This is a genomic window from Lentzea aerocolonigenes, assembly GCF_000955955.1.
Taxonomy (GTDB): domain Bacteria; phylum Actinomycetota; class Actinomycetes; order Mycobacteriales; family Pseudonocardiaceae; genus Lentzea; species Lentzea aerocolonigenes_A.
This window is the reverse complement of the sequence record NZ_JYJG01000145.1, coordinates 1-48,523: the sequence shown is the minus strand read 5'-3', so window position 1 is coordinate 48,523 and position 48,523 is coordinate 1. Positions and strand designations below refer to the sequence as shown.

General features: G+C 66.4%; 36 protein-coding genes and 1 pseudogene. 16 read left to right on the top strand and 21 right to left on the bottom strand.

The features are described 5' to 3' along the window. The 5 genes and pseudogenes from UK23_RS21565 to UK23_RS21545 all read right to left on the bottom strand — a co-directional run. Window positions 1–1,320, bottom strand: a pseudogene (locus UK23_RS21565) (cell division protein FtsK); the annotation flags it as partial. After that, the gene (locus UK23_RS21560) at window positions 1,317–1,958 is read right to left on the bottom strand and encodes a hypothetical protein (RefSeq protein WP_045313380.1); all 642 of its coding nucleotides are present in this window, start codon (window positions 1,956–1,958) and stop codon (window positions 1,317–1,319) included. The pseudogene UK23_RS21565 and the gene UK23_RS21560, both read right to left, overlap by 4 nt. Beyond that, a complete protein-coding gene (locus UK23_RS21555) occupies window positions 1,955–2,287 on the bottom strand; it encodes a hypothetical protein (protein WP_045313379.1) in 333 nt (110 codons plus the stop codon). Before UK23_RS21555 ends, UK23_RS21560 begins: the two co-directional genes overlap by 4 nt. Further along, window positions 2,284–2,622, bottom strand: a complete 339-nt coding sequence (locus tag UK23_RS21550) for a WhiB family transcriptional regulator (protein WP_045313378.1) — start codon at window positions 2,620–2,622, stop codon at window positions 2,284–2,286. The genes UK23_RS21555 and UK23_RS21550 overlap by 4 nt, the downstream gene beginning before the upstream one ends. Then, the gene (locus UK23_RS21545; RefSeq protein WP_045313377.1) at window positions 2,615–2,812 is read right to left on the bottom strand and encodes a hypothetical protein; all 198 of its coding nucleotides are present in this window, start codon (window positions 2,810–2,812) and stop codon (window positions 2,615–2,617) included. The genes UK23_RS21550 and UK23_RS21545 overlap by 8 nt, the downstream gene beginning before the upstream one ends. Before the next feature lie 166 nt (window positions 2,813–2,978). On the opposite strand from UK23_RS21545, the gene UK23_RS21540 reads away from it, so the two are divergent. The 3 genes from UK23_RS21540 (at window position 2,979) to UK23_RS21530 (ending at window position 5,425) form a co-directional block, all read left to right on the top strand. Then, window positions 2,979–3,383: a transcriptional regulator gene (locus tag UK23_RS21540; RefSeq protein ID WP_045313376.1), complete on the top strand. Its 405-nt coding sequence runs from the start codon at window positions 2,979–2,981 to the stop codon at window positions 3,381–3,383. 135 nt (window positions 3,384–3,518) lie between these two features. Then, window positions 3,519–5,078, top strand: coding sequence for a hypothetical protein (locus UK23_RS21535; protein WP_045313375.1), 1,560 nt, complete (start codon window positions 3,519–3,521; stop codon window positions 5,076–5,078). Next, the gene (locus UK23_RS21530) at window positions 5,075–5,425 is read left to right on the top strand and encodes a hypothetical protein (protein WP_045313374.1); all 351 of its coding nucleotides are present in this window, start codon (window positions 5,075–5,077) and stop codon (window positions 5,423–5,425) included. Before UK23_RS21535 ends, UK23_RS21530 begins: the two co-directional genes overlap by 4 nt. On the opposite strand, the gene UK23_RS21525 is transcribed toward UK23_RS21530, so the two are convergent. Beyond that, entirely contained in the window at window positions 5,426–6,904 is a 1,479-nt protein-coding gene (locus UK23_RS21525) for a transcriptional regulator (RefSeq protein ID WP_156213287.1), read from the bottom strand. A gap of 271 nt (window positions 6,905–7,175) precedes the next feature. Here UK23_RS21525 and UK23_RS21520 point away from each other — a divergent pair, with 271 nt between their 5' ends. Continuing rightward, window positions 7,176–7,424: a hypothetical protein gene (locus UK23_RS21520; RefSeq protein ID WP_156213286.1), complete on the top strand. Its 249-nt coding sequence runs from the start codon at window positions 7,176–7,178 to the stop codon at window positions 7,422–7,424. 387 nt (window positions 7,425–7,811) lie between these two features. Here the strand turns inward: UK23_RS21520 and UK23_RS50440 are convergent, their stop codons facing one another. The 5 genes from UK23_RS50440 to UK23_RS53865 all read right to left on the bottom strand — a co-directional run bounded on the left by UK23_RS50440 (window position 7,812) and on the right by UK23_RS53865 (window position 13,798). Further along, the gene (locus UK23_RS50440; protein ID WP_156213285.1) at window positions 7,812–9,119 is read right to left on the bottom strand and encodes a restriction endonuclease; all 1,308 of its coding nucleotides are present in this window, start codon (window positions 9,117–9,119) and stop codon (window positions 7,812–7,814) included. Between the two features lie 35 nt (window positions 9,120–9,154). After that, entirely contained in the window at window positions 9,155–9,748 is a 594-nt protein-coding gene (locus tag UK23_RS51785) for a hypothetical protein (protein WP_156213284.1), read from the bottom strand. Next, window positions 9,745–11,280 carry an RNA-directed DNA polymerase gene (locus UK23_RS51780; protein ID WP_156213283.1) on the bottom strand — a complete coding sequence of 512 codons (1,536 nt, stop codon included), beginning with the start codon at window positions 11,278–11,280 and terminating at the stop codon, window positions 9,745–9,747. The genes UK23_RS51785 and UK23_RS51780 overlap by 4 nt, the downstream gene beginning before the upstream one ends. Window positions 11,281–11,728: 448 nt before the next feature. Beyond that, entirely contained in the window at window positions 11,729–13,171 is a 1,443-nt protein-coding gene (locus UK23_RS21515) for a recombinase family protein (RefSeq protein ID WP_052684912.1), read from the bottom strand. Between the two features lie 420 nt (window positions 13,172–13,591). Further along, window positions 13,592–13,798 carry an integrase core domain-containing protein gene (locus UK23_RS53865; RefSeq protein ID WP_231114609.1) on the bottom strand — a complete coding sequence of 69 codons (207 nt, stop codon included), beginning with the start codon at window positions 13,796–13,798 and terminating at the stop codon, window positions 13,592–13,594. Between UK23_RS53865 and UK23_RS53860 the strand changes: the two genes are divergently transcribed. From UK23_RS53860 to UK23_RS50430, 3 genes are all read left to right on the top strand, one after another. Then, entirely contained in the window at window positions 13,697–14,080 is a 384-nt protein-coding gene (locus UK23_RS53860; protein ID WP_231114610.1) for a hypothetical protein, read from the top strand. The two genes, UK23_RS53865 and UK23_RS53860, sit on opposite strands and share 102 nt — an antisense overlap. Window positions 14,081–14,757: 677 nt before the next feature. Further along, window positions 14,758–15,144: a cellulose binding domain-containing protein gene (locus tag UK23_RS55035; protein ID WP_082114849.1), complete on the top strand. Its 387-nt coding sequence runs from the start codon at window positions 14,758–14,760 to the stop codon at window positions 15,142–15,144. Continuing rightward, window positions 15,144–17,816, top strand: a complete 2,673-nt coding sequence (locus UK23_RS50430; RefSeq protein ID WP_082114848.1) for an RICIN domain-containing protein — start codon at window positions 15,144–15,146, stop codon at window positions 17,814–17,816. Before UK23_RS55035 ends, UK23_RS50430 begins: the two co-directional genes overlap by 1 nt. Window positions 17,817–18,495: 679 nt before the next feature. Here the strand turns inward: UK23_RS50430 and UK23_RS21495 are convergent. From UK23_RS21495 to UK23_RS21475, 5 genes are all read right to left on the bottom strand, one after another. Further along, on the bottom strand, window positions 18,496–19,956 hold the full coding sequence (locus UK23_RS21495; protein WP_231114607.1) for a recombinase family protein: 1,461 nt from the start codon (window positions 19,954–19,956) through the stop codon (window positions 18,496–18,498). Window positions 19,957–20,136: 180 nt separating this feature from the next. Beyond that, window positions 20,137–21,522: a hypothetical protein gene (locus UK23_RS21490; RefSeq protein WP_156213282.1), complete on the bottom strand. Its 1,386-nt coding sequence runs from the start codon at window positions 21,520–21,522 to the stop codon at window positions 20,137–20,139. 11 nt (window positions 21,523–21,533) lie between these two features. Beyond that, on the bottom strand, window positions 21,534–22,037 hold the full coding sequence (locus tag UK23_RS21485) for a DUF3558 family protein (protein ID WP_196777809.1): 504 nt from the start codon (window positions 22,035–22,037) through the stop codon (window positions 21,534–21,536). 56 nt (window positions 22,038–22,093) lie between these two features. Further along, window positions 22,094–22,480 (bottom strand): hypothetical protein, encoded by a 387-nt coding sequence (locus UK23_RS21480; RefSeq protein ID WP_196777808.1) that lies wholly within the window; start codon window positions 22,478–22,480, stop codon window positions 22,094–22,096. 30 nt (window positions 22,481–22,510) lie between these two features. Continuing rightward, complete coding sequence (locus UK23_RS21475; RefSeq protein WP_045313369.1) at window positions 22,511–23,293, bottom strand: ESX secretion-associated protein EspG; 783 nt, start codon at window positions 23,291–23,293, stop codon at window positions 22,511–22,513. A gap of 198 nt (window positions 23,294–23,491) precedes the next feature. Between UK23_RS21475 and UK23_RS21470 the strand changes: the two genes are divergently transcribed. Further along, window positions 23,492–26,206 (top strand): AfsR/SARP family transcriptional regulator, encoded by a 2,715-nt coding sequence (locus UK23_RS21470; protein WP_045313368.1) that lies wholly within the window; start codon window positions 23,492–23,494, stop codon window positions 26,204–26,206. Between the two features lie 95 nt (window positions 26,207–26,301). Here the strand turns inward: UK23_RS21470 and UK23_RS21465 are convergent, their stop codons facing one another. After that, a complete protein-coding gene (locus UK23_RS21465) occupies window positions 26,302–26,769 on the bottom strand; it encodes a hypothetical protein (RefSeq protein WP_156213281.1) in 468 nt (155 codons plus the stop codon). A gap of 417 nt (window positions 26,770–27,186) precedes the next feature. On the opposite strand from UK23_RS21465, the gene UK23_RS21460 reads away from it, so the two are divergent. Together UK23_RS21460 and UK23_RS21455 are read left to right on the top strand one after the other, a co-directional pair. Next, window positions 27,187–27,705: a hypothetical protein gene (locus UK23_RS21460; RefSeq protein WP_156213280.1), complete on the top strand. Its 519-nt coding sequence runs from the start codon at window positions 27,187–27,189 to the stop codon at window positions 27,703–27,705. Further along, the gene (locus tag UK23_RS21455; protein ID WP_156213279.1) at window positions 27,702–29,189 is read left to right on the top strand and encodes a hypothetical protein; all 1,488 of its coding nucleotides are present in this window, start codon (window positions 27,702–27,704) and stop codon (window positions 29,187–29,189) included. The genes UK23_RS21460 and UK23_RS21455 overlap by 4 nt, the downstream gene beginning before the upstream one ends. 883 nt (window positions 29,190–30,072) lie before the next feature. Here the strand turns inward: UK23_RS21455 and UK23_RS21450 are convergent. Continuing rightward, window positions 30,073–30,867 carry a MerR family transcriptional regulator gene (locus tag UK23_RS21450; RefSeq protein ID WP_045313364.1) on the bottom strand — a complete coding sequence of 265 codons (795 nt, stop codon included), beginning with the start codon at window positions 30,865–30,867 and terminating at the stop codon, window positions 30,073–30,075. 78 nt (window positions 30,868–30,945) lie between these two features. On the opposite strand from UK23_RS21450, the gene UK23_RS21445 reads away from it, so the two are divergent. From UK23_RS21445 to UK23_RS53850, 4 genes are all read left to right on the top strand, one after another. Continuing rightward, window positions 30,946–31,308 carry a nuclear transport factor 2 family protein gene (locus UK23_RS21445; RefSeq protein ID WP_045313363.1) on the top strand — a complete coding sequence of 121 codons (363 nt, stop codon included), beginning with the start codon at window positions 30,946–30,948 and terminating at the stop codon, window positions 31,306–31,308. A gap of 38 nt (window positions 31,309–31,346) precedes the next feature. Next, the gene (locus UK23_RS21440) at window positions 31,347–32,135 is read left to right on the top strand and encodes an SDR family oxidoreductase (RefSeq protein ID WP_082114846.1); all 789 of its coding nucleotides are present in this window, start codon (window positions 31,347–31,349) and stop codon (window positions 32,133–32,135) included. A gap of 522 nt (window positions 32,136–32,657) precedes the next feature. Continuing rightward, on the top strand, window positions 32,658–32,861 hold the full coding sequence (locus UK23_RS53855; protein WP_231114605.1) for an alpha/beta hydrolase: 204 nt from the start codon (window positions 32,658–32,660) through the stop codon (window positions 32,859–32,861). Between the two features lie 34 nt (window positions 32,862–32,895). Continuing rightward, complete coding sequence (locus UK23_RS53850; RefSeq protein ID WP_419503896.1) at window positions 32,896–33,315, top strand: alpha/beta hydrolase fold domain-containing protein; 420 nt, start codon at window positions 32,896–32,898, stop codon at window positions 33,313–33,315. Window positions 33,316–34,514: 1,199 nt separating this feature from the next. On the opposite strand, the gene UK23_RS48835 is transcribed toward UK23_RS53850, so the two are convergent. Together UK23_RS48835 and UK23_RS21420 are read right to left on the bottom strand one after the other, a co-directional pair. Then, window positions 34,515–36,731, bottom strand: a complete 2,217-nt coding sequence (locus tag UK23_RS48835) for a hypothetical protein (RefSeq protein WP_052684903.1) — start codon at window positions 36,729–36,731, stop codon at window positions 34,515–34,517. A 43-nt stretch (window positions 36,732–36,774) separates the two neighbouring features. Continuing rightward, window positions 36,775–45,945, bottom strand: a complete 9,171-nt coding sequence (locus tag UK23_RS21420) for an RHS repeat-associated core domain-containing protein (RefSeq protein ID WP_156213278.1) — start codon at window positions 45,943–45,945, stop codon at window positions 36,775–36,777. A gap of 251 nt (window positions 45,946–46,196) precedes the next feature. Between UK23_RS21420 and UK23_RS51770 the strand changes: the two genes are divergently transcribed. Continuing rightward, window positions 46,197–46,712, top strand: a complete 516-nt coding sequence (locus UK23_RS51770; RefSeq protein ID WP_156213277.1) for a hypothetical protein — start codon at window positions 46,197–46,199, stop codon at window positions 46,710–46,712. 46 nt (window positions 46,713–46,758) lie between these two features. Then, on the top strand, window positions 46,759–47,244 hold the full coding sequence (locus tag UK23_RS21410) for a MarR family winged helix-turn-helix transcriptional regulator (protein WP_045313382.1): 486 nt from the start codon (window positions 46,759–46,761) through the stop codon (window positions 47,242–47,244). A gap of 5 nt (window positions 47,245–47,249) precedes the next feature. Here the strand turns inward: UK23_RS21410 and UK23_RS21405 are convergent, their stop codons facing one another. Continuing rightward, entirely contained in the window at window positions 47,250–48,437 is a 1,188-nt protein-coding gene (locus UK23_RS21405; protein ID WP_045313381.1) for an FAD-dependent oxidoreductase, read from the bottom strand. Window positions 48,438–48,523: the final 86 nt, after the last annotated feature.

Below are 48,523 nucleotides of genomic sequence, written 5' to 3'. Positions count from 1 at the left end.
GGGAGTTCGGTCCTCCAGTGCGATGTGGACCTCGTCCACGATCAACGCCGTGATCGGCATTCCGAGCGACTGATCACGGGACATGTCCGGTGTCACCTTCGACTCGGGACAGGTGACGTCGTCGAGATCCTGCATCCGCCGGTAGCGGTTCTGGACGTCGGCGACCAGCTCGACGAGCCAGTCCAGGAACGCGAGCACGTGTTCGGCGTCGTCGCCCGCCATGAACCGGTGAGCTACCTGCTCGGCGGCTTTCCAGTCCTTGCCGTTCTTGAAGTCGGCGACGTACAACCGTACGAAGGGGTCCAAGATCAAGCCCGCGGCTGCCAGTCGCTCAGCCATTGTCTTGCCCTGCCTAGGAAGCGCGCCGATCAGAAGCGACGTCCACACGAGTGGCAGCGTGATCCGCCTGCCTCGCGCGTCGGTGCCGAACGGCACCGGCCGCCACGCGTCCCACCGCTCGACCGCAAGCAACGGCGTCCGGATCGGCGGCTTGGCGTACGGGTCCTCGTCAGCTACCCACATCGCGACGCGTCCAGCGTGTCCGCCGTTGCCTCGCACGCGCTCGACACTGAGTTGGATCTCATCGACCGCCAGAGCCGACGCCAGGTCTTCCCGGTGCTTCACGACATCGGCTGCCTTGCGGGTGGCAGGGAGATCGACGGTGACCGCCCATCCCCCGCCCTGATGCTTCGCCCGCTCGACGAGCCGCAGGCTCTCGTCCTTGCCGATCAACTTGGCGTCTCGAAACGCGTCCACCAAGATCTGTGGATCCATCGTCCACGCGAGCGAGCGCGGCCCTGCAAGAGCAGCCTTTCGCCCAGGGTTCCCGTCCTTCTGTCTGCCGAGGATCGCCAACGCCGCCGAGCCGACGACGCCGGCAATCCACAACACTCGGTGCCCGTAGACGAGATCGAGGATCGCAAGGGAGACAAAGGAAACGGCGGCTACAGCGCCGGTTATCTTCCACCGGAACAGCGTCAGTCCACGGATCTCAGCGAACTTGTCAGCCAGCTTCTCGGACTGCTCGGCTGCCTCGCGGTAGTCGTGCACTCGCACCCATCGTCGCCAACCGCGCACGGCGACTACCAGCCCTCGAAACGTGGCTCGGACGAAACGCAACGGCGACCGCGCCAACCACACGAGCCCTTCCTTCGCCGCGTATTCGAGCGCCTGCTGTGACTTCAACGCCGCCGGAACGAACCGCGACCGCCGCCACCAGCCCGCCACCCGGTCAGCATGTGGCGGCTGAGTCACGTCCGGCTGGTCGTCAACGAGTTCACCTTCGAACACCGGTCCCGCCGGAACCATCTCGCCGTTCATGACGGCACCTCGGCGTTCAGCGCCGTAGCCAGCCGCGACGACAGGCCCCGCGAGCACGCCGTCACTTCACGTACCCACGCGGGCGTGACCGTCACGTCCGGCGTGCGAGCTGCCCTGGCAACCGTGAGGTAGTCATCAAACGACGTCCTCGGATTCGCGCGCTTCGGTGCCTCTCGCCGAGGACTCGGTGAAGCCTGCGGTTCCGCCTGCACCGCCGTGTACGCGGCGACCGCCCAGCCGAGCTTGTCCCGAAGGTCAGTCACTGCCTCGGCGGCGACGAACACGACGAGCGGCGGAACCGAGTGCAGCACCACCAGCGCGGCCGATCCGGCGGCGTACGCACTCCAGGTGTTCATGACGTACGTCGCGCCGAGCGTGAACCACTTCGCCGCCCGCACCCAACCACCCATGCGGACGCCGTGCCGCGCCGTAACCTGCTCGGCCCGAAGGATCGCCAGCAGCACCAGCGACACCATCGGGTCGAGCAGCCACGCCGCACACCAGGCAAGCGACCACACCGGAGAACCGGCCGCCGCGAACTGCTGAACGTTGGTCATCGTGAACGCCAGCCTGAGCAGGATGCCGGTCCAGCACAACCGATCGACCTGTACCGCTACGCGCTCGATCGGCTCGCTCATCGCCGTTCACCACCTCGGCGACGAGGCTCGTACGTCGTCACGGTCAGGGCCTTGGTCAGGGTGTACGACGCGAACAGCGCGGGCACGGCGAGCACCGCGACGAGCAGCCAGCCGCTTCCCTGTTGGGTGATCACGATCCACTGCGCCACGACGATCAGCGCGGCGTTGAACAGCACACGGCCAGCGAGCGAGGCGAACCGCGCTCCCGTGCGTGCCGCGCTCGCCGCAGCCTTCGCGCGACGGGACGCCGTTCGCCACACGAGCACCAGGACCAGCAGCGCGCCTACAGCGGCCATGATCTGAGTCGGGGAGAGGGTGAGTGCGTTCATGAACGCGGCCCCCTCTCGAAGCGGTCACCGCGTCGGAGCCAGTGCGGGTGCAGCTCGCGCCGGTCGTCGTCGGTGAGCGCACCCCATACGCCGGTGGTGTTCTCACCGGCCGTGCGCAGTTCCAGTTCCAGGCACTCGTCTTGGACGGGGCACCCGGCACAGGTGCGCGCGGCGAGTTCGTGATCGGTCAGTTCTTCGCCAGCGTCGGGTGGCTCGTTCGTGAACGCCCACATGCACAGGCCGTCGCGTTCGACCAGCTCGGCGAGTTGGTCGATCGGCACCCAGCGCAGGCGGTCCAGCGACCACGCGATGCCGATCAGTCGGTCGTCAGTCACGGAGCACCCCCGGACCGGCGTTGGCGAGCAGCGGCAGGAGTGCGCTCACAGGGATGACGGTCTGGCCGCGCCGACGTTCGGCGTGCAGCTTGCCGAGTCGGATGGCGCGGCAGACCTCGGACCGGTCGACGCCGAGGAGCCACGCGGTCTCGCGGATGGTGTGGGCGGAAGCAGACAGAGAAGTAAGCATGAGGAATAACCTTTCTGCGAGAAATGATGATTTCAGTTTCTTTCGTGCTGATTTCAGCACTTATGAGGACATGGGAGGTTGCAAACGGCGCGTGAAACGCCGTGTCACGCCGCAGCGCTCGAAACAGTGACTAATCTCAGCGCCGAGGCGGAGCGCGGAGGAATACGTGTCGGAGGATTGGGCGGCAGTCGCCAAGGCGATCAACCAGCGGGTGGACGAGCTGGGATTGCGACAGAAAGAACTCGCCGAGCGGTCGCACGTATCGCTTGCGATCGTCCGCGAGATTCAGCACAACCTCGTGGAGCGCCGGCGAAGCCCTCGAACCCTGGAATCCCTGTCCACAGCGCTGGGTTGGCACCCGCTGCACCTGGACGCCGTGTTGCGGGGGCGCACGCCTCCCGAGGTCGGCGACCCCGTGGTGGACCTCGCCGACACGCTGTGGTCGCGAATGGATCGGGTCGAAGAGCGACTCGAAGACATCACCGAGCGGCTCGACGCTCTCAAATCCGACGTTGCTTCCGTAATGGGCCAACTCGCGGAAGTCGCGAAGCACGTCCGCGGCCGCCGGTAGTTCGCTGTTTGTCCTGGTGGAGCTGCTGTTTTCCATGGCACTAATTCCACTGCGAAAACGCGCCGGAGCCCACGCAAGACCCATACACAACCACGACAAGTTCCCTACATATCGCGCTTCGGGGGTAGCGACGAGATGACGTTGCCGAACGGCTGGACCGGGGCCGACGCGTGCGTGTTGCAGGACGCGCTACGCCTCAGTCAGGAAGCGTTCGCCGCACACCTCGGCGTTCACTGGCGCACGGTGGGCAACTGGCACAAAAAGCCCAGCTCACGACCTAAGTCAGAGTTGCAGCAGGCCTTGGACACGGCGCTCGATCGAGCGTCCGACGAGGTAAAGGCGCGCTTCGCCGAGGCACGCGCGGGTGCGCCGCGCGCCACGACCGATGCGGCGGCTGACGCCGAACAGCGACTCGCGGCCGATCCGAACATCGTCGCCGCGCTCGACTGGCTCGACGAGCGCGGCACGCGCGAGCCCGGAACCGCTCGCCGCGCGGTCGCGTCACGGCTTGCGCAGGTTGACGTGAATTCCTTGCAGGACAGGGGAAGCCGTCGCGGACGCGTCGATCAGCGCAAGGTCGCGCAGGCTCTCGCGGACTACTACGGCCGTGGTGCCGGCGGCTACGGCCGATATGCCGCCCGGTTCGGCGACGTCGAGGCCGACACGAGCGTCTTCACGCACTCCGACTGGCTCGACCTCGACTGTCCGCTGATCGCGACCCATGACCGTCTCAAGCTGATGCGCGCGGCCGGTGCCGCGCCGGTGTCACTCGACGAGGAGGCGTTCGACCAGGCCGCTCAGCGTCTGGCCGAGTCGCTCGCGCTCGGCATCCGCTTCGTCAATATGCCGCTGTACCGCCTGCTCGGCGTCGACATGGGCAGGGAGTCGCTCGGCGGCACGGTCGGGATCTCGTCGTTCGTCGAGTACATCGTGACGATGGATCTCCTCGAAGGTGAGCTGGTCGACGCGCTGGCCGGCGGCGTGCAAGCGGGCGAGCTTCCACTTCGTGATCGCTACCTGCCGGACCTCGACACTGTGCTGGACGTCGGCGGACGCCTAACCGCAGGCGGCACGCTCGCGCTGTGCGCGTTCGCTCGACCAGCCGACCCGTTCCGAGGCCCGGCAGACTACGTTCTTCTGGTGCAGGAGCGCTCAGGTCACGTCATCAACGCCGCGCGTCGGCTTGCCGTGATCCCGAAGGGCTTCCACCAGCCGCTGGTGGACTTCCGGGCCGACGCTCAAGTGGGCGCGACGCTCCGACGCGAGATGGAAGAGGAGCTGTTCGGCCGCCACGACATCGACAACACGGTGGGCGACCAACGCAGCGCCGATCCGATGCACCCGAGTCGCCTTTCCGAGCCGATGCGCTGGCTCCTCGGCGAACCGGGTCGTCTGCGGATGGAGTGCACCGGCTTCGGGCTGAACCTCGTCAGCGGGAACTTCGAGTTCCCGGGTCTGATCGTCGTTGACGACGAGGAGTTCTGGCGGCGCTACGGCGGGCAGATTGAGGCCAACTGGGAGACGGCGAACCTTCGCCAGTACTCCAGTGGCGATGCCGAGCTCGTCGAGGAACTCGCGGCCGACACGGCGTGGAGCAACGAGGGCTTGTTCGCGCTCCTGCAAGGGCTTCGCCGACTCAAAGAGATCGGCGGTAGCCGCGTGAACGTGCCAACGATCGAATGGGAGATACGGTGACCGCGAACTGGAGCCAGGGCAACGCCGCAGAGGACGGAAGCGCCACGCGCGGCTGGCTGGTCGGACACTTCATCGACCCGTCCGAGGGTGTGCGGTCGTCGAAGGACGTCGAGGTGAAGTGGTTCAATCACCCCGCCGGAGACAAGCGTGTCGAGTGGACTTCAGACGACCAGCGAACGACCCTCGTTCTGTTGGTGCAAGGGAACTTCCGCGTCGATCTCACCGAGGGAAGCGCGACGATGACGCGCCAAGGTGACTACGTGATGTGGGGTCCCGGTATCGACCACTCATGGGAAGCCGTCGAGGACTCGGTGGTCATGACGGTCCGCTGGCCGTCCCAGACCTGATCAGCCGCCGAGACGCCACTCGACCGGCGGCAGGCTGACCCGGTCGCCGCCGATCTCACGCAGCCGACGCAAACCCTGGAGCAACGCGAACAGCCCCTCGTTGCTCCAGGCCTCTTGCGAGATCAACTCGCTCACCAGGTCGCCGTCGAGGCTGGAGTACAGCCGCAGTCCGCTTGCTTCCCAGTTGGCTTCGACCTGCCCGCCGAACCGGTGCCAGAACTCCTCGTCCTCGATCACGACGAGACTCGCGAACTCGTAGTTCCCGCTGACCAGGTTCAGTCCGAATCCGGTGCACTCCATCCGCAACCGCCCCGGTGCCTCGGCCAGCCACTTCATCGGCTCCGATCGTCGGCTCGGATGCATCGGTGCCGCCGAGCGCGCGTCACCCATCGTCGCATCGACGTCGTGACGTCCGAACAGCTCCTCTTCCAGCTCTCGTCGGAGCGTCGCGCCCACCGCCGCCTCAGCACGCACATCGGTCAGCGGCTGATGGAAGCCCTTCGGGATCACCGCGAGCCGCCCGGCGGCGTTCAGCACCTGGTTCGACCGCTCCTGCACCAAGAGGGCGTAATCAGCCGAACCGCGGACTTGATCATGTGGACGAGCGATCGCACACAGAGCCAGAACGCCACCGGCACATACGCGACCGGACAGGTCATGCACCGCGTCGAGAGTCGGCAATCGCTTATCCCGCAAGGGAGTTCGTCGATTGAGACTTCCGGCCCCAACGGCATCGATCAGTTCTCGTTCGAGGAGATCGGCCGTCAGCGCGTACTCGACGAACGGCACGATGCCGACGCGCCCCCGCACCCGCCCTGGACCGACGTCAACGCTTCGTAGGCGGTACAGCGGCAGGTTGGCGAACCGCACGCCGAGGGCGACCGACTCTGCCAGTCGCAACAGGGCCGCCGAGGCCTCGACCTCGTCCAGTGACCGGTGTTCGCCAGTCTCCTCGGCGAGCGTCAACTCACCACGGGTACCGCCAAGCGGACAGGCCAGGTCAAGCCATTCCGCGCGGCTCACAATGCTGGTCAGGGCCTCTACGTCCGCGCAGGTCGCCCGATAGACGCCCTGGTCGCCGTAGTACTCGACGAGCGCGCGAGCCAACGCCGTTCGGCCAACCCTCGCCCGCAGCGCTCCCCGGTCCAGCAGCTTCCCTAGGTCGAGCGCTTCAAGCCTCGCGCGCACCTTCGAGCGGCTCGTTCCTGGCTTCCACTCCGTGTGCTCGTCGAGCCAGTCAAGCGCAGCAGCCAACTCGAACGCGTCCCGTTCCGGCCGTTGCCGCCCGACGATCTCAGGTGGCTTCGGTGGCGACAACAGGTCGTCGATCCCTACCTCGAAGATCCGTTCCAGCAGACGCGCGGTCGCCGGCTGAACTGTCGGCCCAAGCGGCTCCCCAGAGGGCTTCCGACCAGCGATGAGCCGCTGAAGATGACGCTTACCGATCGTCCCCGGCTCGTTGTGTTCGCGCGCGAACACCTCAGCGAAGTCAATGAACTCCTGGAGAGTCTCACGCCGTTCCCGGATCTTCTGCTCCAGGACCGTCCGGAACGTCCGCACCCCGTGCCACCTCCCGATTCGCCCATGTCGCCTACATGTCGCCGCCAGGTCGTTCCGCTGACCAAGTGCTGATGAGACGTTGATTTCAGTTTGACATGGGTCGCTCACAAGCGGTCCCCCGAGCCGTCCGGCGGCGTGGACACCTCCTGTCCGCCTCAGCGCCGCCGGACACCTCGCAACGGAGGTCACCGTGACTACGCCCGGCGAACGGCACCCGGCGGCTGAAGGCCTTCTCGGCTCCGGATACGTGGTTTCGGTGGTTCGGTCGAGCACACCCGTCGACGCACACCTCGGCGACGATGACCTGATCTACGTCACGCTGCCTGGCAGTCCCTGCCCGGTGCTGATCGGGTTCCTCCCGCAAGGCGCCGAGAAATTCTCGTCGATGTTGTCAGAGCAGCTTCGTGCGCTTGCCAACCGTCAGGAGCAGCGCCGATGACGCCCGGAGCGTTGTGCATCTGCGGACTCGACACAGTCCTGGTGGCGGTACTCGCCGTGATCATCGCCGTCGTGTACGGCGAACTCGTCGCACGCATGGCAGTTCGACGAGCTACTTCTGACCGAGCGCGACACCGAGCGCCGGATGCCACGCCGCGCCAGCGGACCCATCGATGAGGCCGGAAGGCCGGACGCCCCAGGCAGACGAGAATCGCGAGCGGATCTTCCAAGCACGTGAGCGATGCGTGAGCTGGCTTTCCAGCCACTGCGCTCCAGGCTGTACACGATGCGTCGATTGGCATACCCCGATGCGACAGGTGCCTGCCGACAAACCTGGACCTCCGCACCAGAATGAGCACCGAGCGGACTGATCACGACCGCATCATCGTCACTTCTCGTTCCACTCGGGCAGCAGGTCACCCACCACGTCATTAACTATTTCTGCCGCACGAGGGTCTTCCAGAATTACGCGACCAAACTTTCGGAACTGACCATCGGGATTCATCTTCCGAAATTCGATCACGCGATCTATCGTCCTTACCACATCCTCAATGTGGACGATATCGTCCGCAAGCAACGGGCACGACACTGAACTCGGCAGTTCGAATCCAACCGCACAGGGTATCTTCGAGTTAATAATAATGAGTGATCGAGCGTCATTCTCACCCTCATCACCATTGTCTGCAGGGCGCTCAAATCGCTTCCAGTAGTGATCCACTTCACTGCCCTGAATAGCGAGGGGCGGACTAATGTCGATCCGTGCGCAGTCACTTCCACATGCGTCGGCAAGCTCAGCAAGAATTCTGAATAGAACCGGCTTGACAAACGCCTCGATAGACGGACTTTCGCTTTTGCCAACAAGGAAGTGATACGGATCAACGAGGATGCGCGCCACAAGATCTGACGGAAGCAGGCAGCAAGCCTGCGCGGTTATATATGCAGCTACGTTGCAAGCTCGTTCGATCGACAAGGTATCCCAGTGAGCGGCACAACTAACCAGAGATGTGTGCGCATGAATGAGAGCCTCCGCAGCCATTGATCCATCCAACAAGGCTGCCCATGGACGTTCATGATAGTTTAGACCACCGAAATCCGAGTAAGCCGCTTGGACAATAAATAGGCCGCTCTTGATTCTTGCTCGATTCTCCCAGGCGTAGTCCAGGTCCGAGGGACTCAGAACCCTGCCAGATTCAGTGAAGTAGGACGACAGGAATTCGATACGCTGATCGAACTCCAGCGCAGCGACGAGAGTTTCCGCGGCAGCAGCTGGATGCGCGTCTACCAATGCCTGCAGCTTCCTGCCGTCCCACAGCTTGATCACCGGGTACGGATTCTTGATGCAATACTGCTTCAACCAATCGTGCGTCTGATTGCTAAAGCTACCGTTGGTTGCAATTATTACGCACGCGAGGTCTGACTCAGCCGCCGAGTTATTGACCACATCCTTGACATCTCCCGGACGAACGGTGCCATTTCTCCGTTTTGCGTCAATCCACCATTTTTCACGCTTTACGTCACCGTCAGGTGTGACCTGCTCAAAAATTGCTTCTATGTCGCGTCCGCCGTCGGATGTGGTTATACCTTGAGCCGACGAGCGCCATTCAACTTCAACGGCCCCCATATGGTGAACCAACGAAAATAGCAGTTCTTCGAGGAGCGCAGCAGTGATAGAGCCCCAAGGAAGCTTGTCTTTCATCCCGGCCACATCGCCCCGCTCCCCCGCCAGCCTACCTAGGCTGACTCGACTTGTGAATCGACGTACAAGATGAGTTCACGACAGATCGAATAGCACTGATCGAGTACCGCGACACTAAGTACCACATGATCATCAATCAGAATCGCCCCTATAGAACGAATCTTTGCGCGCGTCTTCTGATCACGCTGGCGACGGGTGAGTGACCCTAATCCGTGCGCTATGGAATTCCGCACATCGATGGCCGCATCGAACTCAGACCAGCGACCGAACGTTTCTATACTGAAAGAATGATACCGCGAAAAAGCAGATTTTCTTTCATTCCATGTGTTGCTAGCCCGCAGTTCAGCATCTGCTACCAGCAGCCTAAGAGTTGGCTCATGGCCTGCCACTTTCTGGCGGAACAAGTGACCACTGAGGGAGTCGACGTACGCTTCTACAATACTGACGTACCTCAGGTACATCGCTTCCAGCCTCGTCTGCGCGGGATCGTGCGGGCCGAGTGATCCTTTTACCCGAATCCGACCAACACTGCTATCCCCCGAGCCTCTTTCAGCCGACCGAAAATCAGCGCGGTTTTCCGCCAGGAGAGATACGGCTTCCTCGGTCAGCGCAAGATTGAATCTGATCATAACTGACCGATCAACGACGACAGTACTTTCGATCCGCCTTTTACGGCGATTAGCCGCTTCTTTACGGCCTCATCCTGCGTTCGATCAAAGTGCGCCTTGAGGGACTCAACATGCCATGGCAGCAGCACACCAGGAGAAGCATCTAGACCCTGAACTATTTCGTCTGCCGACAGATGCCCCGCGCTCGATAGCGCTCTAGTCGCATATGCAACCGTAACCGGTGACGGCGATTGGAATCTAAGGCTCTGAGCCCAAGCTATTCTTCCAGAAAGATCTCCAACAGATGATCCATCAAGCAGCTTCAACTCGTGCATTAGTTGCACAAGCCATTGAGCCTGCCACTCGTTCATCGATAGGCTCATACCGTCATCTACGACACGTGTCACTTCGGCCTGCGCGCCAGGATAAGCAGCACAAAGGTAGCGGCACACAGTTGGCATGATTGCCGGAGCGTACGGCAGGATTTTCCCGACTTCTTCTACGACAGTCGAGTCCGCTTCCGCAGCCATGCTCCCGATCGCACGTCTAAGCCTTCGCAAACCCGAGGCAGTGATATTTCTTGGATCAAGGCTCTCATCAGGGTTATCGCTAGCTGAGTGCTGCACCACCTGTCTAGCGCTATCCAAATCCTCAGAGAAGTCCTCGGTATATTCAGCGATCGTGGTGTCGATATCGTCGAGGTCAACAACTCCTTGCCGCTCATGCTCGACCAGACCGACGTGGTCCCACACATACTTCACAAATCCGTGCGTGAGTGTCTTGTACTCGTTTGTAACTAGGCCAACAGCTCGCGCAGCCGCGTCAAGCTGTTCGATCGCATGCAGGGATTCGCCGTAACTATGGCACGCAATACGAAAATCATCGTTATAGCGCCATACCGCTAGGCCATGCCGGTGAAGATCTCTCTCCACGCACTCTATGTACACCTCGGACAAAAAATCTGATGAGTCAAGGAGCTGCGGAATCCCGAACGCGCGACCCTGAACCTCCTGCAGAAGGGCCGTGAGATATTCGATCGCATCAAAGTCACCATCGCGCAGCCTAAGCTCACGCGCAAGCACGTTGTGGTCGATATACTGATAGAAAGCTGCGATGTCCGCAGATACCACGTATTCAATCTCCGAAGTGTTAACGAAGAAGAGGCTCGCAAACGTCTTGTTCTCAACAGGACGCTGTTTCGTGGCAGCGTACGAAATCGGCGCGTTAACAAATCGCAGGTACGATTCACCGGAGCGATCGAAAGTGAAATTCTCGCCTAGCGAAAGGTTGACGAGCGCGCGATACACGATACGCTCGGTGATCCCCCATATGGCCACGGGTCGAGTGCCGCGAATCTTTCGAACCGAAGTGATATGTTCAGGTTCGGGATTGAATCCGCTACGCAGTTGTGCCGTTATCGACCGCTCCAAGCGGCCGGCGTCCTTGACCAAATTGCTCCAGTCAACTTCGTTCGGCAACATGTTCCGCTTTGTAGCCGCCTCATCAGCGATGGCCTTCTTAAGACCCAGTCGTTTAACGAACTGCTCTGGCATGGCCTTCACAGAGCGGACCCCCGTCGCCGAATCGGACAGTGCAGGACGCGTGATGGCCTGTGAGTCGAGGAACCAGTCGGGAGTGTTACATCGCGTCTCACGAGTCGGTGACGTGATCCAACCTTGAACCGCTGACCAGCACGATCACGGATCGCCCAGCGGGCCGTCCCGCCCCGCTGGTGATAGTCGCTTCCAGCAGTCGATGGCGCGCTGACGCGCGGTGGGACGGGTTGCCCAGCCCCGTCCCACCCGGCAACCGACGTGATCGGCCCAGTTCAGCGGCCTGTTTTGCCCGTCCCAACAGCCCGTCCCGCCAATCGTGCGGGCACGACCAAGTGGGACAGGCAAGCCAGATGCACTCAGTCCAGGTCAAGACGTAGGGATAAAGAGCAACTCGGTCCTCGGACACATAATTACCCCACGAACTCTGCGAGTTCGTGGGGTAATCTTATTTTCGGGGCTGATGAACTACCGGTTCTGCCTCCCATTCCAACGGCAATGTCAATGTTGTCACCACAGCTGCGGGAACAACGGCTCTCGAGCCATCGGCTTTGCTCACTGTCGGCACGCCGGGTCCGTGGACCATCACCTGGCCTTCTCGACGGAGCCAGTTGACCGGTTCCTCGCCACCGGCAGGCTGCACGAGGGATCGCAACGCTTCGAGCAGCACATCTTCTCGGACGTAGGTGACGCGTGGTGCGTCCAGCGGTCTTCCTGACGCGCTGTTGTAGCCATGGCGGCAGCGGTATCCAGGCCGGCCGTGCACCCAGTGAGAGTCCATTCTCCTGCCGCATGCCTCGCACACGACCAGGCCTGCCAGCGCATATTCGCGAGTTGTTCCGCACTTCGGCATTCGCTGGGCTCGGATCGACTGGACCGCGACGAAGGTCATGTCGTCGATCAACGGGATGTGCGCCAGCTGCCCTGAGATTTCCCATTCTGTGGCAGGTTTTCTCCTGGCCCGCCCGGAACCGCGTCCGCCTGTCCGGCCGCCGGTGCCATAGCCACTCGTCGCCTGTCGGTTCCACACCTGTCGGCCGGTGTACCGCGGGTTCTCCAGGATTGAGGTCACCGTGGCGGCCACCCAGCGAGCCCCGGACCTGTGCTTGTTGCGAGTCGGATCCGCACTCGCGGGGCAGGGCACGTTCCGGTCGTTGAGCTCGCGAACGATTGACGCGACGGCGCGGCCAGCCGACCTCTGCTCGAAGATCCACCGCACCCATGGCGCCGTCTGCGAATCTGGCCCCAGCTTCTGCAGCTGTCGGCCCCATTGGCTGTGACGAGAGTTCGGGTGGCAGCCCGCGTCGACGAGGCGGTAGCCGTACGGCGGGCGGCCTCCGAGGAATCTGCCCTGCTGCGACGCCTGCACACGCATCGCGGCCAACACCCGTTGTCTGGCTCGCGCCACCTCCCGCTGTGCCTGCGCGCCAAGCAAAACCATCAACGCCTGGTGCACGGGACTGTCCAGCTCGACCGGACCTCCTGCTTCCGGTAGCCACACCTCGATGCCGAGAGCGTTGAGCTGAGTGACGATCTCGCGGAACTGGTCACCGTGGAACGCCCGCTCGTACTCCCCCACCACAACCGCATCGAACCTGCGGCCGGGACTCGCGGCCTCAGCGAGCAGTGCCGCCGCCTGCGGACGGTCCGACCACGACCAGCGGCGTGACCTGCCCACGTCGAAGAACTCCACGGCCACCATGCCGATGCCGTCGATGAGCTCATCCGAGATCGCGCGCTGCCACGCTCGCGAGGTCCGCGGATCCTGGAACTCACTCGTCGACATCCGACCGTAGAAGGCAAAGCGCACACCGTGGTCGACCGACGGCACCACGGAGCGTCTGCTGCCTGTCATCGCGGCTACGAGCTCCGCGTTCGTCAGCGCGATCATGGTCGGCTCCTTCGTTCAGAGCCGAGACCGCGGTGAACCGCTCGCCATGACGGCGACAGGACTTCGTCCACCCGAACAGCCCAACACAGCACATCTTCGCGCCCCACCGGCTTGACACCGGCGAACTCTTGACATTCCGGATACCGCCTTGGGGTGCCGTCCTGCGGGCCTCACTGGGAACGAACCTCGCCAGGCCGTGTCACGAGTTAGGTTCGCCCCACCCCCACGTGGCGCCGAGACCGTCACCGATCGCCGACGCCGTGAGCCGGCTGCGAGCACTCAAGGACCGCGGTGTCGACACGATCGCCGACCCCTGTGGGGTGCCAAAACGCGGACCGGTGGGTCTGACCTGCCTATCAGGCTGCCGCAGGTTCGTGCTCGTTGATCAAGCCGCCGAGTACTTGCCGGCGACGCACGGACCTACAGCCAGGCGCTGCGATCGGGTCGCGGTGGGGTGTGGTGTCGCGCTTGATGTGGTCGGCGGTGGTTGTAGTGGGATATGTAGCGGTTCAGCACTGACTTGAGGTGGTGCTCGTTGATGATGAGCAGCCGGTCGGTGAGCTCGCGTCTGACGGTGCCGACGAAACGTTCGGCGTAGCAGTTCGCCCGCGGACACCGCGGCGGGATCTTCACGACGTCGATCCCGGTGTCAGCGAGAACGGAATCGAACGAGGCTGTGAACTGGCCAGCTCTGTCTCGGACCATGAATCGGAAGTCGCTGGCCCGATCGCCGAGGCTCAGGAGGTTGCGTGCCTGCTGGGTTGTCCAGCGCCCGTCAGGATTGGTAGTGCTGCCGAGGATGTGGACATGCGGGTGCCGACCTCCATCACGAAGAACACGTACACGCGTGTCAGGGTGACCACGCAATCCACATGGAAGAAGTCGCACGCCAGCATGGTCGCCGCCTGAGCGCGCAGGAACCGACGCCACGACGTGTCGGAGTCACGAGTCGGCGAGGGCGGAATCCGAAGCCGCTTCAGCACACGACGCACGGTCGACGCGGCCTCCGGTGGCCGAGCTTCAGCAGTTCGCCTTGGATACGGCGGTAACCCCAGCCGGTGTTCTCCCGCGCCATACGCTCGATCAACGCCACGACGGTCTCATCGACCCGCGGTCGCCCAGTCCGGTTCGGGTAGGTCCACTTCTTCGCTACCAAGCGCCGATGCCACCGCAGCACGGTGGCGGGAGATACCAACCGGTGCTCTCGCAGCCACACCGGTAACCGCCGCGTCAACGCGGCCAGCACCGCGCGATCAGCCCAATCCAACCTCGGACGCCGATTACCACACGCAACACCGCGACCTCATGCCGCAATACCAGCAACTCGACGTCCTTGGCTACCGAAGACCGGCCGAGCAGAACCAGCCAGCCACCCAGCTGGACAAAGACGAGGTACAGCAGTCGCAGTGTGACGCCCACGATCATGCCGACCGAACGACAGAGCCCCGTCCACCGCAGTTCAACGCGTGTGTGCGGAGTTCTGGCACCCCACAAGCACTGATTGCAACGGTCGGCCGCTTTCCAACTCATGAGGGCTCCGTTACCGTCCGTGTCTGGGAGCGCTCCCAGAATCCTAAGGGGTCACCGTGCCAAGGTTGTCGCGCGTGCTCGCCGCCCTGTCCGTCGGCGCGCTGGTGCTGATAGGCAGCCAGTCCGCCTCGGCCGCGCCACCGTGCGTGGTCACCTACCAGCCCAACGTGTGGGCGAGCGGGTTCACCGCCAACGTCGCCGTCACCAACAACGGGGCGCCGGTCACCGCCTGGATGGCCAGCCGGGCCTACACCGGCAGCCAGCAGATCACGTCCGGCTGGAACCACGATTGCTTACCGACCGACGCCCTGCTCCGCGGGCACGGAGCCGGTAGACGAGTCCATAGTGGACCTCTCCATTTTGGCGGCCCCGGCGGTAGTGACGATGGGTCCGATGATCGGTGTATCCCCGTAGACGCGACACCCGCGAAAGGGGTTTCTTGATGCGTCAGAACAGCCCTCGCACGCTATCCCAGCGCTCCGCCCGCGCAGCGCTGGCCGGCGCCACACTCCTCGCGACCATCGGCACGGTACAACCCGCCGCCGCAGGACAGCCGGCCGTCGCAGCACAGCCGGCGCCCGCGTCCGCGGCTGCCGGCGCCGCCGCGATCGCCTCGGTCGACCTGGCCGGGACGTGGAGTTTCACGCCGACGGGTCGAGGGGCGACCTCGATCACGGTGCCCGGCGGCGGCTGGTACAAGCAGGGCTTCACCGACGTGAACGAGGCGGTGTACTCGCGCACCATCACCGTGCCCGACTCGGGTCAGCCGCAGTCGGCGTGGATCGAGTTCGGGGCGGTCAATCACCAGGCGACGCTGTCGGTCGACGGCCGGGTGGTGGCGACGCAGACCACGTCGTTCACGCCGTCGAATTTCGACATCACCGCCTACGCGGCCCCCGGTAGCACCCACACGATCAGCGTCGCCGTGAAGGGCCGCGGCGCGTTGAAGGCATCCAACGGCCGGTACCTGGTGCCCGACGCCGCCGACTGGTCCGAGGCGGTCCCCCAGGGGATCTTCCGTTCGGCGTTCCTGCGGACGTACCCGGCGGTGTACGTCAGCGACACATTCGTGCGTACGTCGGTGGCGAACAAGACGTTGAGCTACGACGTGTCGGTGCGCAACACGTCGGGCAGTTCCCGGTCGGTGACGTTGACCGGGTCGCTGTCGCCCAACAACGGAACGGCTTCCAGCTACCCGGAACTGCCCAGCCGTACGGTCACCGTGGCGGCCCACTCGACCGTGACCGTGACCGTCGGGCCGGTCGCGTGGAACCTCGACAGCACCTCGTACTGGTGGCCCAATGTGCCGTACCGGTCGGGGTACCGGGCGCAGTTGCACCGGCTGGCGGTGCGTGCCGTCGCCGATGACGGGCACACCAGCGACGCCACGTACCGGTTCGGGTTCCGGGAGGCCACCCAGAACGGTGACTACTACTACCTCAACGGCGTGCGCGTGAACTTCCGCGGCGACAACCTCCAGGGTGCCGACTACGACCGGATCAACAACGGCGGCAAGGGCGACGCCTACGACACCCTGCCCGGCTTCCTGCCCCCGTCACCCGGCAACGGTGGCTGGCCGCAGGCGGTGGACAACTACCAGCGGCTCAACTACAACGTGGTGCGCGTCCACCAGGAGCCCGCGAGCCCGTACATGTTGGATGTCGCCGACGAGATGGGCCTGATGATCATCGGCGAGACCGCGATTCGCGGCTCCTCCGGCAAGCAGGATTGGATCGCCGGGCACGACAACATGGTCAACCACGCCCGTGCGCTGGTCCTGCGCGACCGCAACCACCCCGCGGTAATCCGCTGGAGTCAGGTCAACGAGCCGAACCAGAGCGGCCAGGATTCCGAACAGTTCGAGAAGGACCTGTACTCGGCGATCAACGGCAACGATGGCACCCGGCCGGTCATTGCCGAGGTGGGCGTCGACGGGAATCTCAACGGGTATCCCGGGATGACGTACGCCAACTTCGCGGTGATTCCGCACTACGTCGACGGCTTCGGCAGGTACGGGGAGGGCCTGAAAACCGTGAATGGGCGGCCCGACGGCGAGGGCGAGTACATCTGGCCGGCATGCAACAACAAGCAGGGCTTCGAGTGGTTCGCCACGGCAACCCTGGCCAAGCGCGGCAAGAACGCCACCGACCTGCGTCCGTACACGCTGCTGTCCGCCTGGGCCAGCGTCGTGCCCGGAGTGCGCACCGGCGACTTCACCCCGGAGGAGGGCGGTCGCCCTGTCTACGGCGCGGACAACCTCCCGGCCCCCTGGAGCAACCCGCAGATCCAGCGCGTGCAGGCGGCGTTCAACCCGGTGGCCGCGGTCGACCTGCCCTACTGGTCGGCATCCGGCGCCTCGGACTCCAACGGCACCTTCCCTCTGCCGCAGGCCGTGCCCAACTACGCCCGGAACGCCACGGTCACCCGCAACATCACCGTCTTCAACGACGACTTCGCCGACACCTCGGTGGGCTTCACCTGGACGGCGCGGCTCGACGCGCCGGACGGCGCGGTCGTCGCGTCCGGAAGCACGGCCCTGACCGTTCCGCTCGGCTCGCGGGTCACCCAACCGGTGTCCTTCACCGCCCCGGCCACCGGCAACCGCGTGTACCTGCAGCTGTCGACCACGAAGTCCGGTAGCCCCGTCTTCACCGACGCGGTGGAGTACTTCAACCTCGCCGGAAGCGGCGGAGACGGACCCGCACCGGGCACCTACCGCATCGTCAACCGCAACAGCGGCAAGCCGCTCGCTGTCGCGGGCAACTCCACCGCGGACGGTGCCAAGGTGGTCCAGCAGAGCGGCACCGCGACCTGGACCATCGCCACGACCTCCGACGGCTCCTACACCCTCCGGTACGTCCCGAGCGGAAAGGTGCTCGACGTCAACGCCAACAGCAGCACGGCCGGGCTGCAACTGCAGCAGTGGACGGCCAACGGCGGCACCAACCAGATGTGGTATCTGCGGTCCACCGGCAACGGCTACTACACCATCGTCAGCCACGACAGCGGACTGGCGGCGGACGTCTACGGTGCGGCGACGAGCGACGGGGCGCAGGTCGTGCAGTGGACCGCCAACGGCGGGGCCAACCAGCAGTGGCAACTGAACCGGGCCTGACCGGACGACCCGGTTCTCGCCTGCCGCGGCGTCGACCGCTCCCCCTGGCCGCTCGGCCCTGCGGCCAGGGGGCGGTGGCGAGATGTCAACTCCGAACGTCGGCAAGCGACCACCACCGAGCACCTTGTCTCCGCTCCATCGGTACTGGCCGGCAGATCACCGTAGTGAACGCATCGAACCGCCTCGCTCGCGAGCGGTAGGCGCTCGTCAGCGCCCCCATGGGGGTTCAATCAATGACGGCTCAATGGTGTGCCGCTCGAAAAGTCATCGCTGCACGTCACCCGGCGTATCTTGTGCCGCCCGGCACTCATCTTCGCTGTGGGGAAGCAAACTTCTCCCGGCGGAGAACATGTCCGGGTGATCGTGTCCTGCTGTACAAGATGACTTGGAAATTACTGTCCACACAGTGCTTCGCCGACAGCTGGCAGGCCTGCGTAGCGTTTGACCGCGTTCGGCGCCCAGCTCAGCCGCCAGGCGCACTCCAGCCGCCCGACGCCCTCGGCGAGCAGATCGTGCACGTGTGCCACAACCGGACTGACGCGCTTGAACCGTGGACTGCAGAGCAGTCAGCCATCGAGCTTCAGCGAAAGCCGCTGGTAGAGCACGTGGGCGTAGTGATCAACTCGGGCCTCGGACATTCTCTTACCCCACGGGATTAACCAGAATCCCGTGGGGTAATTCATATTTCGGCCACTTTTACGTCAGCACACCAATCCAACGCGAGCACCGGTTGAACTGGACGACGAGCAGGTTCCGCGGTTTCCAGCGTTAGTGTTGCGGGTCGAAATTCAAGACGCTCGCCGTCGTAGTGAATCTGCAGGCGTTGCTCCCGGACTTGATCGACCAACTCCTTGCCCACACCTTTCTCCACGGTTCCAGCGGTCCGCACGAGTAGATGTGGCAGTGCCTCGAGCAGGTGGTCTTCTCGGATGTAGAGGTTCCGCGGTGCGCTCTCGGAGCGTCGCTTGGCGCTGCTGAAGCCATGCCTGCACCGATAGCCCGCTCGCCCATGAACCCAGTGCCCATCCATCCGCCGGCCACAAAGCCCGCACACCACGAGCCTAGCGAGCAGGTAGCGCCGGACCTCCCCGTCCTTGGCAGGCGTCGCCACCCGCAAGCCCTGCACCGCGACGAACGTCTCGTCATCGACGAGAGGCTCATGCGCGATGCGCTCGGACACTTCCCACTCACTGACCGGGTTGTACCGCAGCGCACCCGAACCGCGGCCGCCAACACGGCCGCCTGGCCCGTGACCTGTTGTACTGCTTCGATTCCACACCTGCCGACCGGTATAGCGCGGGTTCTCCAGAATCATCGCCACCGTCCGGGCAATCCACCGCTCCCCCGACCTATGCGCATTCCGCTCAGGGTCCGCACCCGCCGGGCACACCACGCCACGCTCGTTGAGCTCCCGTGCCAGTGACGCCACAGTGCGGCCGCGGGCACGTTCGGCAAATATCCATCGCACCCACGGTGCCATCACCGGATCCGGCGCCAATACCTGCACCCGCCGACCCCACCGCCCATGCACAGGATTCGGATGCCGACCACCATCAACAAGCCGATACCCGTACGGCGGCCGACCACCCAGGAAACGCCCCTGCAACCGCGTCTGCGCCCGCATCGCCGCCAGCACCCGCTGACGCGCCCGCGCCACCTCACGCTGCGCCTGCGCACCGAGCAACACCATCAACGCCTCATGCACCGGACTGCCCAGTTCCACTGGGCCGCCCGCTTCCGGCAGCCATACCTCGACGCCAAGTGCGTTCAGCCCAGCCACGACCTCGCGGAACTGATCGCCGTGAAACGCACGCTCGTACTCACCGATTACAACTGCGTCAAAGTCACGATCAGGGCCCGCGGCAGCCGCCAGCAACGCCGCGGCCTCCGGACGGTACTGCCACGACCACCGGCGCGACACGCCCACATCGAAGAACTCCGCGACGACAGAGCCAACGCCGTCGATCAACTCATCCGACACGGCGCGCTGCCACGCACGCGACGTCTGCACATCCTGGAACTCACTCGTCGACATCCGGCCGTAGAACGCAAAGCGCAGGCCAGACTTCTCACGCGGTGCCACTGGACGGCGACGTCCCGTCAACGCGGCAACCAGTTCGGCGTTCGTCAGCGTGGCCACAGTGAGCTCCCTCGGTCCAAAACCGAGACCCACACGCCAGAGGCATCGTGACGACGTCCTGTCCATCTCCACCCGAACAGCCCAAGAGCAAGCCACACCAGACATCAGGCCAGCTCACTGAGCCGTCACGGAAAGCCAACTCAGATGTCACCTAACGGTGCTGCAGACCCGACCGTCTGCTCACCCGCCGATCACCGGAGGCGCGACCATGCCGAGATCACCCACGATCTCGTCACCGTTGTGCTCGTTGACCAGATACGACGGTGTCGTCCGCTCAAGGTCCTCAGAACCCTTCCCTTTGGCGGCGCCAGTTCCCGTGCCACCCATCGCGCCGCCACCGGCACCACCACGCCCGCCAACACCACCGGAAGTCGCGCCACCACGCCCTGCCGTGCTCCCGACGCCCGGCATGACGCCCGCTGACGCACCAGGACCGAAATCCCTGACAACATTGGGAAGGCCGAATCCGGCGCCGCCGCCGGCTCGGCGGTCAGGACCGCCCTGCGTGCTCCCGGAAGCGGAGGTCTGGCCGGGCAGCGGTGCGCCGAGGTTGAGGTTGTTGTCGCCGCCGAACTGGTTGCCCAGATTCGCGCCGTTGCCACGGCGATTGTTGTTGAGCCCACTGGTGTCCGTACCACCGGTATTCGGCGTCGGGAGAACAGTCCACGACATGTCAGTGAATTCGTTGCCGACCCGTCGGGGAGGCATGTTGCCCCGACCGGTGAAACCGGGGTTCGGCGCGATCGGCGGCCTGCCGGGATCGATCGGATCCTTCGGCGGGGCCTGGGGCCTGGGGGCGAACGCGGGTTGCGCGATCGTGGTCTGGGTCAGCGTCCGGTCGTAGGTCTCCACCACGCGTGCGGCTTGCTGGTGATCTCGCTGTTGTTGCTGGAAGGCGGCGTAGTCGGCGGGGGCCTGCTGCACGAACTGGACCGGGTCGGTCGTCGCCATCAACCGTGCTGAAATTGCCCGCTGGTCAAGGGGCTGCGCGGGCGGCTCCGGGACGGCGTACTTCGCATTGGCCAAGGCCGCCGACTGCTGTGTGTGCAGAGTTCCCGCGAGCTGTGCGGCGGTACCCACCTCGGCCGCGTGGTTGGCGATCGCGGCCAGCGCTTTCCGGGCGCCGTCACCTGCCGTGCCCTGCCAGCCCTTTTCGCTCGCGCCGATGGCGGTGGCGACCTCCTCGACGAATGCCGCGAGGTCGTTGCCGATCTGGGTGTAGGTGTCGCCGGCGCCGCCCACCACAGCGGGTGCGACCCCGTTGTTGACCATGTCGTGCAGTTCCCTATGCGGGATGGCGAGGTAATGCACACCGGGCGCCCCCGGCGCCTGCCGCGTCAGGCCGCAAGCCTGCTTGAGCCGCAACGCCTGTGCGTCCAGGAGTTCGTCCATGCGGACAGGCGCCTCGAGCCACCCGAGGACCGCGCCCAGAAACGGGCCGTACCGGTCCTTCATTTCCTGGCCCACTCGCACGTGGATCTCCTGGCCGGTCTGCGCCTGCGTGTGCTGGCGCAACCCGTACCGGAAGTGCACCTCCGAAGGCCTACCTGCTACTCCCCCGCTCATCGCCCCACCCCTCACGGCAAGTTCTTCGCCACCAGCTGCGCAAGCTCCAGCGCCTGCGGACACATGTCCTTCTCGCCACTACGCGCTGTCACATCAAGCCGCGAAGACTCGGAAATGTCGACACCGATGAGGCAAGTGCCTCCCGTTGCTTTGAGTTGCTTGGCCTTGCGACCGCCCACAATGATGTCGGCGACCTCTTCGCCGGACGCGACCCGGAAATCCTTCAAACCGAGCGCCGTGCGGATGCCGAACCCACGAACGCCTTCAATACCGTTCGACCTGTCGAATACACACTCCTGCGTACTCCCGGTCCGCTCTTCCTTGGGTGTGCCGTTGATCCCGATGCTCGTGAGTTCGCTCGCGGTAACGAGCTCGCACGGACGATCAGCATCCAGCGTGCCACTCGGGCCGGCGCTGGACGTACCGGCAGACCGCGTGCTTGTTGTGGTGGTCGTGGTCTGCGCGAGGCCGGCCTGACTGGTCGTGCCCCCGCACCCCGCGGCTGCGACCAGCACGGCAGCCACCACACCGGTCAAGACGGCCCGAGAACTCACACCTGACCCCTTAATGATCATGCCCGGTTTGCCTTGTTGATGCCCTGCCGGCTGTTCTGCTCCGCCGCGTCGTAGGCAGCCATCGACTTCTCGATCGAAGTCCGAATGTCCGCCGTCTTCCGCTGCAACTCCTTCAGCGCCACGATCAAACCCTGATGTGGATCCGTGGCGATCGTGGCCAGGTACGGCTTGTACACCTGTGCGGCCGGAGTTGTACCCAACGGCAACTCCTGCGTGAGGAAGTCCGCGCGCTGCAGGTGACCGTCGAGTCTGTCGTAGAGATCGTTCGCGGCTTTGAGCAGCGTCTGGCCACGGTCCTCGTCAACGGCCCAGCCAGCGGCGACCGCGGACTGCAGATCGTCCACCGCACCGCCGAACTCCTCGATGCTGTCCCAGACCTGCACAATCGACACCTCCTCTTGGATCGACCTCGGTCACTGGCGGGACTCGACGATCCTGTTCAGATGACGCCCGAGCCCGGCCAGGTCAGCAGGCGCATACGTCGCAACAAGCCGCTCATCCGGCGCAGACATGGGAATCACCGCATACCGCCCGGCGTCGGTGTCGAGGTAGCCGATCATCCCGAGCTCGTTCTCCTGCCCATTGCGGCCACGCGCAGAGACAAGGAAGTACCCGGCGCCCAGGCGTGGACGGCGCAGAATCCCCTCCGCCGCCGCCCACTGCCCAGCTGGCGATGACGCAGCGGCCTTCAGCGGCGCACGGAAGGTCATCTCGGAGAAGTCCTTCTCCCCTCGTGGTCGGCCGGCAGATGCCGCTGTGCCGGACACCGTCACCGGCATACCCGGACCAGGACGCACCACGGGAAGCAACCGCACTACACCAGGCACAATCGCGTCAGGCCGGCACAAGCGGAAGGTGATCGTCTCGTCCCGCTGCGCTGCGACCAAGCCCATGCGGTCGTCAGCCGTGGCCAGCGCGAGGAGCCGCGAATCCCCGGCGCTACCGACCAGTGCGATCACCTGGCGTCCGTGAGCGAACAGATGCAACGCCTCCACGAGCTCTGGCACGAACTCGCCGTGGCGAACAAGCCCTCGCGCCACCAAGTCCCGATGCACGGCTTCCACGAGTCGAACTCGGTCCTCCGATGTCGCACCGTGGTACGGGATGGCGAACGGAAACCACCGCACATCGATTCGCAACGCCTCGCCGAGCACGTCCAGCGCTGCCAACGAACACACGATCTCCTTCGCCACCATGTGACCATCCCTTGCCTGCGCACCGGCTCTCCACAGCTGCGAACGGATCTACCGGAACGATGCCGCCAGCACCCCGAAACAACCTTTCCGAAAGCTGGAATGCGCAGATCAAGCAGCGCGATGCTCATTGATCTCCACGCCGGCATCACCGCGTACCTCGCTTGTCACGTTCCGTGATCGGCCGAGTAGAGTAACCGCGTGGGTGGTGCCAAGACGCGGTTCGCATTGATAGGGACCATTGAGGCGCACGCGGGCGGTGAGCGGCTCGCTCTCGGGCCGGCGATGCAGCGCAAGGTGCTGGCTGTGATGCTCGTGAACGTGGGGCAGGTCGTGTCGTCGGACCAGATCATCGACTCGGTGTGGCACAACGCCCCGCCGTACAGCGCGTTGAGCACGCTGTACACCTACATCGCCCGGCTGCGGAAGGTGGACGGCCTGGAGATCGCGCGGCGACCAGGTGGCTACTTGCTCGACGTCGAGCCGGAGTCCGTTGACCTGCATCGCTTCCGCACGCTGGTGCGGCGGGCCCGGGACCTTCCTGACGACAGTGCCGCTGATCTGATCGAGGAAGCGCTAGGTCTGTGGCGCGGGGAACCGTTCGACGGCGCCGACACGCCCTGGTTCGTGCAGCAGCGTGCCGCGTTTGAGGAGGAGAGGTTCGCCGCCCGGTTGCGGCACGGTGACATCGCGTTGCGGTGTGGCAGGCATGGTGAGCTGCTGCCCGAGCTGACCGCGCTGGCCGCCGAGCACCCGCTTGATGAGCGGGTAGCCGCTCAGCTGCTGCTCGCGCTCTACCGCGATGGGCGGCAGGCTGAGGCGTTGCGCTACTACGAGGATCTGCGCGTCCGGCTGGTGGAGGAACTGGGCGCGGATCCGAGTCCTGAGCTGCAGCTGCTGCACCGGCAGATGCTCACCGGCGATGTGGCGATCGCGGTATCTGACCGGCAGGTTGCGCCGTGCCAGCTGCCCGCGCCGCCCCCGGTGTTCGTCGGGCGCACGGACATCAAGGCCGAGCTGGATGGCCCGGTGAACGGGGTGGTCGTCGTCGGTGGTCCCGGCGGGGTCGGCAAGACCGCGCTCGTGTTGCGCTGGGCGCACGACCACGCGAGCCGGTTTCCGGATGGGCAGTTGCACGTGAACCTGCGCGGATTCGACCCGTCCGCGCCGCCGGCCCAGGCGGACGTGGTGCTGCACAGCTTTCTCGGCGCCCTGGGTGTCCTGCCGGAACGCATGCCGGACGGCGTTGACGCGCGCAGCGCGCTGTTTCGCGAGCGAGTTGCCGGGCGGCGGATGCTGGTCGTGCTGGACAACGCGCTGCACGAGGACCAGGTCCGGCCGTTGCTGCCCGGCGGGAACACCAGCCTCGTCGTGGTGACCAGCCGCAACCGGCTCACCGGGTTGGCCGTGTCCGACCAGGCGCGCCTGGTCACGGTGCCGATGCTGACCGACGACGAGGCAGTCACACTGCTGACCGAGCGTCTCGGCGGCGCACGGCTCGAGGACTCTGCAGCGCTGCACGACCTCATCCGGCTCACCGCGGGCCTGCCACTGGCACTCGCCGTCGTGGCGGCGCGAGCGCTGGCCCATCCCGCCTTCCCACTGCGTGCATTGGTCAAGGAACTGCAGGACGAGCACAGCCGCCTGGACGCACTGGACGCCGGAGAACCGGCATCGAACGTCCGTGCCGTGACGTCGTGGTCCTACCGCAGGCTCTCCCCCGCCGCAGGCCGGTTGTTCCGGCTGCTCGGAGTACACCCCGGCCCAGACATCGAGCTGGCCGCGTCCGCCGCACTGGCGGGAGCCCGGCCGGCGGAGGTCCGCCGACTGCTCGACGAGCTGATCAGGGCACACGTTCTGGAACAGCCCGCCCCTGGCCGGTTCGCTTCCCACGACCTGCTGCGGGCGTTCGCCCGCGAGGAGACCACGCCAGAAGAGGCACGGAAAGCACTCGGCCGGGTGCTCGATCACTACCTGCACACGGGATTCGCCGCAGAACGCCAGCTCTCCCCGCACTGGCCGCCGATCGACCTGGCTCCCCCACACCTCGACGTGACACCGCTCCGGATCGGGTCCTACGACGAGGCCATCGACTGGTTCACCGCAGAACGCGCGGCGCTGCTCGCATGCGCCGATCTGGCTGCTCGCAACGGCTGGGACGTCCACGCCTGGCAGCTGCCGTGGGTCTTGTCGACCTACCTCACCCGCAGCGGGCACTGGGACGAACGCGCAGCCTCCCAACGCGCCGCGCTCGCGGCCGCACGACGATTGGACGACCACACGGCGCTCGCGGAGGTGTTGCTGCTACTCGGTCGCGGCCACAGCGTCCAAGGCGACCAGCCACGTGCCATCGACGAACTCACCGAAGCGCTTACCTCCTACCGCACCATCACGAACCGCACCGGGGAAGGCATCACGCAGTTCTCACTCGGCCTCGCCCACGCCCGGCGCGGCGACCCGGCGACAGCGCTGGAGCACGCCCAGCAGGCGCTAACCCTGTTCCGCGGCACCGGCAACCGCGCATGGGAGACGTTCAGCCTCACTGCGGTGGGCTGGTACCACGTCCTGCTGGGTGAGATCGACCTCGCGGCCGACATCGGCACAGCCGCCCTGCGGCTGCTCGACGAGGTGGGTGACCGGGACTGCGAAGCGCACACCCATCGCATGCTCGGCGTCGTCCAGCAGCAGCGCGGTGATCACGCGGCGGCCGCCGTGCATCACCAGCGTGCCCGCGAACTGTTCCGCGGCCTGGGCGACTCCTACAGCGAGGCCGCGACAGCGGACCAGCTTGGCGACTCTTTTCAGGCTCTGGGTGACAACTCGGCCGCCCGCGAGTCGTGGCTGCGTGCGGAGACGTTGTTCGAGGCATTGGGATTGCCCGAGGCCGACACAGTGCGGGCGAAGCTGGCGGACTGACCCGGCCGCGCATCAGCGGTGGTATTTCTGCGGTGGCCTAGGTGACAGCGATGGCTTCCTGACTACCGGTGCGGCCACCACCGTGCTCACAGGTTTCACCGGCGTCGCGCGGCGGCGTGCCTGTCGCGCTCTGCGCGTATCTCCTGTGCTTGAAGCACAAGAACGTGCACGACGCGCATCAGGATCGTCAGCACGAGGAAGACGACGGCGGTCCACTTCTTCACGGCCTGCTCGGCGACGTCGCCAGCCAGCTCGGGTGCGAGGCGGTCGCTGGGCTCGAAGGCCAGTTCGATGTGGTCACCGATGCCGCCAACGCCTCGGGGGGGTTTGGTCATGGTGGAGGGACCGCCCTCGCCGCACTCCAAGCGGTGGTCGTAGTGAGTACTGGTCTCGATGCTGTAGGTGCCATCACCGTTGAGGTAGCGATTGACCTCAACGCGCCGATCGACGTCAAGCACCCTGCACGACGCCGTTCGTCCATGCTCCGTCAGATACGTAATGGTCGTCGCGGTGCCTGCTGACACGACCGCGATCGCCAAGCTGAAGAACGCCGCGATGCCCACGCCCACCCCGTGCACGGCAGATGACAAGAAGACGAAAAGCCACACCAGCAGAAAAGACCGAGCATCGCCAAAAACCGTAGCGCACTGTGCTTGACATCGATCATCACGTGCACCAGAAGCACACTCAAACCAACAGCCGACACCGGCAGCACGACAACCATCAGAAGCGCCGCTACAACACGGAGAGCGCGCACAAGCTTCATAACTCCACACTGCCCGCCCACTCCCTTCGAATTCTTTCACGGACCTTGAATCCACAGCTCAGCGCCACAAGACTTGAACCGAGAGCTTCGATAAAATTCACGTTGTGCGACGCACAGCACTACCGCGCAATAAGACCGAGAGGCCATCAAGATGGGGAACAGGAACGCCTGGCTGAGCACTCTATTCCTTTTCGGCGGGTTCCTGCTCTTCTCCATGCTCGCCGACGTGTTCGGCGAGCGCCTGGGGCTCCCGATCCCGTTCTACCTCACGGTGACCGGACTGATCCTCCTCGCCGTCGCGGGATTGCTGTGGCCGATCTACAAGGATGTCCCGATCGACCCCAAAATGGGCAACCCGCTCTTCGTCGCTCTGTTCTACGCCGGCGGCGGAGCCTGGACCTGGCTGGCGATGGGACTGATGTCGATCGGGATCACCGGCTGGCTGGCGTTCCCCGGCGTCTTCTTCCTCGCAGGCGTGACCCTGCTCGTCGCCGGAGGCGTGTGGCGGAAGGAAACACCGACATTCATCGGGCTGTGCCTGGCGCTGGTCTTCGGCCTGGTGTGCCTGGTCGTCGGCGTGTTCCTGGTTTTCCCCCTCGGCTGGGGTTGGCTCGTGCTGTACCTGATCGGCGCTGTGCTGACGCTGCCCGTGCTCGCTGGAGTGATGACCTGGCTGGATGGACGAGGCCCGATCAATCCGTCAGCCCGAGCATCCCGGCAGGGCCAGCGATGACAGAAGCTCGAACGCGCGGAAACGAGTGGGCCGCGAACCAGAAGACGAGGCCTGGTCCGCTGTTCGTGCTTGGAGGACTACTGCTTCTGGCCTGTGTCGGGTACGGCGTGTGGGCACAGTTCCTCACCTTCGACGGGCCACCGACCTGCGGCGGTGAGGCGATGCGCCGGAACGAGGTGTGCGTGGACTTCTCCGGCCGCCGCGATACCGTCGACTACGAGACCATGCTCCAGGCGCAGAAGGAGTCGATCGGGATCTCAGCGCTGTGGCGCGCAGGCATCCCGGGAATGCTCGGCACGGTCGCTCTGGTCCTCGCCGTCTGGCGCCGCATCTCGTCGGATCAGACGACGACGGTACGGAATGCGTTCCTGAACGCGCTGGCGTTCGTCACGGTGCCGTTGCTGGTGGTCGCCGTTGCGCTGCAACTGCTCGGCGCGCGGCTCGGGTGGACGTGGGCCTCTCCGGTGGGCATCCACGGCCTGTCCCAGGGGGTGCTGACTGCGATCGTGGCAGTAGCGATCACGTTGTACGTGCCGTTCGCGTGGAGCGACGAACGTCCAACGGCTGAAGCACCGGCACAACCGTTCCGCCAACGGATGGCGGAGTACGAGCGGGCCTGCGCACTGGCGCGGGCTGACGAAGTCGAACACCAGCAGGCGAAAGCTGAAGCGCAACGCGAGAAAGCCGAGCAGCGAGAAGCCCGTGCAACCGAGCGCGAGGCCAAACGGGAGGCGTCACGCCGGTCGCAGCAGAACCTCTGCGACCCGACGAGCGACCTCTGGATCGACCGCCGGACGCAGATCCGTCCCGAGCCCGCGTCGAACGCCCAAGTGCTGCTGCACCGGATCATCGGCCTGGCCGGCCTAGCCGCCATGCTGGCAGCGCTGACGAGCGACGGCTGGTGGACGTGCGGACTCGGCATCGGCGGCCTGGTGCTGGTGTCGGTCCGGCCAGCGAGCAGGCCGCCGACCGTGAACACCGCAATGCTGTGGGGCGCCGCCGCAGCGCTCGGGTTCGGGGTCGCGATGACCCAGCTCCTGCCCCTTCAGCCAGTAAGCTGGACCTCGTTGCTCACCGCGGCCGTGCTGGGCTACGGCTCGTACTACAAGATGCTGAGTGTCAGTTACGCTGCGGAAACACCCAGGCTCAGCCACATCTGGTGGCACCTGTCCAGCGTGCTCCTCGTGCCCACGGCGGTGCTGCTGGTACTCAGCGCGACGATCAGCAGCACGGCCGAGGCCGTGGTTGCCCAAGTCGCGGCGGCAGGCGCACTGCTGCTGGCCTTCCCGTTCCGCGAGAACTTCCCACCGCAGTGGCGGGCTTTCCGGCGCGCGCTGCTCGGCCTGTTCTTCATGGCGGGCGTAGTGATCGCAGCGCTCGGTGCCACCCCGACGGCCTGGATCTTCGGTGGAGTCTTGGGGTTGGGGACTGTGGTGAGCGCGGTGCTGCGCCCCGAGACGAAGGCGGCTGTGCCGGTGGGATAGATCCAGCCTTAATGCTCGACCGTTGCTGTGAGGCCAGCAAGGGTCGCTCGTCAACGGGCCTTGCCAAGGCTTGATCGGATCTCACGTTCCAGATCGCAGTCACCGGTCTCGGCCGCGATGCGCCGCGCTTGGTCGATGTGATCCGATGGGGCAGCAAGGCCGAGCCGCGCGTGCGCCAGCCAGTCCCTGGTGTGGTCGCCGGTGGTTGTAGTGGAGGACGTAGCGGTTCAGCACTGACTCCAGGTTGTGCGTGCGCTAACCGGACATGCACGTTGCACGCATAAACCACGGTCTTCTTCATGCGGGCCATCGAGCCCAGGCGGCGCCTTCGAGCAGAGCGTCCTTCGGCAGCATGACCGGCTCTCGGCGCGGCTACCTTCGTGGTGGCCATGCGCGCTACACAGACGGTCCGACACCACGAGGCAAACAGCCGCAGCGAGCCGTCCCAGCAGATGCCACAAACTGTCCGGTCTCGGCCGGGCGCGCCGCAAGCCGAGCGGCATGTAGGCGGTGGGCGGTTCCATCAGGTCCACCCGCCGCGTAGCCATTCACTTCGACGGCTGGAGCCCGAACCGACACTCGATCACTAGACTGCCGCTACAAAACCGCTGGTCAGCCCTGTTCCCATCCTTTGGTACTCCCGCCCGAGGTCCGGCCCTCCGCACAACGACCCAAAGTCCGGCCCTGCGCACACCGATCTCGCGCAGGGTGGTGCCCTGCCCAAAATCCGACCAGGGCGGCGGCACGTACATAGATCACTAACCGACTGAAGAGATGCCGCCGCCACTGGCCTCTTAACATGACTCGAGGCTCACCTCGGCGATGATTCCGCGATCAAGGCGGTTGTCTCGTTCTTCCAACGCTCCGCTCTGCACCGACCGCCTCAGGTGACGCGAAAGACCGGCCAGCCGATCTCGGTGCGCCACGCCGCGGGATCGCTTGTGTCACGAGGGCCGACGACATAGACCTCCCGCACCGGCCCGGCCACCGACATCGCGTTCTCCACCACCCAGGTCCCGAGTGCGCCGTACGTGACCTCGACGCCGTCGTGCTCGCCGACATGAGTGGTGACGGCCAGTTCCGCAGCCGGAAGAGTCGCGGGGTGCACGCGTCCGGTGCGAGGTGGCGCATCGGTCGGCAGGTAGACGAGCGCGTGACCGCGCTCCTGTTCGAAAAGGGCGTTGTCGTAGCAGCCGCCCGGCGGTCCAGTCGCGGCGGCGCCGATGGCCGCCTCCAACTCGGCCATCGCGCCTGCGTACCAGGTCGAGACGTCTCGATGCTCAACTACGGCCTCCACCGCCGCGACCGTCCGGGCGGACTGCGCACGCAGCTCGACGGCGATCGGCGCGGGGTCGGGCCGGAGCAGGCGCCGCAGCGACACGACTGCGGCCCGGGTGCGGTCGAGCACGTCCTCGAGGCGTTGCAGGTGGTCCGCGACCAGGGCCGCCCGGACACCGGGGTCGGGAGTCCGCAGGATTCGCTGCACGTCGCTCAGAGGGACGTCGAGTTCTCGGAGCCGGTGGATGACCTGCGCGGTCGGGATCTGGTCAACGCCGTAGTAGCGGTAACCGGTGATCTCGTCCACCACGACGGGTTCCAGCAGGGCCGCCTCGTGATACCGACGCAGTGTCCGCACGCTCAAGTGGGTCAGCCGCGAAAACTCCCCGATGGTCAGCACCCCCACATTCTGGACTCTCTCCCAGGGGGAGAGTCCACGGCTTGACCCTCCCACGCCGTGAGGTCGCACGGTGGGCTCATGACACAGCACATCGATCTTCCGTCCGATCTGCTCCCGACCACCGTCCGCGAGTTCTTCGCCGCCCACGTCGTCCACGACGCCGACACCGCCTCGTCGTTCCTCAGCGAGGACGCGGTGGTCGTCGACCAGGGCGAGACCTTCCGCGGCCGAGAGGAGGTCCACGCGTTCCTGCGGGACGCCGGCTCCGAGTTCGAGTACACGACCGAACAGATCGGCGCTCGCCGCGTCGATGACGCCCACTGGGTGGTGACCGTGCGGCTCGAGGGCACCTTTCCGGGTGGCGTCGCCGAACTCGACTACCGGTTCGCGTTGCGGGATGGCCTCGTCGCCGAACTCGTCATCACCAACCACGCAGCCTGACCGAATCCGCGTTACGCCGATCCTCAGAGGAGAGAGAAATGTCTAGTTCGGATCGCGATCGTCTCGACGGTCGCCGGGCTCTGGTCACGGGTGGTTCGAAGGGCTCGGGCAAGGCCGTCGCGGAGAGGCTGCGAGAGATGGGCGCCGACGTGTACGTGACGGCGCGAACGATGCCCGACGGGTACGAGCACCCCGACCGGTTCATCGAAGCGGACGTGACGACGATCGAGGGCACCGATGCCGTGGCCGCTCGAATCGCCGAGGCCGGCGGCGCACTCGACATCTTGGTGCACGTCGTCGGAGGTGCGTCGACGCCGGCCGGTGGATTCGCGGTCATCTCCGATAACCAGTGGCTCACCGAGCTGAACCTCAACTTCCTGGGAGCGGTGCGGCTCGATCGAGCTCTTCTCCCGGCGATGATCGAGTCCGGGACGGGCGTGGTGCTGCACTTCACCTCGATCCAGCGTGAACTGCCCCAGTACGACGCGTCCCTGGCGTACGCGGCAGGGAAGGCTGCTCTGCGCACGTACAGCAAGGGGCTTGCCAACGAGCTCGCGCCGCGCGGCGTGCGGGTCAACGCGATCAGCCCCGGCGGGATCGAGACCGAATCCTACGAACGATTCGTGGACCGGATCGCCGAAGGCAACGGACTCACACGTGAAGCAGCCAAGCAGACCATCTACGACTCCCTTGGAGGAGTACCTCTGGGGCGATTCGCGAACACCGAGGAAATCGCGGACCTCGTCGGGTTCCTGGTGTCGGACCGCGCCTCGGCGATCGTGGGCGCCGAATACGTGATCGACGGCGGGACTGTTCCGACCGTCTGAGCCAGAAGGCGGTTCCCAGCAGCCACTCGCCAACAATTCGATCCGGCTGCCGAACCCCTCCTGCGCAAGCAGAACTCGACCGCTCAGCTCGGCCTGCCAGTTGGCGGACCGCATCCACCACCTGACACATATCGATCACCTATGACCTGAGGCAGGCAGACATCCGTTCTCTTGCCGCAAGGAGTACACACGACTGCCCAAGTCATGGACCGGTCCCCCACCCAGCCGGTCGGACCGCCACCACCCTTCGATCCGAAGCTCGCTCCTGTCGTTGCGATGCTGACCGGCCTGCGCCCTCCCGACGCGTACCGTTCGGACAACATCGTCGAGATGCGCGAGCCCGTCCCCCCAAGTAGAGACCCCGACCGACGAGATCCTCTCGCGCGGTGGCGCCTACAGCGTGCAGGAGCGAGCGGTGCCAGGGCCGGGCGGGGAACCGGACATCTCGCTGCTGATCTGCCTCCCGAAGGACGCAGCGACCCCGACCCCGGCCATCTACCACGTCCACGGAGGCTGATCGTCGTGGACAACCGGTTCGGCCTGGTCGAGATGCTGAACCTGGCCGAACCGATGGGCATGGCCGTGGTCTCGGTCGAGTACCGGCTCGCACCCGAGACACCCCATTCCGGGTCCGTCGAGGACTGCTACGCGGGCCTGGTGTGGATGTCGGATCACGCCCACGAGCTCAACATCGACCGCGGGCGCATCGTCATCGGCGGGTGCTAGCGCCGGCGGCGGCCTCGTGGCGGCTGTCACCCTGATGGCACGCGACCGCAACGGCCTGGCCATCCTGGCCCAGCTGCTCCTGTCACCGATGCTCCACGACCGCAACGACTCGCCCTCCGCTCAGCAGACGCGCGGCCTCGGCATCTGGGACAGCTCCTCGAACAAAACCGGGTGGCACGCGCCCCTCGGCGACGGCATTCGTGGAGGACCGGACGTGTCTTCGTACGCCGCGCCTTCGCGCGCCGCAAACCTCTCCGGCCTGCCCTCCACATTCGTCGACGTAGGGTCGGCCGAAACGTTCCGGGACGAGGACGTCGCGTACGCCAACCGCATGTGGCAGGCGGGCGTCACCAAGCTGCGTGCCTCTCCCCGTTGGGTCCGAGGAACCGGCGGGGGGTTCAAGCCGGGCAGGCCACGAGGCAGTCGATCGTGCGCACTGACACGGTCACGCTAGTGCCGGCGAGTTCCAGCCCGTTGATCTCCCACAGACGTGAACACCTCTGTAGTGCATAGCCCCGCATGTCCCGGTCAGCCACAGCTACCCAGAAACTCTTGCCTCGTGCTGATCTCACTTGCGAGGATTCGGCCTCGCTCCTCTGGCCATGCCAGCACGACCCCGTTGAGAGAACAGATCATCTCTCAGCGGCGGTCGGACGGACGGCGACTGTTACCCATCGGCGGCGTCTACGCCTGGTATTTCGACGAGCCATCCTCACCGTCGCGGTGCCCCGCCGCGCCGGTTTCGAATGGACCTCTCACACCACACCGGCGCTGGCGGCCGGCCTGACCCGCGAACAGCTCGACGAGTTGCTCGCCGACCGGATCCCTCGCGAACTCGCCGATGCCGAACAGTGCGCGGTGATCACAACCCGGAGGTTGCTGGCCGACGGATCCCTGGACGACGACGCGTACGAGTACGCCGTCGGGTGCCTTGGCGTGGCCGGCCTGGCAGTGCTCGTCTGGCTCGTTGGGTACTACTCCTCGCTCGCCACCGCGCTGACGGTCTCCGCCCGGCCGACCCGAAAGCGCGTGCTGAGGATCAGTGAGTCTCTTGCGGTAGGGCGTTGTGCCTGGCGACGCCTCCAAGCCAGCCGAGACTGGGTTTGGGCGTGCGTTCGAACGTCTCACGATCGATCGCGATGAGACCGAAGGTGTGCCCTACCGGTACGGGCCGCACACGAACTGGATGTCGGAGAACGACCTGGAGCGCGCTTACCGGGACCGTTTCTCTCGGCGAGCTGACGAGCGGGCTGCCCTGATCGCACTGGTCGATGGGTTGGGGCCGGAGATCGACCTGGACAAATGAGGATGGCTGGTGCTCGCGGCGCGACCGGTCCTGCCTCCACCTCCGCGCACGTGGAGGCCCGATCCGACAGGTGACATCGCTGCTCTGCGTGAGATGGCCCGGCGGCTCGCAGAAGACCTCGACCACCAGTTCAGCAAGCCGTACTCCGCCCTCCGCCAGCCGACTTGTGGCGCAGTAGCGGCTGGGTTGTGGGCCTGCACTTATCCGGTCCGGCGTGGGGGACCCGTGCGGCTGGATCCACCCGTTCGACCTAAACCCTGCGGGCATTCATGCCGAAGGCCGCTGCTCCCGGCGGGAGCAGCGGCCGCTGAAATCGTTGTGATGATCGGGATTTCGAGAACGTCCCGTCAGACGGCGAAGATCGGCGTCCCGTTGACGGTGCGGTAGACGAAGAACGTCGTCTGCCCGCTGCCGTTGTTGATCGTCGCGAACGTCGGGTCGGTCGCGGCGGCCGGTGCCGGCTGGTCCACCTGTGCGAAGGTCCAGTCCTTGAACACGCCGCTGCCCTGCCCGGTTTCCACCGCCTTGTGGATGATCCCGTCGCCGGCACGGGCGATCACGACCGTCAGGCCGCTCACCGGGTCGATCATCGCCGCCGGGTTTCCCGGCGAGACGAAGGTCCCCAGCGTGTCCCACGTCTGGGGGAAGGTGCCCGTCGTGTCCTGCAGCTTGGTCACGATCGTGCCGTCCGCGGCGCGGGCGAAGACCCGCAACCGGTAGCCGGGGTAGAGCACGACCGCCGGTGCACCCGTCCCGTCGCCGCCGAGGTCGGTCCAGGCCGACAGGGACCCGTCGGTGCGGTAGGTCGCCGTGGTGATGGTGCCGGTCGTGGTGCGCAGGAACAGCTGAACGCCGTCGCGAACCGTTGTCAGCACCGGGGTTCCGGTGAGCCCGGTGCCGCCGAGGCCACGCCAGAACGGAACCGCGCCGGTCTGCGCGTAGGTCCACAGCTTCCCGTCCGCGTCGACGCCGAACTGGGTCGTGACGCCGGTGCCGAGCTGAACGGTCGCCGGAGGGGCGGCCGGTGAGCCGCCGATGTCCGTGAACGACGTCCAGCTGCTGGCCTTCGGTGCGGTCTGCGCACTCGTCCAGACATCGCCGCCGTCGGCGTACTGCGCGGACACCTGGACAGTTCCGTCCGGACGCGCGACGAGCGACGGCTGGCCGGTGAAGGCCTCGTTGCCGGAGATCGGCGTGAACTGGACGCAGCAGAAGTTGTCCAGCTGGGTCTGATGACCGATCACGACCCGGCCGATGTTGTCGACGTACGCGTACTCGACGGTGCCCGCGCCCTGCCCCGCGACCGGAGCCGCCTGGGCGACGCTGATCGGCGTGTTCTGCGCGACCGGGAGGACCGGCAGCGGTTCGGCGAACCAGCCCTCCACGTCGACGTAGACGAACGTCGCGGAGTCGCTGTTGTTCGAGATGCGGATCTTGCCGTCGACACCGGGTTTGATGATCGCCGAGGACCGCTGGTGCGTGCCCGGCTGGTGCTGGGTGAGCGCGATGCCGGGCTGGGTGGTGCCGAGCGGCCACGCGCTCAGGGTGGCGTGCGCGGTACCGGACGCCTCGAAGCTCAGCGCGACACCGGCGACCCCCTTCGTCGGCATTCCGCTGGTCCCGCCGACGACCACGTCGACCGTGCCGTCCTTGGGCACCAGCTGGCCGAACACGCGGTTCACCAGCGGCCGGAACCCGGCGCCGACGTTCGGCGCCTTCGTGAAGTAGGCCATCGTGTCGACGACCAGGTCGATGTCCGCCGTGCCGCCGTTGGTGAAGGTGACCTGGCCGTTGGTGCCCAGCTGGATCACCGCGCCGGACGAGGAGTGCATGTTCTTGCCGTAGTTGGCGATGACGACACCCGTCGCCCTGCCGACCGGCGTGGCCGAGAGGTAACCGGCCTCCGTGGTGGCGGGCACGGTGACGTGGGCGTTGATCGCGGTCGCGTCCGCGGGCACACCACCGGCGGTGAGCGTGACCGTGCGGGTGCTCTTGGCGCGGATCTTGACCTTGTCGGTGCCCGTGCCCCTGGTCGTGTCGACCGCCCGTACCTGGGTCACCGGCACCAGACCGCCGGACGTCCCGCTCGGCGCGGAGGTGAAATAGCCTTGCACCTCAACGAAAACGTGCGTGGTGCCCGCGCTGTTGTAGAGGTCCAGCTTGCCGTTCGCGCCCGGCTGGACGAAGGAGAAGTTGGAGATCGACTGGCCCTGCGGGAGGTTGAGCGCCGCCGTGCCGGGCCGAGGGCTGCCGTTGGGGTAGACCTTGAAGTAGGTCTGCGCCGACGGCGTGAACGCCCCGACCCGGAGCACGAGACCGCTCACCCCGGACGCCGGAATCCCGTTCACACCGAGGACTTGGAAGGTCGTCACGCTCCCCGCGCCCTTGACGCCGACCGGCGTGCCGACGCCGTTGCGGGAGTCGAGGACGATCTTCGAGGAGGTGAACGGGACGTAGTCGCCGCCCTTGCCGGCCGCGTCGGCTCGTGCCGCCTGCGGGACCACGAGGGTGGCCGCTGTGGCGATCAGGGCGACCGCCGCGGTCGCCAGTCTGGATCTGAGCATCGGATACCTTTCACTGACCAAAGTGGACTGAAATACCACGGGCTTACTTGCAGCAGTGCCAGATCTCGTGGCTGTAGCCGTAGCCGGCCTCGTACGAGAACCCGGGTTCAGCGGGTTCCTTCGGCAGGCGCAGCTCGGCGGAGACGCCCACCTCGATGGCCCGGATCGGTTTCTCGCCGGACCCGGACGGGTCGAGGGACCGGGTGAGTCCGATGGTGGGCCCCCGGCCACGCCGCCCGGCGAAGCCGACCGAGAGATCGGCGTCCCAACCGGTCGCCGCCTTGTCGACGTCGGCACCGGTCATGTTCTCCTTGAGGAACCAGCCGTAACTGGCCCCGACCCCGGCTCCCGGTGTTCCCACCGTCTGCGAGCCGCCGACCGAGAGCTGACCGTTGCGGGTCAGGGTGAGGGACCCGCTGAGCCCGCTGCCCTTGTTGCGGCCGCCCGCGGGGAACGGCAGGATCTCGCCGATGTCGACGGTCACGTAGTCCGGGGCACCGCTGCCGCCCTTCTTGGCACCGATCAGGCTCGAGATCCCGCTGGTGCCGGTCAGGCGCGTGCCGATCTGCCAGCCGCCCTCCCAGCCGCAGTGGAACCAGTTCTCGCACATCCCGCGGTCGACGAACGGGTCGGCCAGCTGCTCCGCGACCCACTCCAGAGCATCGGCGGAGCCTTTGACGGCTTCTGGAAAGTCCTCCCCCATCCTGTCCAGCAACCTCTCGAGGAAGCTCTTGCCGTAGTCGTCCGAAGCCTTGTCGTTGACCAGGTTCATGGCCGGGACATTGGGCATCTTGAGCACACTCGCCGTGCCCCTGACCAGCTGACCACCCAGCCACGTGATCGCGTTGACCGGAGTGTTGGTCTTCAGGACCACCGACTTGACGGTCTTCTCGATGGCGGCCAGAGCCGTCTTGGTGATCTTGCGGTCCGCGATCTTCTTGGCGATCGCGCGGGCTTTCTGCTCTGCGGCTGCCTTGGCCTTGCGCAGGGCCTCCGACATCTGCTTCGTCTTCTTCTTGGCATAGCCCCAGAACTGCTTGGCCTTCTGCTTGACGTAGCCGCCCGGATCGCGAGCGAACTGCCGGAACTCGTTGATGCCCTTCTTGATGGCGTTGCCGACCTTCTTGACCACCGACTTGATCCCGTTGACCACCTTGCCGACGATCTTCCTGCCGGCGTTGACGACCTTCCTGACGATCTTCTTGCCGGTGTTGAAGACGTTCGAGACACCCTGCTTGACGTCGTTGACGACCTCGTTCGCCTTGTTCTTCAAGCACTTCCAGCTGACGCACGGCCAGTTCCCGTCCGGGTCCACGTGCTTCAGCGGGTTCGCCGCCCCGTAGGCGTACCGGTTGGCGAGCGCCGAGTCGCCGCCCGCGTAGGTCACCTGGTCCCGCGACTGGAACGCCCCCGTTGACGGGTCGTACCAGCGCGCGCCCATGCTCACGGCACCCGAGTCCGGGTCGGTCCAATCGCCTTGGTAGCCGAGGGAACCGTCATCGCCCTGCGACGCCGTGGTGCGGCCGAACGGGTCGTACGTCGTCGAGTCCGGCAGCGCGGCAAGAGCATCAGCCGCCCCGAAACCGCCGACGACGTCACCGTGCTCATCGGCGACGACGAGGCTGTCGCCGACCGCGAGCGGATCACCGTCCGGGTCGCGCGCGAACTTCTCGGCACCGGCGGCGACCGGGTTGGCGGCAAGGCCTGCATACGAGAACTTGGTGCTGCCACGGGAAACCAGGCGGTCGAGATCGTCGTAGGTGTACGTCAGAGAACCGTCGGCGAGCTTGTGGTCGAACGCGTCGAAGCCGTACGTCCGAGTACCGGCACTGTTGAGCGTTCCCCGTGCGCTGTAGGCATAATCGACCCCGCCAGAAGACACCAACCGGTTGCGGGCGTCGTAGACGGACGTGGTCGTGCCCGCCGAAACCCGGTTGCCCGAGGCGTCCCAGCCGTACGAGACGGTCCCGCCCGCAGCCGTCCACGAGGTCAGGCGTCCGGCGAGGTCGTAGCCGTAGGTGTTGCTGCCGGAACCCGCGAAGCCGCTGGTCGTCTTGCTGGTGAGGTTGTCGTTGTCGTCGTAGCCGTAGTCGATCGCGGCGACGCTTTGACCGGACGAGTTGCGCAGCACGTCCGTGTCCGGGCGGCCGAGGTCGTCGTAGGTGAACGTGCGCACCCGCCCGTCGCCGTAGCCGATGTTGGCGCGCCGGCCCGTCAGGTCGTAGCCGAGGAACTCGGTGACCCGGGTGAGGCCGTCGGTCATGGTGCTCAGGCGTCCGTTGGAGTAGGTGAACGTCGCCGTGCCCGCCGCGTCCGTCCGCGAGGTGAGGTTGCCGTCGGCGTCGTAGGAGAAATCAGCGCTCCCCGCCGGGCCGCGGGCCGTCAGCGGCTGGCCCCGGTCGTTGTAGGAGAAGGTGTTGCCGCCTGCGGAGGTGAGCCGGTCCATCGCGTCGTACGTCCGGTTCTGCGTCGCCGTCGGGACGGCGGCACCGGTGCCTGACCGCTGGGTGACGCGTCCGGCCGCGTCGTAGACGGTCGTCGTCGAGACGCCGCCGGGGATGATCGTCCGCACCTGCGCTCCCGCGGCGTCGTAGACCGCGGTCCAGGTCCGGTCTGCGGCCGCCGAGTGTGCGGGCGTCGGCGGCTCGATCACCGACTCTGGCAGGCCGAGGACGTTGTAGGTGAAGTGGGTCGGGTTGCCCCGGCCGTCGGTGTAGCGCGTCCGCCGGTCCGCCGCGTCGTAGCCGAACGAGGTGGTGATCGACGAGCCCGCGGCCACCGGTTCGGTCTGGGTGACGAGCCGGTTCGCCGCGTCGAACTCGAAGGTCGTGACGACACCCTTCGCGTCCACAGTGGAGGCCGGGTTGCCGGCCAGGTCGTAGGAAAGGCGTTCCATGCGGGCCGTGGTTCCGTCCGGCCGCAGGTCCGACGTGGCGGCCACGCGCCCGATCCGGTCGTAGCTCGTCTGGCTGGTCCGGCCGGCCGCGTCGCTCTCCCGGACCGGACGGCCGGACTTGTCGTAGCCGTACTGCGTGACGACACCGCTGGCGTCGGTCTCGCGGATCAGCTGGCCGAGGGTGTCGAAGGCGTTCCGGGAGACCGCACCGGACGGCTCGGTGGTGGCCGTGACGGCACCGCGGTCGTCGTAGGTGAGGCGCGTGATCAGGTTGTCCAGCCGCGGGAAGCGCTCCACCTTGGTGTGCGTGACCGCGCGGTCGAGGTCGTCGTAGGTCGCCTCGCTCCTGCCCCCCAACGGGTCCGTCGTGGCCAGTCGCTGACCGGTCCTGGTGTAGGTGGACCGCCAGATCGCCCGTTCGCCGTTGTTCGCCAACGGCTTGTCCAGGGTGACCTGGCGGTTGAGCTGGTCGTAGCCGAACCGCTGCGCGTTGCCGAGCGGGTCGGTGATCTCCAGGACGTTGCCCAGGCCGTCGTACTTGGTGCGGGTCACCGGCGTGATGGGCGTCGACGCCCCCGGTGGGGTGTACGCGGGCTTGGTCTGCGACACGGCACGCCCCAGCCGGTCGTAGGCCGTGCGCACGATGGAACCCGTTTCGTCCTTCACCGCGACGGGTTCGCCGAACGTGTTGTACCCGGTCGTCACGACAGGACGCACGGTCTGCGCCGCGCCGCCGTTCTCCGCCTTCACCGGCGCACCGGTGACCACGGTCTGGCGGCCGAACTCGTCGTAGGTGTAGTTCGTCGTGTACGCGGCGGGATCCGCGCCGGTCGCGTTGCCGCGCGGGTCGGTGTCTGCGACGAGGTTGCCCCGCTGGTCGTACGCGGACGTGGTGACCAGCGTCGTGTCACCGGTGGACGTGGTCTGCCTGATCACGTTCCCGCTGTCGTCGTAGGCGAGGTCGACGACCTCGGGGTCCGGGGAGATCGCCCACGGCACGTTCGACGCCCGGCCGTTGCGGCTGGTGCGAGTGACGTTGCCGGTGGCGTCGTAGGTGTGCGTGGTCGACCTGGCCAGCCCGTCCGGGTCCTCCGTGGACGTCAGCAGGTTGCCCAGCCGGTCGTAGGTCGACGTCACGGTGGTGGCGCCGTTGTGCGAGATCTGCTTGATCGGGTTGCCGGCGCCGTCGTAGGTGATGTCGGAGAGGACGTAGTCGCGGGTCGCGCCGTCGGGGTTGTGGAGGTTCTTCAGCACCGCTTTGCGCAGCAGGTCGTTGCCCGTGTACTGGAACTCGGTGCGGCGGCCCATCGCGTCGGTGTCGCTGACCTGACGGCCGGCGAAGTCGTACGAGTACGAGTGCAGCACCAGGTATCCGTCGGTGAGGCCGCCGCTCGTGTCACCGGTGTACGCCCGCAGCCTGATCTCCGCGATCATGTTCCGCGCGGTGTAGGCGAAGTCGTACCGGTTCCCGTTCGCGTCCACAGTGGACGTGCGGTTGCCGTGCCGGTCGTAGCCGGTCGTGGTCTCGTTGCCCTCGGGGTCGACGACCTTGGTGGGACGGCCGCTCTCGTCGTACTCGGTCTTCACCGTGCGCGTGCCATCACCGCCGAGCACGTCCGAGTCGTCGACCTGGGTGACGTTGCCGTCGGTGTCATAGGTCGTGACCGTGCGGCGCTGGTGCCGGGTTCCGTCGACGGCGTTCGTGGTCACCGACCCGGTCACGTTGGTGAGCCTGGACATCGCGTCGTAGGCGAGCGTGGTGGTCAGGCCGGCCGGGAATGCGTCGGAAACCTCTGTCTCGCTCACCTGCCGACCAAGCACGTCGTAGGTGTAGCTCGTCACCAGTCCCGACGGTTCGGTGAGCTTCGCCAGGTCACCGTTGGCGTAGTAGGAAAACCTGGTCACCTTGCCGCGGGCGTCAGTGCTCGTCAGCGGTAGCCCGGCGGGCACCACCCCGCCGCCGACGGCCGACTCGGCGCCGACCGTGTACGTGCTGCGCACGACGTTGCCGTCCGGAGTCGTCTTGCTGGTCAGGTTTCCGTTGGGCGAGTACGTGTAGCTCGTCCTGAACGTGGTGTCGGTGGCGCTCGCCGACCGGCCGTCGCGGGTCTCCAGCGGCAGGTCGTTGCGCGGGTCGGACGGATCCGGCGCGGCCGCCGGGTAGGTGGTGTAGCTGGTGTGGCACACCCCGGCGGACTGGCAGGTCCTCGTCGACACCGCGTGGCCCTGACCGTCGTAGGTCAAGGCGACGGAGTCGCCGTTCTCGTTGGTGGCCACGGAGAGGTTGCCGGCCTGGTCGTACTGGTAGGTGCGGATCGCCAGGCCACCGGTGGGCTGCGTCTCGAACACCGGCCCGCCCGCGTCGCCGGGGATCACCGTGCAGAACGAGGGATCGGCCGGGTCGGGCTTCTCGCACTTCTCCACCGGCGTCGGCTCCGGCGGCGCCGAACCCGGCCGGTCCTCGTCGCGGAGCTCCAAGCCCAGCGGCAGGCCGGCCCGCAGCAGCAGACCCGAGAGCGCGTCGTACTCGTAGAGACGCGGCCGGTTGGCCGGATCGCGGACCTGGACGGTCCGGCGCAGGTCGGTGTCGTCGCCGAACACCAGTGGCGCGCCGATCTTCCACGTGCCGCCGTCGCGGTCGGTGTAGGTGGCCACGCGGTCGAGCACGGTGTCGTAGGTCGCGGCCGCGGCCTGGGCACCGCTCGGCATCGTGATCTTGGTGAGCTGGTCGGCCGAGCCGCTGCCGTACCGGTGGTGTGCGGCGACGGCGGCGGCGCCCAGCGGGTGCGCGTAGACGGCGACCTCGTCGATCGTGCCGGTGAAGAACCGCTTGCCCGCGCTCCCCCACTCCGGCCACGTGCCGGTCGCGGTCGCGGCGCCGACCTGGTTGAACGTCAGCAAGGAATGGTCGATCGTCACGCCGGTGGCCTGGGCCGCCTGCACGCCGTCGAGGTACAGCGTCTGGGTGGTCCCCATCTGCGACAGCACGGCGTGGTGCCAGCGGCCGTCGTTGACCGTGCCGGACGACGCGAGCGGCGCGATGGCCGTCGCACCGAACTGGCCGCGCAGCTTGCCGTCGGTGCCCACGTACAGGATCGGGACGCCCCGGCCGGGTGGGCTGTCGAACGCCTTGTCCTGGTAGCCGAGCAACGGTCCGCCGGTGCCGGTCGGGCTCGCCTTGAACCACAGCTCGACCGCGCTGTCCCTGCTCTTCTTCAACGCGCCCTTCGGCAGGTCGATCCGGGACGACGTGCCGTTGAACGCGGCCGCGGTTCCCGCCGACCCCGCCACCGCGCCGGGCGAGCCCAGCATCACGCCCACGTGGGTGCCGGCGTCCTTGCCGAGGTTGACGGCCATCTCGCTGCCGGCCGCCGTGCCCTGCGCCTCGCCCAGCCGCCAATAGGAGTCAGGCCGGTCGTCGAGCACCGCCGTGCGGTAATGAGATCCCTGGCCGTACGTGTAGCGGGTGCAACTGTTGTCCGGTGCGCACACCGACGTGAGCGTGTCTCCGGTGTAGGTGTACTTCCACACCGTGTTCAAGTCCGTCGTGACCGCGGTGACGTGCGCGCCCGTCCACGTGAAGCGCAGCGCACGACCGGCGGTGTTCGTCTGGCTGGTGGAGACCTGGGCCTTGGCGAGCTTGCCGTCGGTGTTGCTGTAGGTCAGGACCAGGGCGCGACCGGCGTTGTCGGTGATGCGGGTGAGCCGCCCGCTGGACGAGAACGAGTACAGCGTGCCGGAGCGGTCGTCGAGCGTCCAGGCACCGGCGGCCGCGGTCAGCACGGCCGTCCGTCCGCGCCCCGGCGCGTAGGTGCCGTCGGGATTGCGGCCGTACCGCACCGTCTGGCCGTCCGCGTAGGTGACGACGACGTTGCCAGAGCCGTCGTCGTCAGGCACCAGACGCATGTCGAACCGGCTGGTCCAGCCGGCACCGAACAGGCCGTCACGACGCGGGTCGGTGCTGTTGTAGGTGCGCGCTACCGAGAGGTCGGGACCGACGGTCGCGGCCGAGGCGTCCACCGCCGCGGTCGTCACGTTCCCGGACTGGCCGTCGAAGTCCTGGTCGTCCGCGCCCTTCGACGCTCCCGCGAGGTGCGAGGTGATCTCCGGCTGCGGCACCTCGGTGAGCACGGTCGACCGCGACGACGTCACCTCGTTGGCCGCGTCCTTGACGAACACCCGCCACAGGTACGACTTCGCCCACGCCAGCTTCGCCGCGGGCGGTGCCCACGCTTGCGCGCTCTGGTAGCCGGAGTCGAAGCAGTTCACCGGGTTGCCGGCGGAGTTCGCCTCGCACACCTCGAACTTGAACGACAACGAGCTGCCCGGCGGCGCGTCGATGTCGAGCGCCCGGCCCCACAACGTCGGTGTCAGGGTCGGCGCGCGGTAACCGTTGGGCGGGTAGAGCTCCTGCACCACCGGCGGGATGTCGACGACCCGCAGGCTGAGCCGCAGCGGCGTCACCAGGTGGTCGGTGAAGAAGACACCGCCGGGGCCGACCATCGAGAAGTCCACGAAGTATGAGCCGGGCGGCAACGCCTTGATGGTGGCGTCGACGGTCACGCTCGCGCCGCGCGCGATGGTGCCGGGCAGGCTCGCGGACCGCTGCTGGCCGATCGCGGCACCGGTCTTCGCGTTGTACACGCGGTAGGCGAGGTAGTACTGCCCCGCCGTCCACTCCTTGGCGCCGCGGTTGGTGACGGTGAACTTGACCTTCCCGTCCTGGTTCTGCAGCACCGGCGGGTCCGGCACCGGCTTCGGCAGGGCGTAGGTCGCGTTGTACGGGCTGTGGGTGACGTAGAGGCGCGGCGGGTTGTCGGTGGCGGTACCGGTGAGCCTCTTGCCGCTCAACGGGTCCGAGACGTCCGCGCGCAGCGAGAGACCGTTGTTCGGGGTGGTGCCGTTCACCCACCCCTGCACGAGGTCGACGCCGCCGGAGCCGAGGTCGATCAGCTCGGCCGCCGGCGGACAGGCCGAAGTGGACTGTCCTTCCGCGACGAACCCGTGCGCGAACGACTTCGACCCGAGCGCCGCGCCGACGCCCGGTCCGGGGAAGGAGTAGCTGCCGCTGGGCGTCCACGCCTGGGTCACCGGGTGCACGGTCACCGCACGGGCCCGGCAGGAGTTCGCGAAGTAGCTGCCGACCAGGAGCTGGGCGCCGTAGATCGTCTCGAACTTCAGGCTGTTCACCAGGCTGCCGAACGCGACGTACGACGCCGTGGAGACGCCGTCGACCTTGCCGACCTGGAGCTGGGCCGTGCCGGGCACCGACTCGGCGCCGCGTACGTACATGGCGCCGTCGGCGGCACCGGAGTTGAGCGGCGGACCTACCGTCGGGTCGAGCTCCACGGGGTACTTGCGGGCGGGATCGGCCAGCCAGTCGCGGTCCGCGGTCACGCGCAGCGCGCCGTCCACGAGCTCGTAACCGACTGCGGTCGAACGCACCCCGGCCGCGTCGGTGAGGTCACCGCGCGGGATGACCGCACGGGTGGTTCCGGCGGCATCCGCGAACACCACCTCGCCGTTGACGACGGCCGCACGGAGCCCGCTGAGCCGCAGCGGGAACGTGAACGTGTTGTCCGCCGGTTTCCCTTGCAGAACGAGGGTTTCCTTCACGCCACCTGGCTGGACGTCGAGCCGCATGTCGACACCGGGCCGGACACCGCCGTAGGTGACCGTCGAACCCTGCACCTTGGCGCGCACCGAGGTGGCGCCGGCGAGCCCGTAAGCGATCGAGTGATCCCCCTCGACCCCCACCCGGACCAGTTCCGGGCTGTCCGCGCGTGCGGCGAACTGGAGCGCGACGGTGTTGGTGATGTTGCGCCAGTCTCCGTTGACGCCCGGCACCACGGTCGTGTTGATCGGCTTCCAGGCCCCGTCCGCGCCCCGGTAGTGGACCGGCGTCGCCGACAGCTCCGTGGTCTCGGTGCCGTCGGCATTTGAGTACACCTTCTCGAAGGCGTCCCGCGCGCCCAGGATCTCCTTGCTGCCGGCCCGGTCGAAACCGGTGCGCGCCTGGCTGGGCCCCGCCTCCACCGAAGCGATGTTCGCGGGCTCAGCCACGCCCGCCAGGCGGGGGTGGCGGCCGCGTTCCGTCGTGGGGAGGGATTTGTTGGGCGAGCCGCCGGCCAGGTGTGGCAGACCGGCAGCGGTGCCCCACCGCTGTTGCGGTGCCGCGACGGGCTGGTGGCCGTTTCCACCACCGCCCAGCCGTGCATCCGCGCCGATGCTGCTCAGCAGCACCACCGTCAGACCGAGCGCCACCGCCCGCAACGACTTGGACCGCCGGACACGGACAGCACTGAATCGCCTCACCACGATCGCCCCCACCTCGACGGACTCATCTCGTTGGAACCCTGCGCGGCAGGGCGCGGATACTCGGTTCAGCTCGCGTAGAGCGCCGCGACGGCCCTTCAGCCGTTCGACGGTGGCTTTCGCGTCAACGCGCCCGTTGGTGCGGACCGGATTGGAGTAGCTCGCGTACACCGGGTGCGGGAGCAGCTCGGGCCGGTACGGGCACCAGCGCTGCGCACACGGCGGTGATCAGGAGGATCAGTGCGCTTCTCAGCATGGTCGCGATGTTTCCCCAACCCTTCTACAGGATGGCTACACGCGGCCCCGCTGATGAGCATTGCTCGGAAATCGGCCGCGGTGATGGCAGGTGGATCGCCCGTGCCAAGGTGGGGGGCCGATGGTGTGAATCACTTGCAGGTTTTCTGCATGGCGCAGCTCAGGACGTCGTCGATCAACGCGGGATATTTGGCGTCTCGATCACGGATGAGGAACCTGATCCGTGCGGCGTATCCGATGTCCTCGAGATCCATGAGCAAGTTGCGGATGGCCTGACCGACCCATACGTGGGTGGGGTGTGCGGTGGCGCCGAGTATCCAAACACGTCGGCTGGCGTAGTGGATGGCGGCGAGACGTACTGGCGCTGCCCGGCCAGCGGACTACACTCAGCCAGCCGCGGCAGACCGCGTCGGCTCAACCGTTATGACGTTTCCTGGATGGTGCCGGCGGCCATCGTCCTGTGCGCGGCGGCTGTGCCGGCGACAGTGATGTTGTTCGGCATCAGCCGCCGTTGAGCCGGGTCAGGCGTGATTCGCCCTGCAGTTGAGGTACAACAAGAACATGACTCGGTCCAAGGTCGACGCGACCGACATCGACGTGCTCACCGACGCGGTGCTCACCGCGTCCCGCCTGCTGGTCGCCGTCTCCGCCCAGTCGATCGCGGCGGTGGGCGACGCGATCACGTTGCCCCAGTTTCGCGTGCTCGTCGTGCTCGACAGCCGCGGGCCGATGAAGCTCACGACACTTGCCGAGATCCTCGACGTCAACCCGTCCACCGCGACCAGAATGGTCGATCGGCTGTTCAGCTCCGAGCTGGTGGCACGCCAGCAGAACCCGGCGTCACGTCGTGAGGTCGTCATCGAGCTGACTCCAGCGGGACGCAAGATCGTCCGCAGCGTCACGCGGCGGCGGCGCACGGCGATCGGCAAGATCGTCCAGCGCATGCCGGAGCGCGATCGGCGAGGGCTCGTGGACGCGCTCGTCGCGTTCGCCGAGGCGGGTGGCGAACCCGCGGTCGACACGGGTGAGAACCTCGGCTGGATCTGATCGGATCATCCGTGCCTCGGTGAGGCCGGGTGATCGCCACGCTCGGTCCGGTCGAGCACCGCGCCGGCGTCCGGGGTGACCGAGTCGCGGAGCAGGCGGCGTACGACCGGAAGCCCGGACAAGCGGAACAGCCAGTCCCGCGCCACGATTCGCCACCGCGAGGACGGCGCCATCCACTCGATGAAGCCTCTGCCGAACGCCTGTGTACGAGTCACCACCGGCATCATCCGTGCCTCGTACCGCTCCAACGCGCCGACCATGTCCTCGGTGGCGGACAGTTCCTGAGCCAGGACATAGGCGCCGGCCATCGCGAGCGAGGCGCCGTGCCCGGCGAACAGCGACACCGCACCGCACGCATCGCCCACCAGAACGACCCGGCCGTGGTGCCAGCTCGTCATCTCCACCTGGCACACCTGGTCGAAATACAGGTCGGGCGGCTGGATCCGCAGCAGGTCGGGCGTCACCCAACCCAGGTCGCCGAACCGCGCCGTCAGCGCGTGCTCAGGGTCGGGAAGCTGCCAGTGTTCGTCGCGGTACAGGAACAACGTCGCCAACCCGCCGTCGCCCACCGAGTAGCACCCGACCATCCGATTCGGCAAGGTCAGCATCTGGTAACGCATACCGATCCTGGCGCTCAGCTCCGGCTCGGCCACCGAGTAGGCAGCGGCGTGAAAACCCAAATAGCGGACGAAGTCCTGCCACGGCCCGAAGACCAACTCGCGAACCCGCGAGTGCACGCCGTCCGCACCCACCAGAAGATCTGCCTCCACCACGGTTCCGTCGCTGAGCCGGGCGAGTACGCCCGCGGCGGTCTGCTCCACCTCATCGACCGTGACACCGAACTGGACGGGCGCCATCACCTCGTCAGCCAGAACCCGCGCCAGATCGGCACGCAACAGGCTGATGCCCCCGTTGGCCACGGTCTCGTAAGCGGTGGCGTCGAGCTTGCTCTTGGCCCGACCCTGCGCGTCGACCGAGGTCACATCCGAGATCGGCGCACGAAAGCGCTCGAGTGCGGGCACCAGTCCCATCCGGCGGGCCACCTCGAAGCCCGGGCCGAAGAAATCGATCATGTACCCGCCGGTGCGAAACCGCGGTGCCCGCTCCACCACCTGCACGTCCCACCCGGACCGCTCCAGCCACCACGCCGTGGCCAGACCGGCGATCCCCGCCCCCACCACGACAGCCTTCATCAAGACCACCCCACGCTTCGCGTCGACACAGGTGCGCCCGACCCTCATCTTGGGCGTATGCCCAAGATAGGCCCCAACCTTTGCAC

Bases quoted from the DNA above. Each gene is read 5' to 3' on its own strand.
- UK23_RS21560 (WP_045313380.1), bottom strand. From the start codon at position 1,958: ATGAGCGAGCCGATCGAGCGCGTAGCGGTACAGGTCGATCGGTTGTGC.
- UK23_RS21555 (WP_045313379.1), bottom strand. From the start codon at position 2,287: ATGAACGCACTCACCCTCTCCCCGACTCAGATCATGGCCGCTGTAGGC.
- UK23_RS21545 (WP_045313377.1), bottom strand. From the start codon at position 2,812: ATGCTTACTTCTCTGTCTGCTTCCGCCCACACCATCCGCGAGACCGCG.
- UK23_RS21535 (WP_045313375.1), top strand. From the start codon at position 3,519: ATGACGTTGCCGAACGGCTGGACCGGGGCCGACGCGTGCGTGTTGCAG.
- UK23_RS50440 (WP_156213285.1), bottom strand. From the start codon at position 9,119: ATGAAAGACAAGCTTCCTTGGGGCTCTATCACTGCTGCGCTCCTCGAA.
- UK23_RS51785 (WP_156213284.1), bottom strand. From the start codon at position 9,748: ATGATCAGATTCAATCTTGCGCTGACCGAGGAAGCCGTATCTCTCCTG.
- UK23_RS51780 (WP_156213283.1), bottom strand. From the start codon at position 11,280: ATGCCAGAGCAGTTCGTTAAACGACTGGGTCTTAAGAAGGCCATCGCT.
- UK23_RS21515 (WP_052684912.1), bottom strand. From the start codon at position 13,171: ATGATCGCGCTGACGAACGCGGAGCTCGTAGCCGCGATGACAGGCAGC.
- UK23_RS50430 (WP_082114848.1), top strand. From the start codon at position 15,144: ATGCGTCAGAACAGCCCTCGCACGCTATCCCAGCGCTCCGCCCGCGCA.
- UK23_RS21490 (WP_156213282.1), bottom strand. From the start codon at position 21,522: ATGAGCGGGGGAGTAGCAGGTAGGCCTTCGGAGGTGCACTTCCGGTAC.
- UK23_RS21475 (WP_045313369.1), bottom strand. From the start codon at position 23,293: ATGGTGGCGAAGGAGATCGTGTGTTCGTTGGCAGCGCTGGACGTGCTC.
- UK23_RS21460 (WP_156213280.1), top strand. From the start codon at position 27,187: ATGCTCGCCGACGTGTTCGGCGAGCGCCTGGGGCTCCCGATCCCGTTC.
- UK23_RS21455 (WP_156213279.1), top strand. From the start codon at position 27,702: ATGACAGAAGCTCGAACGCGCGGAAACGAGTGGGCCGCGAACCAGAAG.
- UK23_RS21445 (WP_045313363.1), top strand. From the start codon at position 30,946: ATGACACAGCACATCGATCTTCCGTCCGATCTGCTCCCGACCACCGTC.
- UK23_RS21440 (WP_082114846.1), top strand. From the start codon at position 31,347: ATGTCTAGTTCGGATCGCGATCGTCTCGACGGTCGCCGGGCTCTGGTC.
- UK23_RS53850 (WP_419503896.1), top strand. From the start codon at position 32,896: ATGGCACGCGACCGCAACGGCCTGGCCATCCTGGCCCAGCTGCTCCTG.
- UK23_RS48835 (WP_052684903.1), bottom strand. From the start codon at position 36,731: ATGCTCAGATCCAGACTGGCGACCGCGGCGGTCGCCCTGATCGCCACA.
- UK23_RS51770 (WP_156213277.1), top strand. From the start codon at position 46,197: ATGGTCGCGATGTTTCCCCAACCCTTCTACAGGATGGCTACACGCGGC.
- UK23_RS21410 (WP_045313382.1), top strand. From the start codon at position 46,759: ATGACTCGGTCCAAGGTCGACGCGACCGACATCGACGTGCTCACCGAC.
- UK23_RS21405 (WP_045313381.1), bottom strand. From the start codon at position 48,437: ATGAAGGCTGTCGTGGTGGGGGCGGGGATCGCCGGTCTGGCCACGGCG.